Genomic DNA, 57671 nt, shown 5'->3' on the forward strand with positions numbered 1-57671 from the left:
CTGCCGTAACAGGTGGGAGAGTAGGTCGGTGCCGATTTTTATACAAGCCTCTTGGTTCACGCCAAGGGGCTTTGTTTGTTTAGGGACCTGGCTAAATGGCTAATGGTTGTATTGTGAAATGGTTAAAGGGGCTGGATAACCACAGGGTTGCACAGAGGCGCACGGAGTAGTAATGACTCTGTGAAACGCTGTGCACCTCTTTGGTTTATATTTAACAATAAAACAATAAAACCATTTAACAATTTACCAATCAACTAAATAACCTTCTGCCCCCAACCACTCTAAACCCGATTGTAATGGAAAGCCCGGAGCCAGGCGCTAGCTCTTGTGTCGGGGAGGCGAGGACTTGGAATGGAAAGCGGGACTATTGGTAGTGTAATGTACTAGACCGGGATTTTCTTTTATTTGTAACCTATTATTTGCAACGTCTATTTCTTGACCAAAATCATTTTATTTTATAACCGCCTGTCAGACCTTTCATTGAAATTATTTTACGCAATCGATTACGTTAATTTTTATACCAGTTAGTCGCTTTCTAAGTATTAATTTGGCGGTTGTATTATTCAAGATGCCTTTTTATGAAGATTTTGATTGAACCAATCATTAACCCAAAACCTTATTAACATTGAATTTTAAAATACAAACCAGAGCTATTCTACTGCTAACATTAATCTCATTAATGTCAAATCTGGAGGTAAATGGTACTCCAGTGCAAAGCGAAGTAAGAATAGAAAATCAACCTGATGCAAAAGTTGTTAAGGTTCAAAAGATCAATTCTTCTACAGTAGAGGTGGTATTCGCTAATAATGAGATTTTAACCATTGATTTTTACGGAGAAAATATCTTCAGACTTTTTAAGGATAGTTCTGGAGGACTTATTCGGGATCCGGAAGCTCAACCCGAGGCCAAAATTTTGGTTGAAAATCCAAGAAGGCCTGTTGATAAGGTTAATGTCACAGATATTAATGATAAGATTACTATTACCTCTAAGGTTGTTTCAGTTTTAATTGATAAGAATACTGAATTGTTTAAAGTCATTAATCTTAAAACTAATACGGTGGTAATGGAAGCTACTTCACCGGTTACGTTTGATAAGAAAGGTGTTGTATTGTCTTTAAAAGAGTATCCGCAAGAATATTTTTATGGTGGAGGCGTTCAAAACGGTCGTTTTTCTCATAAAGGAAAAACTGTTGCTATTGAAAATCAAAATAGCTGGACCGATGGAGGCGTAGCTTCTCCTTGTCCTTTCTATTGGTCTACTAATGGTTATGGCATTATGTGGCATACCTTTAATATGGGTACGTATGATTTTGGAGCAAAGGAGAAAGGTATTGTTAAATTAAAGCATGAAACCAATTATCTAGATGTTTTTGTGATGGTTGATGATAGTGCAGTTGCGCTATTAAACGATTTTTATCAATTGACCGGTAATCCGGTTTTGTTACCTAAGTTTGGTTTTTATCAAGGTCATTTGAATGCCTATAACCGCGATTTCTGGAAAGAGAACCCTGATGGGATTTTGTTTGAGGATGGCAAGAAATACAAAGAAAGTCAAACGGATAATGGAGGGATAAGAGAATCGTTGAATGGCGAAAAAAATAACTATCAGTTTTCAGCTCGTGCGGTTATTGATCGCTATAAGGCCCATGATATGCCATTGGGTTGGATTCTACCTAATGATGGTTATGGTGCCGGGTATGGTCAAACCGATAACTTGGATGGAAATATTCAAAATCTGAAAAGCTTTGGTGACTATGCGCGTAAAAATGGTGTAGAAATAGGCCTGTGGACGCAGTCAGACCTCCATCCTAAAGCCGAGGTTGCTCCTCTATTGCAACGCGATATTGTTAAGGAAGTTAAGGCTGCAGGCGTTCGCGTACTTAAAACCGATGTGGCATGGGTTGGTGCCGGTTATTCTTTTGGTTTAAATGGCGTGACCGATGTGGCGCACCTGACTCCTTATTATGGAAATGACAGTCGTCCATTTATTATTTCGCTGGATGGTTGGGCAGGTACGCAACGTTTTGCAACTATCTGGAGTGGCGACCAAACTGGCGGCGTTTGGGAGTATATTCGTTTTCATATTCCAACTTATATAGGTTCGGGTTTATCAGGTCAGCCTAATATCACATCAGATATGGATGGTATTTTCGGTGGGAAAAATGTAGCAGTTAATGTTCGCGATTTCCAGTGGAAAACCTTTACACCTATGCAGCTAAATATGGATGGCTGGGGTGCTAATGAAAAGTATCCGCAAGCGTTTGGTGAAACAGCTACCTCTATAAATCGTAATTACTTAAAGCTTAAATCGGCGCTCTTACCTTATTCGTACAGCATTGCTAAACAAGCTGTAAACGGTTTGCCGATTATGAGAGCAATGTTCCTGGAGTATCCGAATGCTTATACTCAAGGAGCCGCAACTAAATATCAATATTTGTATGGACCTTACTTTTTGATTGCTCCAATTTATCAGGCAACGCAGTCTGATGATAAGGGTAATGATATTAGAAATGGTATTTATTTGCCTGAAGGAGTTTGGATTGATTATTTCTCGGGAGAAAAATATGATGGGAATAGAATCATTAATTGTTTCGATGCACCTATTTGGAAATTACCTGTTTTTGTGAAAAACGGAGCAATTATTCCCATGAGCAATGCAAGCAATAATGTTTCTGAAATCAACAATAAAACTCGTATTTATGAAATTTATGCCAGCGGGAAAAATTCGTTTACCGAATATGATGACGACGGTGTAACTGAAGCCTATAAGTTGGGTGCAGGTTCTTCAACCCTGATCGAAACCCAAACGGACAGCAAAGGTAATGCGCTAGTTTCCATTCAGCCGATGAAAGGAAATTTCGAAGGTTTTGTAAAATCAAAAACTACTGAGCTTAGAATTAATGTAACTGAAAAGCCTAAAGCTGTTTCGGCAAAAGTTGGCAAGCAACAATTGAAACTTTCGGAAGCAAAATCGTTAAGTGATTTTAATCACTCTGAAAACGTTTATTACTATAATGCTTCACCCAACTTTAATCAGTTTGCAACCAAAGGAAGTGAATTTGAAAAAACAACTATCACTAAAAATCCACAGTTTTTAGTAAAATTAGCTTCAAGCGATATTACTGCCAACGCCACTACGGTAGAAATTAAAGGTTTTAAATTTGAACCTACTGATAAACAACGCGTAAAAACCGGTACACTTTCAGTTGCACTCAATGCTAGAGTATCTGATAAAAATGCTACCGCTTATACTTTAAAGCCTACCTGGACTAAAGCTGCCAATGCCGATTATTATGAGATTCTGTTTAATGATATTAATTACAGCACGATAAAAGATACCGTGTTAGTATTCGAAGATCTGTCTCCTGAAACTACCTATGCTTTTAAAATTCGTTCGGTAAATAAGGACGGTTATTCAAGCTGGGAACAGTTTAGCGCATCCACCAAGTCAAATCCTTATCAATTTGCCATTCCGAATATTTCTGCTGAATTAACTGCAAAAGACCAGGAAGGTGGAGCGATTTCAAATCTTTTCGACTTTGATGAAAGTAGTATGTGGCATACCACATGGGATGGAAACTCAGTTCCATTTGATATGATGCTGGATTTAAAAACGGTTAATCACTTAGATCGATTTGACTATTTGCCTCGTAATGGAGGTACTAATGGCATTCTGTTAAAAGGCAGCATTTACTATAGCAATAATAAAGAAACCTGGACTGCTGCCGGTACTTTTGATTGGAAGAGTTCGAACGACTTAAAAACATTTGCTTTTAATGGTCAGCCTAGTGCACGTTATATCAAAATTGCGGTTACTAGTGCCGTTGGAAATTTTGGTTCGGGCAGAGAATTATATGTATTTAAAGTTCCAGGAACCGAAAGTTATTTACCGGGTGATATTAATAACGACCGCTTAATTGATGGTAATGACTTGACTTCTTACATCAACTATACCGGATTGAAAAAAGGTGATGCTGACTTTGAGGGATATATCAGTAATGGTGACATCAATAAAAACGATATTATCGATGCGTATGATATTTCTGTAGTAGCTACTCAATTGGATGGTGATGTTGATGCTACTAATACTGAAAAAGTTGCGGGACGTCTTGAGCTACGAGTTCCAAAACAAGACTATGGAAAGGATGAAATCATTGAAGTTACTGTTAAAGGCATGAACCTGATTTCTATAAATGCGCTAAGTTTTGCCATTCCTTATAATGCTCAAGATTATGAGTTTGTTGGATTAAATCAGTTGAATACCAAAGAGATGGAAAACTTTACTAAAGATAGATTACATACTGATGGTAAAAAAGTGCTGTATCCAACCTTTATTAATGTTGGTAAAAAGGAAGCCTTAAAAGGCTCTCAAGATTTGTTTGTTTTACGTTTTAAAGCGAAGAAAAAAATTAAGTTCGATCTTAAAGCAACAGGAGGCTTACTAATAGATGCGAAAATGAATTCAGTTAAGTTTTAAACAATATTTATAAAAACTGCCGGTAATTAATTTTACCGGCAGTTTTTTTATGGTCTGAAGTTCAGTTTTACTGACAGTTTATAAAACTCAATTTTGATTGGCTAGATAATCAATAATTATAAATAGTGATTTGAAGGCAATCATATTACCTTCAATATTTCTTTTTAATAACTCTAAAATAAGAGTGAATTCATGTAGCAGTAACAGAGAAATTAAACTTTATATACCACTCTAAAACTATCAAACTTGTAGGGTTTTGATTATTTGATTCGTAATTCCTCCGAATAATTTAGTTTCTTTGTAGCTAGAGCCTAAAGCAAAAGCCGAATGATAATTGCAATCAGCATTCTTTTATTCATTGTTACGTATGCACTTGCAGCCGTATGGGCCGAACGTAAAGTTTCAGCTTTTATTCAGGACCGTTTAGGGCCAATGGAAACTGGAAAGTTTGGTTTGTTGCAAACTGCTGCGGATATTTTAAAGCTTATACAAAAAGAAAATATTATTCCTAAAGCAGCCGATAAGTGGCTGTTCGTTATTGCTCCAATAATTATTTTCGTATCCGTTTATATGGGTTTTGCGGCCATTCCATTAGCTCCTGAGATCATTGGTACTGATTCGAACTTGGGTGTATTTTATGTTCTTGCCATTATATCAGTTGAAGTTGTGGGTTTTTTAATGGTTGGTTGGGGCTCTAACAATAAATATGCACTTTATGGCGCAACACGATCTGTTGCGCAGATCGTTTCGTATGAAATCCCAGCAGGTATTGCAATTATTTCAGCTGTTATGTTGGTGCAAAGCTTAAGTCTGCATACTATCTCATTAAATCAGGGGATTTTAGCAACAGATACTATTAAGTTTTTAGGCTTCTGGAAAGTAAATGAGGTGGGCGGAATACTTGCCTGGAACATTTTCCAGGCTCCACATATGTTTATCGCTTTCCTGATTTATTTTACCGCTTCATTAGCTGAATCAAATCGAACACCGTTTGATATTCCGGAGGCAGAATCAGAACTTGTTGCGGGGTTTCACATTGAATATACCGGAATTCGTTTTGCCTTAGTCTTTTTAGCAGAATATGGAATGATGTTGTTAGTTTCGATGGTAGCAGTGGTGTTATTTTTAGGAGGATGGAATACTATTTTTCCAAATATTGGCCCGCTTAAACTCGCAACCTGGACAACTGGAGCTTTATGGGGCATTTTTTGGATAATGAGCAAATCACTAATGTTAGTGTTAGTGCAAATGTGGATTCGTTGGACATTGCCGCGTTTTAGAGTTGATCAATTAATGGGTTTTGGTTGGAAAGTACTTACTCCTGCTGCCTTTGCCTGTTTGTTTATTTCAGGTATTTGGCGATTGCTGGTGATGTAGAAAACCACCCACCTAAACAAATGTTTTATAAATAAGGGATTCCCAATTAATCAGATATAAATTGAAAAATAAAGGTTCAACTATTATTAGCGGAATTGGTTCCGTACTGAAAGGTATGGGACTCACCATTAAGCACATTTGGGCAGCCAGAAATGGCCGTAAGTTTGATGGTGTGGCTAATGATAATTATTTTGAACAGCAGGAGGGTATAGTTACCATTCAGTATCCTCACCAGGCAATTCCTGTACCCGAAATAGGTCGTTACCAGTTGGATGTGGCAATAGATGATTGCGTAGTTTGTGATCTTTGCGCTAAAATATGCCCCGTCGATTGCATTACCATCGAATCTATTAAGGCGGTTGAAGATATTGGAAAAACATCCGATGGAACCACAAAACGTTTGCATGCTTCTAAGTTCTTTATTGATCATGCAAAATGTATGTATTGTGGCTTGTGTACAACGGTTTGTCCAACCGAATGTATTATTATGACTAGTGAGTACGATGTTAGTGTTTTTGACATTAATGAAATGGATCGTAAATTTTCGGTAATGACCGAGCAGCAGGCTGTTGAAAAGCAATTAATGCTCGATAAGTTTAATGAAGAGCGCGCTGCAGCAAAAGCCGCTGCAACTAAGAAAGATTAAGTTAACTAGTAGATTTTAGCATTGTTAAAGGCGATTTTTTACATTCTAAGTTTTATAACCGTTGCTTCCGCAATTTATACAGTTACCTGCCGGAATTTAGCCCGCGCAGTGTTCGTGTTTTTTACCACGCTTTTTTGCTTAGCCGGTATTTATGTTTTTGCTTTTGCCGACTTTATTGCCATAACACAAATAATGGTGTATGTGGGCGGAATCGTTATTCTTATGCTTTTCGGTATAATGTTATCAAACCGGAATGTTTTTGCTGTTTTAACTGATCCTAAAGCCGAAACAAAGTTGTTTCCAATAAATGTTATAGGTGGAATTCTTTTGTCACTGGTTGTACTTGCAGGTCTACTCTCTATTGTGTGGTTGGCTAATGTGGGACAGCTATCATGGATAAAACAGAATACTCTTGAAAATATTTCTTATGTAGGAGGCGAAAACTCTGCTCATGTGTTGGGCGTGAATTTTATGACCACTTATCTGCTTCCTTTTGAAGCTATATCGGTTTATTTATTGGCAGTTTTAATTGGAGCGGCATATTTGGCTCGCAGAAAGAGGGTGCGATAATGTTAAACGGAATACCTTTAGAACATTTTGTGATCGTAAGCGCTGTTTTGTTTAGCGCCGGCTTATTTTCTGTTTTAAGCAGAAAGAACGCTATTATGATTTTGATCGGTATTGAACTGATGATCAATGCCGGTATCTTAAACCTGGTTGTATTTGGTGCCTTTGACAAACAAAAGAACGAGGGACAAGTATTTGCTCTATTCGCAATTGTTTTGGCAGCAGCAGGCGTGGCCGTTGCCCTTGCGATTATTCTAAACGTTTATCGACAGTTTAAAACTGTTGAACCGAATCAGGTGGAAGAAATGAAATATTAGTAATTGTTGCAAGTAGAAAGTATAAAATTGATTGAAACACAACATATCACAACTGTAATAGGAGCTGCATTAGGAGCATTGCTTTTGCCTCTGCTGTCGTTTTTAATTATTGGTTTCATTAAGCCGCGCAAAAGCGACTGGCTGTCTATTTTCTTTTCATTTGTAAGTTTCTTGCTTTCGGTGTATTGCTTTATCAATACCTGGAATTCCGAAATTCATCATTTTACTTGGCAGTGGTTGAATACAGGTGTTATAAAACTTAATGCAGGGATTAAGATCGATAATTTATCGTCGTTAATGCTGGTTTTAGTAACCCTTATAACCACATTGGTACTTATTTATTCTACCGAATACATGAAGGGCGAAAAGTATTATAACCGATACTTTGCCCATTTAAGCCTGTTTATGTTTTCGATGTTAGGCGTTGTGTTAGCTGATTCGCTTTTACTCATCTATATCTTTTGGGAACTTGTAGGCTTTTCTTCATACCTTTTAATTGGATTTTGGTTCGATCGTGATTCGGCTGCTGCTGCAAATAAAAAAGCGTTTATTGTTAACCGAATAGGAGATATTGCATTTTTTGTGGGCATTATGATTTTGTTCACGCAGTTTCGAACACTGGACTTGAGTGCTTTATTTGGCACTGCTGGTAAAGCAGGGTTAATTCAACAATCAGTGGTTGAAAACGGAATGTGGAAATTTGTTGATGTATTTGGTCAAGCTAAAACACTTGATTCCTGGATGCTTACAGCAGCAGGTCTTTGCATATTCGCAGGTGCGGTTGCTAAATCGGCTCAATTCCCTTTACACGTCTGGCTGCCAGATGCCATGGAAGGTCCAACTTCTGTTTCGTCATTGATCCATGCTGCAACAATGGTAGCCGCAGGTGTTTACTTAACCGCCCGTGTTTATCCATTGTTTAATCCCGATGCGCTAACGGTTATTGCGTCAATTGGTGCCTTCACGGCTTTTATGGCGGCTACAATTGCCCTTACCCAAAATGATTTAAAGAAGGTGTTGGCATACTCTACGATCTCTCAGTTAGGATTCATGATTGCCGCATTGGGAATTGGCGCCTGGCAGGCCGCTTTATTTCACTTGGTTACCCATGCGTTCTTTAAATGTTTACTTTTCCTAGGTGCCGGCTCTGTAATTCATCAGCTTCATCATGTTCAACATAAGCATCATCTCGATTTCGATCCGCAAGACATGCGTTTAATGGGTGGATTGCGTAAGCAAATGCCGGTTACATATCTTGTTTTATTAGTTGCGTCTCTTTCATTGGCTGGTTTGCCACTATTCTCGGGTTTCTTATCAAAGGACCTGATTTTAATAGGAGCATGGTCAGGGGAGAAACCGGGCTCAACTATCGTTGCCGTTCTTCTTTCGGTCACTTCAGCATTAACGGCTTTTTACATATTCCGAATGATCTTTAAAGTGTTTTGGGCTGAAAATCGTCTACAAAAAACAGTTGAAAATATTGATGTAAGTGTGCATGAATCGGGCAAATCCATGACTATTCCAATGGTGGTTTTGGCAATATTTTCCCTTTTCGCAGCTTTTAGTATCAATCCTTTACATGGAACTCATTCATGGATTTATGAAGGATTAATCGTTCCATTAAATTCGTTTAGTCCTAAAATTCAGTATATGGAATTTGCCGAAAGTTGGGTGCCAATTATAACGGTAGTTCTTGCTGTTGCAATGATTTTAGTAGCAAGATTCGCTTACTATAAACAAAAGATGACGTTTCTTTCGAAACAGAGTTTTCTTTATAAATTCTCTTATAATGCATGGTATTTTGATAAGCTGTATAATTCGGTTATCGTGAAGTCTGTTGTGCTGTTGGCTAACTCTATCCGATGGTTCGATACCAATATTGTTGATGGATTTGTTAATGGCACAGCTAGTGTTGTTCAAAGCTTATCTGCAATTGTTGACTGGATCGATCGTAATATTGTAGATGGTTTTGTAAATGGAATTGCAGCCTTAGCTGGCCGTTTGGGCAATCTGATCAGAGGTTTTCAAACCGGACGAGTCCAACAATACATGGCATTGGGTGTTTTTGGTTTGATTTTAATTATAGTTTTGAGTTATATTTTTTGATAAATGACGCTTAGTATACTCATTTTTCTTCCTATTGCTTTTATGATACTGGTGGCACTGCTGCCTTCATCATTAAATCATACATTTAAATACATTACACTCGCTGTTTCAATTGTACAATTGATAATAGCAGGATTTATGTACACCCACTTTAATCATTCGCTACCAGGTGTATTCAATGAGCAAACTTTTCAATTTGTTGAAAAGCACTCATGGATAAACCTCAACCTGGGAACTTTGGGTAAACTCCAGATCCAATATTTTTTGGGTGTAGATGGTATCAGCATTGGACTGTTAATACTCTCGGCTTTTGTTATGGCAATCGCCGCTCTGGCTTCATGGGAAATAAAAACAAATGAGAAAGGATATTTCTGCTTGTTTTTATTGCTCAATGCCGCAATTATGGGCGTTTTCAGCGCGCTTGATTTCTTCTTGTTTTATATCTTCTATGAATTGATGTTGTTGCCGCTTTATTTCCTAATAGGTATTTGGGGAGGAGCGAGAAGAGAATATGCATCAATTAAGTTCTTCTTATATACCTTATTGGGATCGGTTTTCATGTTGTTGGTTATTATTGGTTTATATTTTTCAGTAAAAGATCCAGTAACCGGAGCCCACACTTTTGATATGCTTTCAATGATGAACCCCGCCAATTATGTTCAGGGTTCAGTATTCGATATTCATTCTTCAACCCTATTGTTTGGGGTGTCGCCACGTCTCTTAGCATTTGCCGTATTGTTCATTGCATTTGCGATTAAAGTACCAATTGTACCATTACATACCTGGTTGCCGGATGCACACGTAGAGGCACCAACACCAATCTCGATCATTCTGGCCGGAGTATTACTTAAGATCGGAGGGTATGGAATAATCCGGATTTGTATGGGTATTTTCCCAGATGGAGCGATCTACTTTAGCTGGGTTATTGGTTTAATTGGCGTGGTGTCGATTATTTATGGAGCGATGAGCGCTTTAGCTGCTTCTGATTTGAAGAGGCTGATTGCTTATTCGTCAGTTTCTCATATGGGCTTTGTGTTGTTGGGAATTGCTTCGTTAACCGTTGAAGGTATTAGTGGAGCGATGTTCCAAATGATCAGCCACGGTGTGTTATCGAGTATGTTATTCTTCCTGGTAGGGGTTATTTACAATCGCGTTCATGATCGAGATATAGCAAACTTTCGGGGATTGTACTCACAAATGCCAACTTATTCGGTGTTTGTGTTTATTGCCTTTTTTGCTTCACTTGGATTACCTGGCTTCTCGGCTTTTATTGCCGAAGCATTCTCGTTAATTGGCGCATTTAACTCTAACTCAATTCCTCGGTGGATGGCAGTTGTCGGTGCTGTAGGTATTTTGCTTGGGGCAGCTTACTTTTTATGGACCTTACAACGGATGTTCTTCGGGAAAACCCGTTTTAAAGGTGGAGAAGAATGGCAATCGCAACTTTCGGATGTTAATACAAGAGAAATTATTGCTTTAAGCCCAATGGCCGTAGTTGCGCTTGTTTTGGGTATTATGCCTTTCTTGTTTTTTGATATGAGTAATTCGGCCATGGTTGAACTTGTAAATTCAACATTGAAAAGTGGAAGTCTGCATCTTGAAACCTTAAGTAAATTATTGAATTAAGGATGAAGAACTTTGTAGAGATTATTCAATCATCAATAAATGATACCTTAGGAAGCTGGATTTACCTTTTGCCCGAAATCTCTCTAGCTTTCATTTTTATTCTGATGATCATTGCCGATTTGTTTTGGGCAAAAAGAATCAAAAACCTGGTGGCAATCATCGCTGTTTCAGGTCTTTTTATTGTATTTCTCGAAGTGATTGATCAGTTTATCCTTATACCTCCTCAGGGTGTGGTCTTATTTTCGGCAATGATAAAGTTAAGTACGGCAGCTATCTGGTATAAGGTTTTGATAACAATTTCCGGATTGCTGGTATTGCTTTTTTCTCTGCGTGATTTTCAACTTAGAAATACGGAAAAAGGCGGAAGTGAATACTATAGTTTGGTGCTGGTGGTAACTTTAGGCTTAAACTTTATGGTGATGGCCCAAAATCTGCTGATGATCTATTTATCGATAGAGTTCGTTTCTGTTTGTTCTTATATTTTGGCCGCTTATCTGACCGGGAATAAACGTTCAGAAGAATCGGGCATGAAATACGCCTTGTTTGGTGCTGTTGCCTCTGCTGTTATGCTTTACGGAATGTCGCTGTTATACGGTTTTACAGGGACTCTTGATATAACCAACCAAGCTTTTTATAACGGATTAGCTTCTATAAATCTGATGAGTGCTTCCGTTGCACTCTTATTAACATTGGCCGGATTATTTTTTAAGATCTCCGCATTTCCGATGCAAGTTTGGGTGCCTGATGTTTATGAAGGAGCTCCAACTCCTATTACCGCATTTCTTTCAGTTGCACCTAAAGTGGCTGGAATAGCATTGCTCATTACCTTTATAAGGGCTGTAAACTCTGGTGGCTCTCCTTCAGGATCAGTCTTTTTGGCTTCTACTGAAAATCTGTTGGCAGCGCTTGCTATAATAACCATGACTATAGGTAATTTCTCGGCATTGTGGCAAACCAATGTAAAACGTTTGATGGCTTATTCGGCCATTGGTCATTCAGGTTTTATTTTGATGGGTGTTGCTGCCTATTCAATGACTGGGCAAAAAGCCATCCTGTTTTTCCTTTTTGTTTATGCACTGGCTAATATTGGAGCGTTTTTGGTTATTGGTTATTTCTCAAACGTCTTCCATTCAGAAGAACTAGAGGACTATAAAGGGATGGGGATGAAATATCCGTTGGTTTCAGTAGCAATGGTGATCTTTCTGGTGAGCTTAACAGGCTTACCGCCAACCGCAGGTTTTGTAGGTAAGTTCTTTATTTTTTCCGCTGCCATTGAGGCCTATATGCTAGGAGGAAACGTGCTACTGCTGATCATGGTCGTTTTTGGTGTGGTAAATACGGTGGTTTCCCTTTTCTATTACTTTAAAATTCCATTGAACCTTTATTTGCGAAAAGCCAAAACAGAGATCTCACTTGATAAAGGAAATCTGCTTTTTTCGGTAATTATTATTGTTCTGGCTTTATTTACTTTGTTTTTAGGAGTTTTTCCCAACAAACTAATTGGATTGATCAATTTTTAAGGAAAGAAGAAGTTATTTTAATTAAGTGATATTTATCATTTTACAAAAGTGCTTCTTTCAATAATTTTGCATAAAAGAATAAGTGTGTACGATGCAGAATAGCCCAGAAAAAAAAATAGCTACCTTTTTACTTAATCAAACAGTTTTAACATTAGCCGTAAGCGAAAATAGTTCGCTGTATTGCTGTATGTGTTATTATGTGTATCATCCTGAAGAAAACATACTTGTTTTTAAATCAAAAGAGTCCACAAAACATATTCAAATGGCACTTGAGCAAACTAAAGTTGCCGGTGCAATCAGGCAAGATGTACTTGATAAAACGCATATTCAAGGAGTTCAATTTAATGGCGAAGTATTAATTGAGCCTGAAGAAAACTTGCATAAGCGTGCTAAAAAGGCCTATTATGATAAATATCCTTTTGCTAAAGTTATAGCAGGCACTGTTTGGGTCATCAAACTCGACTATATGAAGTTGACCGAAAATAGGATAGGAATTATGAGCCACAAGGAATGGTCTGCAGCTGTCTGAAATTTTTAAATTTTCTTTAGAGCTTGATATTTCAAAATTGAATTAGCTATTTTTCTCCGCTGCTAAAATTTAAATAGCCTAGATCAGCTAATGTACAGAGTTCAAATTTTCCTTGTTACCATTTTCTTGCTTTTCACGGTTTCCAAAGCGGCTTTTGCCCAGGAAAAATATGTGCTAAAAGTCGTTGAAATTGTTAAACCTTATTCAGCGGGTGCTGATACTATTTATCATTCTTCAGATTATCAGCTTAAATGGAATGATTTTGTCGCTAGTGATAATCAGCAGCTTCCCTTTGCCGCAATGACCAATAGTGGTTTTGGTTACAAGTGGGCAACCTCATTTGAAGGAAACACCACTATAATTACTGTAACCATGGTTACTTATTTTATCAAAAGTAAATCCTGGGTGAAAGCAAAGGCCAAAGGAACGTATGAACTATCGCACGAGCAGCTTCATTTTGATATTACCAAAGCCCAATCATTACGATTTAAAGAGGAATTGAGCAGTTTGAATTTAAATGAGCATTACGCACAGGCAATTCATCAACTCTACCTAAAATATTTCAGGGAACTGAAAAACCTTCAAAATCAATATGATCAGGAGACTGATCATGGCTTATTGAAAGAGGAACAGAGGAAATGGGCGCAGAAACTACAATCATCTGATAAATAGTTGACTGTACATAGAGTTGGTAAGAAATCCTTGAAGATTTCTAAAGCTTGTCAAGGATCTTTCTCAAGGAATTATAGATTTCATTGTCATTGTGATATTTTGGGAATTTAACGTAATGAAATTTTGTAGGTAGATCAAAGTAGTTCATTCCTGTTAAATCCTTTGCAGTATTTCCTACACATATAACTATTTTGGGTTCTAACAGTTTAATTTCATCATGGATAAGCTTACTGCATCTCTCATTGCTTTCAAATCTTTTTGAGTCAGCAATGTAAGATCTTTCAGTAACAGATGTTTTTATATTAAATTTTTCCTGAATGTTACGATAATGACTATTAGTCCACCACTTGCCCTCTCCGCAAAATTTATTAATAATTTCATCATTTTGGGTTAGCCATAAATGCGCTAATACTGTAATACTAAGTTTGTCATTTGAAGATAGACTTCCTTCAAAATAAAATATGAAGTCAGCTTTTCCAGATTCAATAACTTTCTGACCAAGAAATGGTAAATCAAGGTTTCTAGCCTTCTTATTGTTTAAATAATTTTCTTCATTGTTAGTGATAAAAGTTCTGTATTTAAGGTAAAACTTTTTTAAATAATTAAAGTCATCTAAATGGTATATAATATTTTTCTCCTCCTCCCTAAGAAAATCTGAATTAATATACAATCTATGTTGGTTATGTAAATTTCCTAAAGATTCCGATAAATCTTGTTTCATAATAAGGCAGATTTAGAACAATGTAATAAATTATAATTTATTTATCTCTTCAACTTCGCCATAGCCCTTACCGGAAATGTTCCTACTCCTTTAAATTTTGGAGGTATGGCACTGAAAGTAAAACCATCATCAGGTAGAAGATAGAGGTTACATAAATGTTCTACGATCAGAATTTCTGCTCCCAGTAAAGTGGTATGTACTGGTCTTGATCGACCATTGGTGTCATCAATATTGTGGGAGTCAATACCAACCAGTTTTACATTACAATCTCTTAAATAGAGTGCGGCTTGTTCCGTTAAATGTGGGTGATTTTCATAATACTTTTCTGTATTCCAGTTTTCATCCCAACCTGTGTGAATCAGAACAGCTTTGTTTCTTACTTCATAATTCCTTACATGCGATTCAGTAATACTCAAAGTTTCTGTATACGGTACCCTAATTACAACTGCATTCAAATCTGTGAATGCTTCCAATCCAATTTCCGAGAAATCCTTGCCACCTTCAAACCGATGAAATGGACAATCGATATAGGTGCCGGTATTGGTAACCATTTCAATCTTGCCGATCTGAAATTCGGTACCAGGGGCATAAAACTTGCGCGAATCTTCACGGCTTAAATAGTCACAAATAATAGGAGCCGGAAGTCCTTTGTAGGTAATTAAACCGTTTTCAATGGTATGACTTAAATCGATCAGGTAAGAGTTTTGGGTTGTTTCGTTAATGGGCTTTCTTTTATGCGGTTCGGAGATAATCTCTTTGTTCAAAATTTTAGTTTCACCTACCATCAACAAGCGCATATCCTCGACAAGGTATTCAACCAAAGCTTTGTCAGAAATATCATCTCCGGCAATATCAAGTTTGAAGTCTTCTCCTTTAATGCAACCTCCGTTGGTGAAATAAATCTCGAAATCAAATTTTACTCTTTTATTCATAAGTGCTCTTTATGATTTAAAGATAACTCATTTGAAGATTAACTTTCCTTTTTTAACTGAGGTGCAATGAAGGTGATAAATATGGCGATGATGGCAATTGAACCGATTGCCCAGCGTAAGCTTGTAGCATGTGCAATAAAGCCGATTACCGGCGGGCCGAGCAAAAATCCTAAAAATCCAATACTCGAAACGATGGCAATGGCAACGCTTGGCTGCATTGTTTTTGATCTTCCTGCCAAACTATACGTTACCGGAACTATCGCTGAAACCCCTAATCCAATTAAGAAGAAACCAAGGGTTGCCGTAGGCAGAGTTGGGAAAACCGTTGATAATAGTAATCCGCTTGCGATGGTGGCTCCTGATAGTTTTAGGATATTAACCACACCAAAGCGTGTAATTAAACTATCGGCGGCAAAGCGTCCACCAGCCATACTGAACATAGCAGCGATATATCCTAATCGTACAAGGTTTTGTGGCGGGTTGATCACTTCTTCAAAATAAACACTACTCCAATCGAACATGGTGCCTTCGCAAACCAGCGATCCAAAGGCAATTAAACCCAGTATGAAAACTTGTTTATTGGGTAGCTTGAATTTCTTTCGTTGCTTTTTTTCAGTTGAATCATTATGTGCGCTGCGTTGTTCATCACGAGGAAGCACGGAGCTGCTCATGGTAATTAAAATGAGTAAAGCAAATAGTAGAATGATGCAGAAATGTAAAAATGGGCTAATGTATAGTGCTACCATCAGGGTGCTGATTAAGCCGCCCATAAATCCGGCCAGTGACCATAAGCCATGAAACGAAGCCATAATACTTCCTTTATAGAGTCTTTCAACACCTACAGCTTGGGTGTTAACCGAAATATTAAACAGATTGGAGGAAATACCAAATAAAAACAGCCCCATTGATAGTTGCCAAACGGTAGAGGCCAGGCCCAAAAGTACCAGCATAGAAGGATAAAGAACTGCGCCTTTCATCAGGATGTTTTTGCTGCCGAACTTACTCACCAGCCACCCTGAAAGTGCCATTCCTGTCATTTGTCCAATAGGAATAAAAAACAGTACTCCGCCAAGTTCTGCTTCGTTCATGCCCAAAGCTTGTTTAATATCTGGAATTCGGCTGGCCCAACTTGCAAACACTAGTCCATAGATAAAATAATGGGCCGCCACCGAGACACGGTACCATGATTTCGGGCTTTTATTTTTTAAACTGAGTAGTAGAGCTCCTCCCATATGACAATTTACTGGCTATGCAAAAATACTCAAATGAAATTGCTTGTTAATAATGGTTTTTTGCCCTTTTATTCTGAAAAAATATATAAAAGTTAGCATTGAAGTTCTTTTTATGGAATCGTGATCAATGGTAAACTGCTTTTATTTACCTTAACATTTTCTATTTTTAAGTATGCTGAGTTATTGGGAACATACTTCATTTATTCATTACGATTTTATTGTTATAGGTAGCGGCATTGCCGGACTTTCAACGGCCTGTTGCTTAAAAGAACGATCGCCTGAATCTTCAGTTTTGGTATTGGAACGGGGTGTTTTTCCAACGGGAGCCAGTACAAAAAACGCTGGTTTTGCCTGCTTTGGTAATGTGGGAGAAATTACCGATGACTTGCGGCATCTACCCGAAGAAAAATTATTACAATTATCAATCGACCGTTGGGAAGGATTGGGCCTGCTCCGAAAACGACTGGGTGATAAAGCAATTGATTTTCAACAAAACGGAGGTTATGAACTCATCCTTCATACGGATCCTGAGGTTTATCGGGATAATTACCAGGCAAGTATTGAACGGGTGAATGATCTTTTCAGGGCCTATTTTAAAATAGATGTTTACAAAGAGGATAAAGAGGCGCTTAGCCGGTTTGGATTTAACAGTTCAATAGTGAAAGCAATGATCTATAATTCGTTGGAAGGTCAGATCGATACAGGGAAGATGATGACTTCGTTGTTGAATTATGCTCAACAACTTGGGGTTAAGGTTATATCAGGGGCCGATGTGATGGATTTAAATGAAACTCCTGCCAATGTGGAGGTGACCGTTAAGAATCATGTTTTAGGGGATAGCTCTTACCTGAAGTTTAAGGCTCAGCAAGTAGCTATTTGCACTAATGCTTTCAGTAAACGATTTTTTCCAAATGCCGATCTCGAACCAGGCAGGGGACAAGTGGTTTGTACTTCTGAAATTACAGATCTGCCGATTAAAGGCACTTTTAACTTCACGGAGGGTTATTATTACTTCCGAAATATCAACAACCGCATTCTATTTGGCGGTGCCCGCAATATCGATTATGATACGGAGACTACCGATGAATTTGCTCTTACTGATATTATTCAGCACAATCTGGAATATTATTTACGAGAGATGATTTTGCCTGGTCGAGCGTTTACGATTGATTATCGCTGGTCGGGGATCATGGCTTTTGGAAAAGAACTAACTCCTGAAATTATTAAATCCGGAGATCGCATTGTTGCAGGATTTCGTTTCAACGGAATGGGGGTTGCTTTGGGAAGTAAAGTGGCCGAACGGCTATGCGATTTGCTGCTAACGTAATTTAATTATCTTTGCTCCCAAAAATTAGCCTAATGAGGGCATTCTTCTGCTGTTTACTATTTACATTTTTATTTTTTAGCTCACCAGGCTATTCTCAATCAAAGGATTCTTCTAAAGTAGTTCAAAAAGATCTTTGGGATATTGTTTCTCCTAAAAAGGTGGAGTCTATTGAAGAAGAACAAGCACATAAAATTCAAAAAGGCTTGTTGCCTTATGCTTCTATAAATCCGGCAACGGGTGTTGAATTTGGTGTGTTTGGTAATTTGGCTGCTTATTTTGGTGATCATTCCACCACCAGGATGTCGAATATGACAATGGGCGCTGCTTATACTACCAAGAAGCAGGTCACGACCAATCTTCGAACAATGATTTTTACCAACAACGATAATTGGATTTTAGTAGGCGATACCCGTTTTTACAAATATTCACAATCCACTTATGGGCTGGGTTCCAAGAGTCAGGTTAATGCCCAAGTACCAATGACTTTTAATATGATAAGGTTCTATGAAACGGCATTACGTAAGATCTACAAGAACCTGTATGCAGGGGGAGGGGTTAGTTACCAGCGCCATTATTCAATTGGGGGCTATACACCGGTAGAAGTAAATGAAGGAACCCCGGTTTCATCAGATGCTTACTCCCTTTATTGTTATAATCATGGTTTTAATCCCAATGAGTATACTTCGGCAGGTGTGAACTTATCTGCAGGTATCGACAGTCGGGATAATATTATAAATGCTTATAAAGGTATTTACACCCGTGTTTCCTATTTTATTTATGGAAATTTCCTTGGAGGCTCGAGCAAATGGCAAAATTTGTTCACGGAGTTTAAAACCTATCTTCCACTGGCTAAAAAGCACAATCAACGTTTGGCATTCTGGTATTATGGAAGTTATTTGGTAAACGGTAGGGCTCCTTATATGGAGTTGCCTTCCATTGGATGGGATACTTACGGAAATTCGGGTAGAGGTTATGTTCAGGGTCGCTTCCGAGGCAGCTCAATGGTTTATGCCGAAACAGAATATAGGGTAGATATTTCAAAAAACGGTTTGTTAGGAGCTGTTGCTTTTTTAAATTGTTCTACTACGAGTAATGAGGATACAGGAGACCATTTGTTTAATGCTGTAAATCCGGCAGGGGGACTGGGGCTAAGAATTAAATTGAATAAAGTCTCGCGAACCAATATTACCATTGATTACGGAATAGGTAAAAACACCAATGGGTTTTATCTTAATGTTGGAGAAGCATTTTAACCTAATTGTTTTTTGCTACAATCAACTTATATTTTAATTGATTTACCGAGTATAAATGGTTCGTTTTTTTTAAGGAGTAAATAAATAAAGTGTCGTAATTACCCGAAATTTTCCAGGCAAAGGGCGTGGATTCATTTTTTGTAGCCAGATAAAGAATGTTCTTGTGAGCTTTATTAGCCAGTTCTATGCAGTTTACGGCGCACACATTGAATTTTTCGAATTCATCCAAACCTGAAAGTGTACCATCATAATGGAAAACAATATTTGAACGAGTGGAATCCTCTGCCTTGGCATATGTATTACTCAGGGTATTTTCGTTTATGGCCCAGTCAAATGTACTTGAAACATCCTCCCCAGATTGTAAGTATTTCGCCTCCGACTTCTCAAAAATGCAATCAGGACGATCCTTTTTTGGGTTTTTGGAATCTGAAGTTTTTAAACTTAAATGCTGAGTAAATTTATCATAAACAAAAACTAAAGGCTGATTGCTGTTTTGGTAAACCAGCAATGTGTCTAATCCCACTACTTTAATCGGAACCTTTTTTATTTTTTTTTCATAGTTAAGCACCAATACACTGTCCTTAAGATCTTCAGAAATGATCAGTTCTAAAAAGGGCGGATACTTATTTATTGAATGATAATATTCTGAATTTCTCTTTATGTACATCTCATCCATATAGTCTTTACATAACCAATTTCCATAAAACTGCGAAAACGAAATAGATACGGTATCGGCAACAGCGAGGGTTGATGTCTGTTTTGGTCGGTTATTACAGCCGAAAAAGAAAAGTAGGACGAGGATAAAATAGAGATAATGAATTTTCATAAATTTAGAATGCGTCTAAAATTACGAATCAAAAGTTTAAAATCGAGTATGAAAATGATACCAATACAAAAAAAGCTGAATTTCTTCAGCTTCCATTTTTATTGTTCTAAATTTCCGTAAACATTTCCTATTTGCAGATCTTTGTCAATTACGCTTTGCCATTTAGGCACAAACTCATTGGCAAAAAAAGGAGTTTCGGTTTTTAAACAGGCAATTTCAATTAAATAGTCTTTTTTGCGCTCGTTAAGAATAAAGCGAGCAGTCTTCTTATCATCGTATTTAAAAAGCAAAATGTTTTCGCGTTCAACAATACACTCCGCATCAGGTTTACGGCAAAGTTTAAATACGATCTCTATATTCTCTATTACTTCTTGCATTTCAGTTTATTCTAGCAAGCAAAGATGCTGAAAAAATTTCATTGCCAAACATTCATCACTCCATTGAACATTGATTGGTAGATTTTCTAACAGAAGGGAGAGCTGATCTATTTGGGTTTTTATAGCAATCTCAGCTTTTAAAACAGGAATATAACCAGTAAAGTAACAAGTCGGATATGTATGCCTGCTTCCGACTTCAGCTTAAAAAACGTATTTTTGCGGAAATTTTTAAAAACTGATAAAAGTGGTAAAAGTAGGATTAGTTCAGATGTCGTGCGTTAAAGAGCCGGCCCTTAACCTTGAAAAGGCAATTACTAAAGTTCGTGAAGCTGCGGCTAAAGGAGCTCAGATTGTTTGTTTACAAGAACTTTTTACTTCATTATACTTCTGCGATGTTGAAGATTATGAAAACTTTAAACTGGCAGAACCTATTCCCGGGCCTTCAACAGATGCTTTGCAAAAGGTTGCTGCCGAATTAGGAGTGGTTATCATAGCCTCTTTGTTTGAAAAGCGCACCCAGGGATTGTATCATAATACTACAGCGGTTATAGATGCCGACGGAGCCTATTTAGGGAAGTATCGTAAGATGCATATTCCTGATGATCCGGCTTATTATGAGAAATTCTATTTTACTCCTGGCGATCTGGGTTATAAAACCTTTAAAACCAAGTTTGCAACAATTGGCGTTCTTATTTGCTGGGATCAATGGTATCCGGAAGCTGCCCGCATTACTTCATTAATGGGAGCGGAGATCCTATTCTATCCAACCGCTATTGGATGGGCTACTTCGCAAGATGAAGCTACCAATGCCGAGCAATATAATGCATGGCAAACCATTCAGCGTTCACATGCAGTGGCAAATGGTGTTCCGGTGGTGAGTGTAAACCGTGTGGGGTTTGAGCAAGATGGTTTGATGAAATTCTGGGGCGGATCATTTGTAAGTAATCCGTTCGGTTCGTTGCTATATAAGGCCTCACATGAAGAAGAAGAGGTTGCCGTAGTTGATATTGATATGGCAAAAAGTGACAGTTACCGCACACATTGGCCGTTCTTACGTGATCGCCGTATCGATAGCTATCAACCGATTACAAAGAGATTTATTGACGAAGATTAATTTTTTAACCGCAGAGGGCGCAGAGTTGCACAGAAACTTTTCAGTGTTACTCTGTGTAACTCTGCGGTTTTCTATAAATTTAACTTAATGGAAAAACACTCATTCCCTGCCGGCTACCATTTTCCTGCCGAATGGGCAAAACATACCGCCACTTGGTTGAGCTGGCCGCATAAAGAAGCTTCATGGCCTGGTAAGATTGATAGCATTTATCCTATTTATGCCCAGTTTATTAAGGCTGTCACTGAAGGGGAGCAAGTTTGCATCAATGTTAATGATGAACAAATGCAAGCTTTTGCAAAGACTCAACTTGAAAAACAGGGAGTAGATCTTTCAAAGATTTCCTTTTTTATTCATCCAAGTAACGATGCCTGGTGTCGTGATCATGGTCCTGCATTTTTGATCAATCCAACGGAAAAGAAAAAGATCATTGTTGATTGGGGCTATAATGCATGGGGAGATAAGTATCCTCCGTATGAATTGGATGATGTGATCCCAACGCGTATTGCCAAGCATTATGATATTCCTGTTTACTATCCGGGTATTGTAATGGAAGGTGGCTCGGTTGATTTTAACGGCGCAGGAACTATTTTAACAACAACAGCATGTTTATTAAACAAGAACCGTAATCCTCATTTAAACCAGGGGCAAATTGAAGAGTTCTTGCATAAGTATTATGGCGCTGAACAAGTATTGTGGTTAGGAGATGGAATTATTGGTGATGATACCGATGGTCATGTGGACGATATCACCCGATTTGTAAATGAGGATACAGTAGTTACCGTTGTTGAGCACAACAAAAATGATGAGAACTACGAGCCGTTGAAAGAGAACTTAGAAGCGCTACACAAAATGCGATTGCTAAATGGCAAGCAGTTAAATGTAGTTGAATTGCCAATGCCTGAAGCGGTTATTTATGACGACACTCGATTGCCGGCTTCATATGCTAATTTCTACATTTCGAATGCTGCTGTTGTAGTGCCAACTTACCGTAGTAAAAATGATGATATTGCTTTGGATATTCTTACCAAGTGTTTCCCTGATCGTAAAGTTATTGGGTTGGATTCAACCGATATTGTCTGGGGTCTTGGAAGTTTCCATTGCTTAAGCCAGCAAGAACCGGCTGTGTAAATTACGTTTGTAGTCCATAGTTAACAGATCATTATGTGGCTTTTAGCTATGGACCATTGACTATGGACTATGGACCTTTTTTAATGCAACATTCAAAAAAATCAATCCCAAAAATATTTTTCAACCTTCTTGCCAAAATTGGTTTGGATGGGTTTATACTTGGAATTATATCAGCCATTGTAATTGCCAGATTTTTTCCAGAGCCTGGAGCTTATGAAGGCCAATGGTCGTTAAAGTCTTTCGCTACCTACGGAGCTTCACTTATTTTTTTCTTCTACGGATTAAAACTGAACAAAGAAAAACTGATCCATGGTTTAAGTAACTGGCGCCTTCATTTAATGGTTCAGTTATCAACCTATCTGATTTTTCCGCTTGTTGTTTTTACATGTTTCAAACTTTTTGCTACTCAAAGCGACAATTTAATATGGGTAGGGGCTTTGTTTTTATCCGCCATACCCTCAACTGTTTCTTCGTCGGTAGTTATGGTTTCAATCGCCCAGGGAAATATTCCGGCTGCTATTTTTAATGCCAGTATTTCCAGTCTGGTGGGTGTGTTTTTAACGCCTTTTTGGATAAATATTTTCTTCTCTTCCGGATCTCAAGGTTTCGATATAGCAGATATTATTTTGAAACTGATATTTCAGGTGCTGGTTCCCGTAATATTGGGCTTACTGCTAAATAAACATTTTGGCAAATTTGCTGATAAGTATAAGGCCCAATTACGTTATTTCGACCAAAGCATTATTTTATTGATCGTTTATACTTCCTTCAGTGAATCTTTTAAGCATAAGGTATTTGAGGGATATCAGGTGGCAGAACTTCTTTTATTAGGACTTTTAATGGTTGGCCTTTTCTTTTGCGTGTATTTTCTGATCTCGGCAGCTGCTAAAGCTTTTACATTTAATCGGGAAGATCGGATCACAGCCGTTTTCTGCGGATCAAAAAAATCATTGGTCCATGGAACTGTTATGTCGAAGGTGATTTTTGCCAATAGCCTTTCACTTGGAGTTATTCTTTTGCCGCTCATGATGTATCACGCATTGCAGCTGGTAATATGCAGTTTTATTGCCCAGCGAATGGCGAGGCACCATGAAGCCAATTAAGTATATAAACTTTATAGAGTGCTATATCTTGATTTTCAGCAAGTTGCTTTGTATTTATTCTTTTACATCTTGAAGACATTTTAAATCAAACTAATCTTTCATTACCCTGTTTCTTCTATAAATAATTAGTATTTTTGCGACCTTAATTTTGGAGCTTTCCAGAGGAAGATATTCATGAGTGACGCGATTAAACACGAGTGCGGTATAGCACTAATCCGATTACGTAAGCCTTTAAGTTATTATCACGAGAAGTACGGAACGGCACTTTACGGTTTAAATAAACTGTATTTAATGATGGAAAAACAGGTAAACCGTGGCCAGGATGGCGCCGGAATTGCCACCATCAAACTAGACATTGAACCGGGAAACCGTTACATTAGCCGCCAGCGCTCAACCTCTTCAAGAGCTGTAACTGAGATCTTCGAATACGTATTAGGCAAATACGCCGATCTTCACCGTAAAAATCCAGAACTTTTACATGATGCACAATGGCTGAAAGAACACATGCCTTTTATGGGAGAGGTGCTTTTAGGTCATTTGCGTTACGGTACGCACGGACAAAACAGCATTGAAAACTGTCACCCCTTCCTGCGTCAGAATAACTGGCAAACCCGTAACCTCGTAGTTGCAGGTAACTTCAACATGACAAATGTTGATGAATTATTGGCTCAGCTTTATGAGCTGGGTCAGCATCCTAAAGAAAAAGCCGATACGGTGACGGTTTTGGAAAAAATCGGACACTTTTTGGATGATGAAAATCAAAACCTGTTCAATAAATTCAAAAAAGATGGTTATTCAAATGTGGAGATCTCTAAAAAGATAGCCGATCATTTGGATATAGCTAAAATACTTACCCGTTCGGCCAAAACCTGGGATGGCGGTTATGCTATTTGTGGTTTAGTGGGCCATGGCGATGCATTTGTAATGCGTGACCCTTCGGGCATTCGTCCGGCGTTTAAATACATTGATGATGAAGTAGTGGTAGTAGCCTCTGAACGTCCGGCAATTCAAACAGCATTTAATGTACCGGTTGAGGAAATTTCCGAAGTAAAACCCGGTCATGCGTTGATCATTAAAAAAGATGGAAGCTATTCGGAAGAAATGTTCCGTGAGCCGCTTGAACGTAAATCATGTTCATTCGAACGTATTTATTTCTCAAGAGGAAGTGATACCAATATTTACCAGGAACGTAAAAAACTGGGCAAATTAATGATCCCTGCTATTCTTAACTCTGTGAACAATGATCTTAAGAATACTGTATTTTCATTTATTCCCAATACTGCCGAGGTGGCTTTCTACGGAATGGTAGAAGGTGTTCACGACTATATTCGTTGCCAACAGAAAGATCTGTTGAAAAATGCTGATCAGCTTTCTGATGAGAAGATCGATGAAGTTCTGAACCTTAAACCAAGGGTAGAAAAACTGGCGATCAAAGATGCTAAGCTTCGTACATTCATTACTCAGGATGCCGACCGTAACGATTTGGTAAACCATGTGTATGATGTGACCTATGGCGTAATTAAAAAGGATACGGATTATTTAGTAGCAATTGACGATTCGATTGTTCGCGGTACTACTCTTAAACAAAGTGTTATCCGCATTCTTGATCGTTTAGGTCCTAAAAAGATTGTGATCGTTTCTTCGGCGCCGCAAATTCGTTACCCTGATTGTTATGGTATTGATATGAGTCGTATGGGCGAGTTCGTAGCATTTCAGGCAGCAATATCATTGCTTAAGAAAGCAGGGAAAGAGCAGTTGATAAAAGATGTTTACGATAGATGTAAAGTGCAGGAGAAACTTCCGAAAGAAGAAGTTAAAAACTTTGTAAAGGAAATCTATGCTCCGTTTACGGATGATGAAATTTCAAAAGAAATATCAAGGATTGTTACACCTGAAGGGATCAATGCTGAAGTAGAGGTGATTTTCCAGACCTTGGATAACTTACACGCCGCTTGTCCTAATGATTTGGGCGATTGGTATTTCTCAGGCGACTATCCAACCCCGGGAGGTAATAAAGTGGTAAACAAGGCATTTATTAACTTTATAGAAGGCAGAAACCAACGTGCTTATGCTTAATTAAGTATTTTTAATAAAAACAAAGGGATGAATTTTACTGTTCATCCCTTTGCTTTTTCACCCCCATTGAGACAAATTAATGAGGCTAATGATTGGAGTGCAACCCTATTTTATTGCCTTCAGAGTCGATAATAAAGGCATAATATCCATACTCAGGACTAATAATGGTTTTTGGAGTATCAATTTTTCCACCTACCTCGGCTATCTTATTTAAGACGTCGCTCATATTATCCCCACAATTTAAATAAATATAAACTCCGCTTTGCCCGGGATGGTGGTTCTTCCCTGAAACAATAGCTCCACTAACACTTCCAGCTTCACTTGGAAAGAAGCCCATTCGATCAGTACCCATCAGCATTTCAACCATGTCAAATGCTAAAATATGCGAGTAGAATTTCTTTGCTCGGTCAAAATCCGAAACCGGAATCTCAAACCAGTTAATGGCGTGTTTAGACATAGCGTAGGATTTTATTGAGCTAAGTTACTGAAAAATAGGTAATTGTAATTGTATAAAATAGTTAAAGCACTACTTGGTTGAAGACTTTGTATTAAGCAGATAACTGTTTGTGAATGCGAAGGAAGTACAAATTACAAAGTTAAAGTTCTTGAATATGCAGTTTCATAAATTGTCAAAGCCAATCTAACTTCGTACTTCTAAAATCTACCTTTCTTAAACGTGTTTAAGAATAACAGGTAGCAATAATCGAAAAACAGCATAGCCTACAATAATGGTTCCGGCAATACGGTTGAGCCATAAGATGTGCCGCTCACTGATCTTGCTACGATGCTTGCTTACAAAATAGGCTTTGATGATATCGGAGCTAAGAATGGTTAAAGAAGTGGCGACCAGAAAAAACGTTAGTAGTTCCGAGGGCTCTAAATGAGAATGTATGTCGTGGCTTTGAAATGATTCTTTGGCTTTAGTTGAAATAGTGATCCAATAAAACAGCATCATTGGATTAAGCATGCACATTAAAAAACCTTTGAAAAAATAGGCGGTGTTTTTTAAAGCTTTGGTCGGCTCGTAAACTATTTTAACTTTTTTAACAATATAATAGCTGCCAATTATCGTTAAAAACAATCCGCCAACAATGTAAATGATTTGCCGGTATTGCTCTTCAAAACCGATCAATAAACTAAAAACAACCGCTAAAACTATATAAACAACATCACTTAAAAACACGCCAAAAGCAAAGTAAACGCCTGATTTAAAGCCTTTACTAATGCTTATTTTAAGTAATGAAAAAAAGGTCGGGCCTGTAAGTAATGAGAGCACTAATCCAACAATAATTCCCGTAATAATGGCCAAAAACATCCGAACGTTTCCAAAAGGTTTCGGTAAAAATCTTACTTCTAGCTTAAAAACCCAAATTATTTGTGTTTATTTTGAGCTTTAATTAGAATAAAGGGAATTGATGAAGCGACCAGCATTTGATGATATTTTTATGCACCTGGCCATAGAACTGGCAGAACGATCACATTGTGTAAAGGCTCATGTAGGGGCGGTACTTGCCAAGGATACCAGAATTATTTCCATTGGATACAATGGTCCGCCTGCCGGAACGCATAATTGCGATGAAGAATGGCCAGAGCATGGTTGCGCACGTGATTCTAAAGGAAGCTGTTCATTGGCGCTGCATGCCGAGGAAAATGCCATCTTGTATGCTGTTAAAAATGGGGCCTCATTAGAAGGTTCTTCACTGTATATCACCTTATCGCCATGCCTGCCTTGTGCCCGAATCATTTTTACATCAGGTATTAAAAAGGTTCATTATTTAAAATCATATGCCGAGTATAAAGGCTTGCCAAGTGATGAGGGGGTTGACTTCTTAAGGAAGTTTGGGGTAGATGTAGTGAAGTACGAGCCGGTGGGTAGTTTTTAGTCGGTAGTCTGTAGTCCCTAGTCTGCAATCAGCAGTTCCAGGGGGAAGTTTCTAGTCGGTAGTAACCATTCCTTAATCGATAATTGTTTAAATGGAGTATTTTGTGTCATTCCTCCAAAGGAGGGATGTTTTTGAAGGAAATGCCTCCTTATATAGTTCTTAATATTTTGATTTACTTTTGGGATAGTTCTGTCTTTAGTGTTTTGTCGATTTCTCACTATGGACTGCAGAGTGAGTACTGTCTACTGAAGACTGCTGACTGTTTACTGCCGACTGACGAATTCTCAACTTCTTCTGTCAAATTTATTTGAAAAGCCTATCTTTGCGCATGCTGGAAAAAATTATCATCCTTGATTTCGGTTCTCAGTTTACTCAATTAATAGCCCGTAGAGTTAGAGAACTCAATGTTTATTGTGAAATCCATCCTTATAATCACCTTCCTGAGTTTGATGAAAGCGTAAAAGGTGTGATCTTTTCAGGTTCGCCACACTCAGTTCGTGAAGAAAATGCCCCTAGTGTTGATTTATCGTTGTTCCATAATAAATACCCATTATTGGGTGTTTGCTATGGTGCGCAGTTCCTGGCGCAAACCATGGGTGGTAATGTGTTACCTTCTAAAATCCGTGAGTACGGTCGTGCCAACTTAAGTACAATCAACAACGATCATGAGTTGATGAAGGGATTGACGGATAACTCGCAGGTTTGGATGTCACATGGTGATACCATTGCCGAGGTTCCGGAAGATTTTGAAGTTATTGCCAGCACCGACAGTGTTCGCGTTGCTGCTTTCCATATTAAAAACACTAAAACATACGGTATTCAGTTCCACCCGGAGGTAACACATTCTTTGGAAGGAAAATTGTTGCTGGATAACTTCCTGGTACAGGTTTGTGGCTTGTCTCAAAACTGGACCCCGAATTCGTTCATTGATACTACCATCGCCGATTTGAAAGAAAAATTAGGTGACGATAAAGTGGTATTAGGCCTTTCTGGAGGGGTAGATTCTACCGTAGCAGCAGTGTTATTACACAAAGCTATTGGCAAAAACCTTTATTGCATCTTTGTTGATAACGGTCTATTGCGTAAAGATGAGTTCGAAAATGTATTGAAACAATACGAAGGCATGGGGCTTAACGTAAAAGGTGTTAATTCGAAACAACGCTTTTACGATGCACTTGCCGGATTAAAAGAACCAGAAGCTAAACGCAAAGCTATCGGCCGTGTATTTATCGAAGTATTTGATGATGAAGCACATCAAATTGAAAATGTTAAATGGTTAGGACAAGGAACCATCTATCCTGATGTTATTGAGTCAGTATCGGTAAAAGGACCTTCAGCAACCATTAAATCACATCATAACGTAGGTGGTTTGCCTGACTTTATGAAACTTAAAGTGGTAGAGCCATTAAGATCATTATTTAAAGATGAAGTTCGCCGTGTTGGTAAAACCTTAGGTATTGCCGATGAATTATTAGGTCGCCATCCTTTCCCTGGTCCAGGTTTGGCAATTCGTATTTTAGGAGATGTTACTCCTGAAAAAGTACATATATTGCAACAGGCAGATGCGATTTACATTGAGAACCTAAGAAGTTCGGGCTGGTACGATAAAGTTTGGCAGGCAGGATCAATTTTCTTACCTGTGCAATCGGTAGGAGTAATGGGCGATGAGCGTACATACGAAAATGTAATTGCTTTACGCGCTGTTGAGTCAGTAGATGGTATGACGGCCGATTGGTGCCATTTGCCATATGAGTTACTAGCAAAAATATCTAACGAAATCATCAATAACGTAAAAGGAATTAACCGCGTTGTATATGACATCAGTTCTAAACCGCCTGCAACTATTGAGTGGGAATAATTTTTTGGGTGCGCTTGTTTTAACGGCGGCTATCACGGTTACTTCTTGTTCAAAAAAAGCAGTGCCACCTCCGGTGAGCCCAAGCAAACCAATTGAAAATACGGTTAAAGAAGATGTAGAGAAAGGTGCTAAAGAACCTGCTGTGTTTTCACGTAATTCAAACAAGATACCGGTAATTTCTTTAGTACTTCCTTTTAATGTGAACGAGGTTGATTTAACCACCGCGAACACTAAAAAGGATATGGAACCTGCTGCGGTTGCACTTGATTTTTATCAGGGCTTCCGTTTAGGCTTGGATTCTGCTACCCAAAGTGGTAATAAAATTAAACTGCAGGTTTTTGATAGTAAAGACGATTCTGTTGAGGCCAGAAGCATAGCTCGTAAACAGGCGATCATTAACAGCAATTTGGTTATTGGTCCATTGTACCCTGCAGAAATCCGTTCATTTAATCCAATTGCGGTCGAAAATCAACAGTATTTTGTTTCTCCGCTTTCACCACGTGTAGTTGTAAAGGGAAATCCATTTTTTATTGTGCCTGTTTGTCCATTGGAGATACATGCCCGGAAGGCAGCTGAGTTTATTATTAAAAAGTTTGAAACCAATAGAGTAATGATCCTAAAAGGTTCCGACTCTGATGAAGATAATTTTGTAAAACCATTTAAAGTTGCTTTTGAAGAGCAGAGTATTGGAACAAATATCAATGAATATCGAACCACTACCAATCTTTTCGATCCAATGGCCGCTAAATTGGTAAAAGGTCAAAATAATATCCTACTGATTTCCTCAGCCAATAAAGCATTCTGGCAAGCATTATTGAAGTTTTTGGATAAAAATTCGAAGGAATACAATTTTACCATATTCGCTTACCCGGGTTCTGAAAAGCTAACCAATTCATTGGGCTTGAAAAATTTAGAGAAGTATAATGTCTACTTCACTTCCTCTTATCATGTCGAAAAGAACGATCCGGGAACATCGGCCTTCTATACAAAGTATAAGCAGGTTTATGCAACCGATCCTAATGAGTATGCTATTAAAGGCTTTGATATCGGTTATTTCTTTGCAAAGCTGTTATCATCGCACATAACCGATTACGATAAGTACATCAACAAGTTTTATAACGGTATTCATAACAACTTTCAATTTGTTAAAACCGACAACGGCTTTTTAAATGAGAGCCTTAAAGTTTTAAAGGTTGAAAACTCCAAGTTTGTAGAACAAAAATGAGGTTCGACAACCAATTAAGGATAGCGGCATCTATTATCGAAGATTATAATTTCGAGATGCCGCTTTCTCGTTTTTTAGCAAATTACTTTCGGAAAAATAAACAAATGGGCTCGAAGGACCGTAAAACGGCTTCCGACCTTGTTTATTCATATTTTAGATTAGGTAGATCTCTTCAAAAGCAGCCGGTTGAAGAATGTTTGTTAGTGGCCCAGTTCTTATGCCGCTCGTCATTCAGCCCTTTGCTTGATCAATTGCAACCTGTTTTTAATCAGCAGATAGAACTTCCATTGGATGAAAAGTTCGCTTATTTAAAGACCTTGTATCCAACATTTAATCCATCCTTATTATTTCCTTTTTCAAATGAATTATCGGATGGGGTAGATAAGGAGACCTTTGTTCTGTCGCAATTAAATCAGCCAAAGCTTTTTATACGAGTAAGAAAAGGCGAAACCGAAAGGGTTGAGTTGAAACTTAGGGAATTCGAAATACCTTTTGAAAAGCTTTCTTCTACCTGTTTTGCTTTTAAGAATACTACTAAGCTAGATCATCTTTTTGAAGGAATTGTTCCCCGTCCATTTGAAATTCAGGATTACAGCTCGCAATCAACCGGTACTTATTTTAAACCGGCACAATGGGAGCAATGGTGGGACTGTTGTGCGGCCTCAGGAGGTAAATCACTCATGCTTTATGAACAAGAGCCGGGTATTAAACTTCTTGTTTCCGACATTCGCGAGAGCATTTTGGATAACCTTGATGAGCGTTTTAAAGCAGCCGGAATTAAAGGATATCACCGCAAAGAATTAGATCTTACGAAAAACCTCGAGCCATTTTTGCCGGGTAGAGAATTTGACGGGATTATTTTGGATGCGCCGTGTAGTGGCTCAGGTACTTGGGGAAGAACACCTGAAATGGTTTCGAACTTTGAAGATGGAAAAATAGAATGGTTCAGTTCCCTTCAAAAGCGTATAGCTACTAACATTGTAAAATGGCTTAAGCCTGGTAAACCCCTAATTTATATCACTTGTTCAGCTTTTAAAAAGGAAAACGAAGAAGTGATGAATTTTATCAGTTCGGAGCTTGGTTTTGAAATTGAAAGTTACCAGCTTTTAAAAGGCTATGAGAATTTCGCTGATACCATGTTTGTGGCAAGGCTGATCAAAAAATAAGGGGTTAATTCAAATTCTTCAAACTTTACTTGTTTGATAACGGTTAAAACGCTGTTTTTTATAATTCCTGCGCAATTAACTTTATGAAAAAATGCCCAATGAAACGGCGGGATCAATCAAAAAAATTCATTAAGCATTCATTTTGATTAAAAAAATGAAATTTTCCCTTGAACAAATACAACCTTGCAAAATATAATTTCAATAATTGTTAGTCGTAACTTCTTAAATTTCAGTAATATATAATTTACCTCAATATAACTTACTTGTTATGTAAGTTTAGCACCTAATGCAGTTACTCATTGTAAATTTGGGCATCATTACCAAACATTAGATACCTAAATATTAATACTATGGAAACTGTAAAAACGATGAAAACAAATTTGAAACTGGTTGCAATACTAAGCTTATCATTAGCAGTTGTTACTTTAAGCGTACAAGGTGGTACTCATAAGCCTCGCGTCACTTATGAAAAATCTTCAGCATCTTTAAGTATTCCTTCCGATACAGCGATTGTTAATCGTATTGAGGAAGTGAATCTTTGCTTGTCAACTACAATTCAGAAAAATTGCACAACCGTGGCAAGTGTTTACCATTCGAATACAACTAGTATGTTCAAAGTTCCGGAGAATGAGGTGCCTGCTGAAACTCAAGCCTTGAATGAACTTATAAGGTTTAAAATTGATGCCCAACCAGAAGTAAGCCTTGAGGAGCCGGTTGAATTAACTTTAGCAGAGTTAGTGAAATTTAAAGTTTCTACTGATAAAGAAGCAGAAATTCAGGAGCCTGAAAATTGTTCCCTTAGCATTTCGGAATTAATAAAGTTCCAGGCACCTACCCTTGATGATTCGGTAAGTCAGCTCGAGCAAATTGTTGAATAATGTGCTTTTTTTAGCACCTTAAAATGACATGGCACAAATTGTCCTTATAATTAATAGGGACGATACTCAATACTATAAATAAGTTTGAGGTAGACTGTATCCTTATTTCCGATTAATTTATAAGGATGAAATTACTTAACTCCGTCGTTTTGTCGTAAGAACTCCAGGATTTGTCGGGCCTCATCATCAGTTACATTTTGAAAAGTCATTTGGGTGAGGTGTTCTTCCAGAAGAGCTTTTGCAATAGGATCTTTTTTGGTCATTTCTTCCGGGTTGGTCATCATGTTCATGATCCATTCAGGGGTACGACGTTCTGTTACACCTTTTAAGCCCGGGCCTACAATTTTTTGGTCGGTGGTTTTATGACAGGCCGAACATTTTGAAGTAAATGCAGCTTCTCCTTTTTTGGCAAGATCTGCATCCAATCCGTCGATCTTCACCTCCGTAAATTTACCTACTCCTTTACTGTCGCTATGTACCTTTGTGTCTACAGCTGCCGATTCAGTTGTGCCTTCTGTTGCCTGGTTTTCAGAAGCAGAAGAATCTTTCTTTTCAGATCCTCCACCACATCCAATTAATACTAAAACAGCCATAATTGTTAAAGATGCCAACAGATTTCTCATTTGGTTTTTTTCGAATGTTTTCATACAAGATCGCTTTTGGGGTTAGCTAATTTACCAAAAAAAGCATTATCAGAGTTAGACGTGAATCACTGCTTTTCTGTTGTTTTTGTGATATAATTTAACTTTTAATGATTTGCATAATAAAAAAAGCCTGGTGAATAATAAAATTCAACCAGGCCTCATTCTCAACATTTCGCTTAGTTTTAGGAAGGTTCAAAAAACAGGTTATAGATTTTTCTTTTTAAAAATTTTCACACAAACTAATAAGGGAATAATGAACCAAACCAGCAGGATGGCTATAGAAATAAAAATGCCCCAGTTGGTGCCCAAAATCGTTTTATATAATGCGCCGGTATAGCCCATTAAGGCTGAAACGTCCATTTGGAGCATCACAATTATTCGCCCCAAATCAATGGGGTTAAATGCAGTAAGTACCAATACCGTTTTTTCTAAGGGGTAATCGCTGAAACTGTACAATATGCCCAGAATCAATCCATCATAAATTACAGAGAAGAAGAACCAAATCAGTAGCGACAATCCCATGCCTTTGGCTTTATCTCGCGTGGCAACCGAGCATAAAAATGCCAGCGATGTAAAAATAAGTGATAGTAGTATACCTGTATAGAATAAAGTCAAGGCCAACGGGTTTAGCGCATACATACAAATAGGAATGCCCAAACCAATTATCAAAGCCACTGTAAGTGAGCCAGCAATTCCTAAATATTCCCCCAACAAAATATTGGTCCGTTTTAATGGTTGGGCCACCAGCAGTTCAATAAATTCGTACGAATTGTAAAAATAGCTGGTAGTGAAAATCATCGAAACCAGCGGTACAATAATGTTTATAATGGTTAACAAGCTGCTTACGGCTTTATCAGGATTTTCATCAAGGTAAAACATGCAGCAGGAGAGCACAAACAAAAACACAGTGTAGGCAATAAGAATTTTATTGCGCACAATATCGTGCAAAACGTATTTAGTTACTTTCAACATAAGTTTCAGCTTTAAGGTATTGCATAATAGCTTTTCCAAGTTTGTTTTCGCCGGTTATATCTTTCAAGTCGGCAATGGTATAATTAAACTTAATCTGGCCTTCCATCATGTACAGAATTTGGTCGGCGAGTTCGTCAACTTCGCTCATAATGTGCGAGGTTAATAGTATCAGTTTACCTTTTTCTTTTTCCTTGTGAATTTTTGCTTTCAATATTTCAGCAGCTACTGGGTCGAGACCTGCAGTGGGTTCATCCAGTATCAGTACCGGTGGATCGAACAAGCAGGCTAAAGCCGCACTCACTTTTTGCCTTGTTCCGCCTGAAAGGGTTCGCATTGGCTTATTAAACATAGAAGGTAAATCAAATTGCTGCAGCAGATCTTCGTCAAGGGCCTTTTCTTTCCTGATATCTTTCATCATCTCAAACAACTGGCCTATTTTCATATTGTCGGGATAACGGCCTATCTGAGGCATATATCCAATCTTTTTTTTGTAATATGGGTCGATGTTGGTGTCTTTTCCTTCAAACAAAATAGTGCCTGAATCAGGAATGACCATACCTAATATCGATTTTATGAGCGTAGTTTTTCCTGAAGCATTCGGCCCTAATATTGAAATAACTTGTCCGGGCTCAAAAGTTGTTGATATGCCTTTCAGCACATCCAGCTTGCCAAATGATTTACGTAGTTGATTGATCTCTATCATCTTGCTATAGATTGCATGCGTGGTTGTTCGTCTTTAATAATTTCCGGAGTTATTGAAGGGATGGCTTTTTCAGCCTTGTCGAGCAAGTTTACCATCAGGCTGCGCATCAGCATAACAGCGTAAGGCATTTTCTCAAGCACCTGAGAATATAAGCTTACCGGACGATAGGGGACATCTCCTATCTTATTGCGGTCCATATCATAACCTTCGTATTTATCCCAATAATTATTAATGAATTTATTTTGAAAATGAGTTCCGTTGGTAGATAGATCGAAAGTGTTTCCTTTGAAATTATTGTTTTCGAAATGATCGCTTTCACAATTGGCGAGTAACCGTATGGCCCAACCGTTTTGAAAAAAGTCGTTATTGGTAACATTAATGCGGCTGCAGCCTTCAAAATATATTCCGGTAGTATTTAAGCTGAATTTATTGTATTCAATACGACTATCACTGATGTCTTTCAGCAAAAGGCCATATGACGAACTGCCTGTATTCTTTTCAAATACATTTTTAAGCATGGTAATTCGCTTGGTATACATTACAGCCACACCTGAGCCATTATTTCTAAAGGTGTTACCAATGTACTTGTCGTCGTCAGAAAACATAAAATGCAAGCCATAACGGTTGTTTTGCTCGCTCAGGTTGTTTTGAATCAAGCTTTGTTTGGCAAACTCGAAATAAATGCCATCGCGATGCCTGCGAATTGTATTGTTTTCTATTTTGATGCGATTACACTGCCATAAGTGAATGCCGTTGCCTGATTGAGTAGGGTGGCCGGTACCAGTAAGGTTGTTGTTGCTGACCAATACATCATCTGCATCAGACAAATAAATACCGAAAAATGTATTTTGTAAGGTGTTATTGATGATCTTAACATTATTGGCCTTAAAAACACGAATGCCTGCATAATCTTTTGAAGAACCGTTATTGGTGTTTTTGATAATAAAACCGTTAACTGTTACCCCATTCGCTAAAATGGTCAATACTTCGTCTTTTCCTTTACCATCCAAAACAGGTTGCCCTTGTCCAGTAAGAGTTATACTTTTATTAATGACAGTATTTAAGGAAGGGTAAATCCCTTTTTTTACAATGATCTCATCACCATTTTTACTGGCAGCAAGTGCTTTTTCAATGGTGGTGTATTTTTCTTTGAGACCCACTATCAGCTTTTGCTGTGCCAATGCAATGCAACATTGGGAAATAAGCAGTATGAAAAGGAATACTATTCTTCGTACCATCTTGAAGGATTATAAAACAAATATACAATCAATTGGGTAAATAAAAGACCTTTTTATCTTTTATTTTAAAATTATTAAATCAATCATTTAGGGAGATGTTATGGCTATGAATTAGAACAAAAAAGCATTGGAAGTTGCTGAAACTGCCAATGCTTTAATAAACAAAATGAAAATTTTTATGAATAGGGTAGATGAATAATGTTTAGTGAGTACGAAGCTTTTTCACTTGTTCCCAGGTTAACAATTCACCACCTGATTGTTGTTGCATTTTTTCGGCCTCCTTTTTTGTACTAAGGGCAGCCAAATGACCTCCCATTGGGCTATTAATGTTTTCTCCATGCAGGAAAACTGCTTTCTGAGCGTCAATTAATTCGTTTGGTTGCGAATGATTGGTAACATAAAACTGTTCAAGGTTTTCTGTTCCGGTAAGCACATAATCAACCATACATTCAGCCGAATCAAATTTGAATACTTTGCCGTTTTTATTAATGATCTCGGCCCCAAATTTATCGTCCATGATGTTCATTTTGCACATATCACAGGCATCAGTGCCATAACTGATTGGTTGTGGTTCTTTCTTATTACAAGCCGCGGTTAACAGCAGCAGAAGGAGAAGATAATTTCTCATGATTAACTTTCTTTATCGAACGTAATTCAACAATGCAAATTGCAAATGCAGTAAGAATAGGTGTTATCACCATCCAACCGCCAATTGCCGGAAATGAACCTGCCAAAAAGTTCAACAATTGCTTGTACCCTAACAATGGAGGCTGATACGACATACCAGGGACCTTTATAGCAGCCATAGGATCGAGATTGTGGCCATAATCGTATTCCCAAAGGTAAAAATCAATGGCGCCAGCAATACCAAAGGCTATCAGCATAACGGCCCATGTATACAGCATTTTTTTACTGTTTTTCCAATACGTTAACAAGCCGAAACCTATAAAAAATGCTATGAGGTAGGGCAATGCTTTAAGTTCTACAAACTCTTCAGCATGGATATGTTTCATTCCAATGTAATGGTTCAACCCATTAACCTTATCCACATCACCGGTTATATTATTGATCAATATATTCATTTGCAAGCCTTCGGGGTATTGTGGGGCTTCCAATGAAATGGTCCAGATTGGGAAAATATAGGCACCGAGCATCAATAATGCACACACCAGCACCAATATTCGTGAAGACTTTTTCATGTAACTGTAATTTTAAGGTTTGATTCTCCAAGGGATGAATCGAACTCCTTTTTAGGAGTTAAACAACCGTAACCGAAGCTAAAAACACGGCTACGGTTGTTACAGGCTGAAATAGATTAGTGCCTATTTCTGAGCCACTTGGTCTTTTGGAGCAGTATCACCCACGCCATATTTCAAAGCTACGGTTGAGTTTGCAGGTGAAACCCTTGCATAGCCTTGCATTTCCTGGTGAAGAGCCGAGCAGAAGTCGGTACAATAGAATGGGAACACTCCTGTTGATTTAGGGGTCCATTTTATAGTTTGAGTTTCACCTGGCATAATTAATAACTCAGTATTCTCAGCACCTTTGATAGCAAAACCGTGAGGCACATCCCAATCTTGCTCTAAGTTGGTAACGTGGAAATACACTTCATCGCCTTGTTTAATACCTTCAATATTATCAGGTGCAAGGTGAGAACGAATTGCAGTCATCCAAACATCTACGCGTTTTCCGTTACGAACCACTTTAGTTTCTTGCTCGTTTTTTGCAGCGTAAGGGTGCTCATTTTTACTCAGTTCAAATATTTTTTTCTGATTTTTCATGATCACATCTGCAGGACAAGCTTGTGCATAGTGAGGTTCGCCAATAGTTGGGAAGTCAAGCAATAAGTTCATTTTCTCGCCCGAAATATCGAACAATTGAGCCGATTGGGTTAACTCCGGACCGGTAGGTAAGTAGCGGTCTTTGGTGATTTTATTTAAGGCGATCACGTATTTACCGTAAGGTTTTTTGTTATCACCACCAACTACACATAAGTGACCAATTGAATAATAAGTAGGAACACGATCCACAACTTCGCGAGTATCAACTTTCCATTTTACAATTTCTGATGAAACGAACATTGAAGTATAAGCATAACCTTTATCATCAAATTCGGTGTGAAGAGGACCTAAACCTGGCTTTTGAACTTCACCGGCTAAAGCAGCTTCGTATTTAACAACTGAAACGTTATCAAACTCACCATCAAAAGTTTTCTTAGCAATAGCATCAGTTAACTTTTTAAATGAGAATACAGGAATTACCGCTGCTAATTTACCGCTGGCTACAATGTTTTCGCCATCAGGGCTAACATCGGCACCGTGTGGAGATTTAGGACAAGGAATGAAATAAACGATGTCTTTTAATTCACGAGTATCAAGCGTTAATACTTCTTTCTCTACTGTTGATTTAGCTGAATGTGTTTTTTCGTCGTATTTGTTATGATAATAAGTGGCTGGCATTTTTTTGCCTTTACCTTGTTTTACGTATTCTTCAGCTTTTTTCCAGTTTACCGCCATGATAAAGTCTTTATCGCGTTGGCTGGCATTTACTTCAAGTAAAGTGTGAGCTTGTTCTGAGTTGTAGCATGAGAAGAACATCCAGCCATGTGAAGCTCCCTTACCGCTACGCGCCAAATCATAGTCAACACCTGGTACCAAAAGTTGGAATGCAATGTTCATGTTGCCTTCTTTTTGGTCAACATTGATGAACGAAAGAGCTCCGCGGAAGTTTTCTTTATAAGATGTAATCGGCACATCAGTATTGTTTCCAATAGGCACGCTGAAACGAGTACCCGCAACTACATACTCGGTATTTTCGGTACAATAAGGAGAAGAGTGGTTACCGCCTGAGTTTGGAACTTCAAGGATCTCTTCAGTTTTAAAAGTAGCCAGATTGATACGGGCAATACGTGGGGTATTGTTACCATTGATAAATAACCAACGGCCATCGTCCATGCCATCGGTTTTAGAAAGCTGAGGGTGGTGAGCATCATCCCATGGAATAAAACCATGCGAAGTATTTAACATAGCTTTAGTTTCTTCTGTATATCCCCATCCGTTTTCTGGGTTTTGAGAAAATACCGGAATCACTTTAAGCAGACGACCTGAAGGTATACCGTAAGCAGCAACCTGTCCGCTAAAGCCTCCAGAAGCGAACAAATAAACTTCGTCTAATTTACCAGGTGCAACGTATACCTTTTGGGCAGCATCGCCTGATATCACAGTTTCCGCTTTTTTAGGTTTACAACCGGTAAATGCCGCTGCGGCCACAGCTACAGCTAACATTAATTTTGAATGTTTGATAAACGGTTTCATGTTGTTTATTATTAGGTAATAAAAAGACCTTTATATCTGTTAGTTGTTAAAATTATTTGGCTCCGTCGTTTTGACGTAAAAATTCCAAAATCTGGCGAGTTTCATCATCCGTAACATTCTGGAAAGTCATTTGAGTAAGGTGTTCTTCTAAAAGGGCTTTAGCAACCGGGTCACTTTTAGTCATTTCAGTAGGGTTGGTGATCATATTCATGATCCATTCAGGTGTACGACGTTCAGTTACACCTTTTAAGCCAGGACCAACTACTTTTTGATCAGTTGTTTTATGGCATGCCGAACATTTTGCGGTGAAAACGGTTTCTCCATTTTTAGCCATATCAGCATTTAATGCTTCAACTTTAACATCGGTAAATTTACCAACACCTTTACTGTCGCTGTGGGCTTTTGTGTCTACAGCTGCAGCAGCACTGCTTTCGGTGGCCGTAGCTTCAGTGCTTTCAGCAGCAGAAGAATCGGTTGATGTATTGTTTTGTGAACCTCCGCATGAGGCAAGGAATAATGAAACGATTGTAAGTGCTAAATAAGGAAGTAATCTCCTTTTACTCTTGTGAACTGTTTTGTTTTTGGTATTCATGATATGTATTTAAATTAAGTGATATTATTTTTCGTAAAGGCTTTTTAACAGTTTTCCTTCAGCAACGTCTTCCGCCAGATCTTGAATAGTTTTTGTAGAGAAAAGAGCTAACAGATTCTGTTTAATTCCCTTATAATCTTTATGCATTGGGCAAGGTTCCAAATCATTACAGGCTTTTAAACCCAGCACACAGGTGTCTAATGGTTTTGGTCCATCTATAGCTTTTATTACATTGATAATTGGAATGGGAGAGCTGTCTTTTTCAATATAAAAACCACCGTTCGGCCCTTTGGTTGAAGAAACAATTCCCTGGCGCGAAAGTGTTTGCAGTATTTTTGCCGTAAAATGTTCAGGAGAGTCAATTTCATAGGCAATATCTTTTATACTCAGCTTATTGCCTTTCTGACTCTTAAAAACAATGTAAACCAGAGCCCTTATTGCATATTCACAGGTTTTTGATAGCATATTATTCTAGTCCAAGTTGATGTCGTCCGTGCTCGCTTATTTTATCTACACTCCATTCAGGCTCCCAAACCACGTTAACATCCACTTGCCAATCGGCGTGTATAGATTTTATCTTTTCCCAAATGCTGTTGGTAATAAACTGGCCCATTGGGCATCCAGGGGTTGAGAGCGTCATCGTTACATTAATTTCTTTACTATCTTCCCCTGCTTCAATGTTATAGATCAGTCCAAGATCTACTACATTGATTCCTAGCTCCGGATCGATAACATCACGCAAAACCTCGTATAGTTCTGCAATAAAAAAGGGTTTCTCGTTTAATAGATCGATTTTCATAATTTCTCTTAGTTAGGTTTAACACAGATTAACCTGAAAATATTAAGATTATAAAAAACAGCACTGATTAGCATGGCCGCTGACCCAACAATGATCAGCATCTCAGTTTTAATAATAATTCCCATAATCAGCATAACAAGGCCTGGAATGAAAAAAGCAAACTGAAGCTTTAACCAGGTGGCATGATAGAGATCATGCGGTTGAGGTACTTTCTCCAACACGGCTTTTTTCTCATATTTTTCGAGCCATACCAGGTAAGGCAATATTTTAAAAGTTTGCGCTAAGATTAGCCCTGTAAGAAAACCTCCCAATACCAAGGTTCCATAAACTTTGCACAGGTTTAAAAAAGTTTGATCAGGTTGACAAATCAATAGGATCAATCCAATGGCAAGGGCTACAAATATTACCGGCAGTATTTTGTAGGTAACATGCAGAATCAGGTCTACTTTTCTTCTAAGCCTGTTTTTCCATACCGAAATGATAAAAATTGCATAAGCGCCAATTCCGAATGCAAAAATTACCCAGCAAACTATTCCTAATGAACCTTTATTGAATAACATGTCAATTAAAAAAAGGCTGATAGCAAGGTTCACTAAATACCAGCTGATTTTTAAAGGCTTTTCAGTTGTTGGCTTGCTTAGCAAAAACATAGGGGCTAGTTTCGAAAGTACACCCATCACCAGTAAAATAAACCAGCCACCAAAGCCTATATGGGCATGGAGCTTCAAATAATGAAGGTGTTCTTCAGGTAGAAAAGCGTAGCTAAGGTTGAATACTAGTAAAGTACCCAGTATAACGGTTACTAATAACCAAAGGAGAGAGGTAAGAATAAAGTCGGATTGAATGTTTTCTTTTTTGTTTTTTGATGCGGTAAACCAAATGTTTACGCAAAAGGAAACTAAACTTGTAAGCAGTACTACTGCTGATACCTGCATTATAATTCCGGTAATAAAATGCAAGAATGTACAAGAAAGGCCGGCGATACCAATGATCAGGCTGATAAAAGTATATACTGCCAGTTTTGTACTAAATAGATCGACATTAAGAATAACCGGTACAATTTGATAGATCGATCCAATGATGATCATCGTGATCCATCCTAAGGCTGCCAGATGAACCATGGCAAGCAGCTGAGGATGGAAAAAATGTCCGGCGAATGCGTCGCCGGACGATATCAATAACACACATACAATCAAATAAGCTAGTCCCCCGGCAACGAAGTGAGCACTAATCATTCGTGCTGAAACTGTTTTATTTGAAATAATGTGGGTCATATCTTTATTTTTTAAAGATTAACAGATCTATTTTTTCTTTATTATATATCAGGTATTCAAAATCCCTGGCATTTAATTCGGGTAATAAAAACAATGGGACTTTTTTATGATGAACCAGCAAGGCATGGTCTTCAGGTAACTGTTCAAGTGCCGCCAAGATGGTTAACATGGGTTGAGGCATTTCCAGATCCCTTACATCTATTTCCTGCAACTGTCCCTTAAACTCTTTCAACACCGCTGTAAAGGTCTCATCATCGTAAAGTTTCTCCTCTGTTGCAGTTTCAAGCTGATTAGGCAATTTTATGTCCTGAGCAGGTTCGAAATAAGAATGTACCTCGTTACTGCTGATCCTTTCTGTCCGGCATATGTACCCTTTTGATTGCATCACTGAATAAAGTGGCACAGGCTCAAATGGTGTAATTAGCTGTAGACTTTCTTCTGGTCCGAGCTTACCTACGGTTTCCATGATCTCTTTAAAGGGGTCCAGCTTTTGAGCAAGCGTGGGCCGCACATCAAGTACTATCCGGTTTTTTGCTTCTGGTATCATAACCTGATTTTTTTATTGAGCACGCATTAAAGCATGCTCTTTTGTGTTTTATGCTGTAAGTTCTTTTTCCAACTCAATCGCTTTTGGAAATAGAAGGTTGTTCTCTAAATGAATATGGCGGTGCAGATCATTTTCAAATTCCTCTAGCTTGGCATATAAAACACGGTAAGTATTGCAGGCTTCAGCCGGAGGTGTGTAGTTGTTAGACAATTCGCGGATTGCCTTCATCAAATCACCTGCTGAATCATGCTCCATTTCCATCATGTTCACCGGGTTTTGAACTGTACCAAAAGTAGGGGGACTGGCCGCTTTGCCTTCTTTTTGCAACTTGGCCAATCCTTGAATGTAAGGGAACAGAACGCGTTCTTCTTTAAGCATGTGCGTTCCCATTTCGCAGGTCAACGCCTGAACTTTTTCAAAGATTTCAATATTTTCAGGGTGATGAGCTCCGTGTACACGTGCCACTTTTTCGGCAAATTCGAGAAGTAAAGGAGAAGATTCTTTTACGTAAGTATGGTGCTTGTTGATAATGTATTCAGCTAAAAAGTCAAGCGACCATTTATCGAAATTCTCTGATTGCGTTTCTGTTTTTTCAATGTTTTTAAGAGCCGTTTCAAGTTCATTGTAATCAATGCCTTTATCAGTACAAACTTGTTTTACCGATTTTTTACCACCGCAGCAAAAGTCAATACCGAACTTTTTGAAAACTTCTGCTTTTCTGAAATCTTTAGCCACCAATTCACCGATAGTGTCATCGTTTGGATTAATAACGTTTTTGCTTATTTGTACTCTCCACCATTTAGGACCTTCCATTAAATACTGCCAGCCAAAAATAGCGCCTCGTTCGGCTAATAACTGGTAGTATAATGGTTTGGGGTCGTGATCATTATGTATGATGAAGCTTTCTCCTGCAGTAAGTTTATCAAATACTTCAAAAATTGTTGGATGTTTTAACCGAGGTTCAATAGCTGTAACGTCCAATACTTCAATAGTGTCCATATGTTTTATGTTCTTTTAGTAAGTCAAATATAAGAACATAAATGAAAAAAAGATAAAAAGGTCTTTTATTTTTTTACTTTTTTTCTGCGGTCAACCAAAGTGCTAAACAAGAGGGGGGAAGGGCAAGAGAAACGATAAATAAAACTGTTTGAAAATGAGGAATATGCAGGTTGAAAATGGAGAAAAGACTTTCGGTGAATAATAGAAATTCACTTAGGAAAAAGCCGGCAAAAAATAAATAAATACCGTATTTAAGCAACCTCGTATGAGGTATTAACCCAAAGTGTATGCTATAGAATAGAACAAAAAAGCTAAAGCCTCCTAAAAACACCAGGTGCAAATACCCGATAATGAGGTAACGAATCTTGTAGGCCAGGTCGGCAAAAAATGGAAAGGCCGAAAACAGTTGCATGCCTGCTTTTACTGCAAATGCCAATAAAGCTATTAATAGTATTGTTCGTTGAAGGGTGGGTAATGATCGGAGCTGGTCAATGGGTAGCTTTTTGAAAAGTAAAAAGAAGGCTGCGCATTGCAACACCGCAGCTCCGCCGCCAATTATATAATAGGCGTTAGCCGGCTTGTTCCACAGAAGAGACAATGCATAAGTCAACACAATTGATATCAGCAATAAAAAATAACACAGTTGATCATTTTTCTTTGAACTTGATTTGTCCTGTTGCTCAATCCATTTTAATAACAATGAGATAATGCCCAGGCTCATCCATCCATTATATTGAAAATGCAGGTAGTAATAAATGACATTAAAATATAACGGAGACCCTCCCTGGCCACTGGCCATTACAGGACCGAGAGCAAATGGGCCAAGTGAGGAAAGACCTAAAAAAATCAACGCTAAACGGGCTGTTTGCAGTGAGAGTGTTCTGGGTTGTTGTTTTGTAGCTTTAAAAAATAACAACACAAACCATATATTAACAATGATGAATAAAGTGGAGAATGCGATTGAAATTGAAAAGTATCCTTTAAATGGAAACGAAAGCAGCATGCCATAGGCTGGAATGAGGCTCAGCCACAGTAATTTTCTGAATGACCGACCTTCAATAATTTTCTTTGGAATAAAGCTGTGGCTCAGCAAAATAGACAAGGCCATAAAGCCCCAGCCACTAAATGCAAAATGGCTATGGGCATGTAAAAAATATTGATAGTTTATTTCATTTACAGGATGGATCAAGAGAAAGCGCAGAAAGAGCCCTGCAAGGGAAAGTATGAAAAAATTAAATAAAGCCCATTTGAAGTATTTTCTGAGAATTGCTAACTCCATGCCCATGTATTATTGCTGATCCTCTTTATAAAATATCAGCGGTATAGAATAATAGCGGGCGCAAACGGACTTTTCATCGTATTGGGCAGGAGTAACTTTTCCTAATTTTGAAGAAGCCTTCATCATATCCAGCATTAGCTTTCGGTCGGCAAAATCATTCTCGGATGGAATTACGGTGATCGATCCGTCTTTGCCAAATAACAATCCCACCATCAATTTAACCTGTTTTATTTCGCCACTTGTAATGTTTTTATTGGCAGCCTCGATATCAAAAACGCGGTTTTGTATTTCTTTTGAAGCTACTATTTGTTGGGCAATAGCTTTTAAAAGCTTGGTGTTAATGCTTTTATTAAACAGAAGATCTTCAGACTGGCCATCGACAATTAACTGCGGAAGTTTATCAACATCGGCAATATCCATGGTGTCGGCATAGTTCAATCGTACATTCAATTTTTGTTTTAAAATCTCTTTCGATTGAGCATCACCAAGTGCCGCCGAACGTTGGAACAATTCAATGGCTTTGGCCTTGTTGCCTAATTGATATTGTATCGCAGCCAGGTTATATAGCGCATCAATATGTTTAGGATTCAGTTTTAAAACCTCTTCGAAATTAACAATGGCGTTCTTCGAATCTTGCTTATCATAAAAGTTAAGGGCCACCTGGTAAAGGCTATCGGCTTTTGATTGGCTCTGTGAAAATGACGGAAGAGAGAAGATAAACGCGAGAACGATAATTACAATGCTTTTTTTCATACTGTGCTAAAATAGGGGATTTGATTTTTCGCTTCAAACAAAAAATCAAATAACGTATTTAGGCATTCAATGCTCTTCTAAAAGCTTTTAATTATTATAAATTGATTGATTTGTCTTTTGCTTTTTCTGCCAATGAGAACCAGTTTCCTGAATCATCTAAGAAAATAGCTTCATAGCCATAAAACTCTTTTTTAGGTGCTTTTTTAAAGACAACACCTTTGGATTTTAATTCTTGATAAGTAGCAGGCAAATCATTGCATTCGAAAATGCCAAAACCAAAAATTCCTTTTTTTATGAGGCTTTTTAATTGTTCGGCAGTTTCCTTGTCCATCATCATTCCTTCCTGAACAGGCAATATGGTAAGCTCCAAATCAGGTTGCTCAGGTGGGCAAACGGTTAACCAATACATACCTGGTCCCATTTCTGCATAAGTGTGAACTTTAAAGCCTAACTTATTTACATAAAAGTCGTAGGCGCTTTCCTGATCTAACACGTAGATACAGACATGGTTCATTTTCCTTATCATGGTTTAAAAGTTTATTAAGGATCAAAATCAGCCAATAAACTGTTAATAAGGCTAATTTAAAACTGCCATTCTACTCCATTCATATCGAGCCATTGGCCAATAGGCATATCTTTCTGCGGCTCTGAGCCAAACCGAAGTACATTTCCATCCAAATCTTCCACCTGCATTTCATAGGCCCACCAATAGTTAGTAGGTGCATGCCGTATTTTAGCTCCATTGGTAATAAACTCGCTGTGTAACTTAACCACGTCGTTAATGCCAATCCATACCCAGCTTCCCGGATTGCCTTGGTCTCCTTCCACAAGTATCAAACTACAGGAACCTCTTGAAACAGCAGCAATAAGTTCTTTGCCACCCCAATCGAGTTTAAAACCTAATGATTTTTTGTAGTAGTGAAGGCTGTTTGCCAGTTTTTGGACCCTAAGAATAGGAGTAGCTCCGTGAAAATGGATGTTGGTGTTGATTGAAGCCATAGTGGAAGGAATAAATTTATTTTCTAAAAATACTAAACATGGCAGTATTTGAACATAAAAAAATCCCATCGGCTGGATGGGATCTTTAAAATATGTTGAGATTTTTAAAAATTATTCTTCTTCGCGTGTAGCCATGTTGTGATACACGGCATTCACGTCATCATCTTCTTCTAATTTGTCAATCAACTTTTGTACCTCAGCCTCTTGCTCAGCATTAACCTCCTTAAAAGTGGTACAGAAACGTTCAAATTCAGAACTGATAATGTTCAGACCTTTATCTTCAAGGGCTTTCTGCATCTTACCGAAATCTTCAAACTCAGTAGTAATGGTAATTTCGTTTTCATCCTGAAACACTTCTTCAGCACCAAAATCGATCAGGTCAAGCTCCAGTTCTTCAACATCAAGACCATCTGCAGCGATACGGAAAACAGCTTTGCGCTCAAAAATAAAGTTTAATAAGCCAGAAGTTCCTAATGAACCACCAGAGCGGGTAATGTAACTGCGTACGTTACCAACGGTACGGTTAATATTATCGGTTGATGTTTCAACCAAAATAGCCACCTTATGTGGGCCGTAACCTTCGTAAACGATCTCCTCGTAGCTCGAAGTGTCCTTGTCAGTGGCTCGCTTAATTGCGGCTTCAATACGATCTTTAGGCATGTTAGCGCCCTTAGCATTCTGCATGATCACACGCAAACGCGCGTTCGACTCAGGGTTGGGGCCGCCAGCCTTTACAGCAATTACAATATCTTTTCCGATACGGGTAAACAGCTTGGCCATTTTACCCCAGCGTTTCATTTTACTTTGCTTTCTCGCTTCAAATGCTCTTCCCATTTCTTTATTTGTTCGTGGTTTAGGTTGATGACCGCTCGAGTAATGGAATCATCGGGATTAAACCTGTTTTTTAATTAGTTGTTAGCTATTAGTTGACTTATTCTTATAATCCGGTGTTGTTTCTGAAAAGTTTAATGGCAATGGCCAAAAGAATCACCCCAAATGCCTTGCGCAGTATCTCAACTCCGTTTTTACCTAAAATGCGTTCGAGCACACTCACATTTTTCAATACAAAATAAACAAAAAGTAAATTGATTATAATGCCCAAAATAATGTTTATGGTTTGATATTCGGCTTTAAGCGATAGAAGGGTGGTCATAGTTCCAGCTCCTGCGATCAAGGGAAAGGCCAGGGGGACGATGGATGCTGTTTCCGGCATTTGGTCACGAAAGAAATGAATGCCTAAAACCATTTCCATGGCAATGAAAAAGATAACCAATGAACCGGCAATGGCAAACGATTTTACATCAACCCCAATAACATTTAATAGCTTTTCTCCAACAAAAAGGAACAGGATCATTAAGGCCATGGCCACGATAGTGGCTTTTTCTGATTGAATGTGACCAACCCGATTTCGTAGTTCGAGAACGATAGGAATGGAACCTAAAATATCAATGATCGCAAATAGGATCATTGTTACCGAAATAATTTCGTTGATTGATAAATTCATACAGGTGCCAAAGATAGAAAAATTATTATGGAGGTATTGCCCTCTGTTCAATTCAAGGTGCAACCTAAATAAAAAAGGCCTCTGTAAACATAGAGGCCTTTTTGCTGTATTTTGGTAAAGTACTATGAATGCACTTTTATTTCTTTAGGTTTCGGAACAAAAACGTATGCTCTGTATAAATAAAACAAAATGTTAACTGCTGCAAAGATCAATGAGAACATATAAATTATGGTATCATCATATTCGGCCGTAAAGTGGTGGGCAACAGCTACGATTATTAAAAGTACACTTAGGGCAGCTCCAATTAACGATACTGATTTATTGCTGTTAAATAGTGTTTCCTTTTTGTTGTCAGATAACAGGCTATTCTTCATTCCATATGCCAGATAAAGGGTAACGCCGATAACCATCCAAACGATTAATCGGATCCAGGTATCAAGCGGAAGAAACACCATCATAAATAAACATGTGGCCACACCTAAAATCGGCACTAATGGAACTAGTGGCGTTTTAAATGCTCTTGGTGCATCCGGCATTTTCACACGCATTACGATAATACCAATACAAACCAGGATAAATGCAAACAAAGTTCCGATACTGGTCATTTCACCTACCACACGGGCAGGAACAAAAGCTGCAAATAAGCTAACAAACAACATGAACAATAAGTTGCTTTTTGCTGGTGTACGGAACTTAGGGTTAACCTCAGAGAATACTTTTGGCAATAAGCCGTCTTTACTCATTGAGAAGAAAACACGCGATTGCCCCATTAACATTACCAGAATTACGGATGCGTAACCAGCAAGAATAGCTATGATAATTGCTTTATTTAACCATGGGAAAGCAGGAATCATTGTTCCATCAGGACCGACTGAGCCCATGTGATCAATAGCAACAGCTACCGGAGCAATGCCATCCTGGCCTTTAAATGAGGTGTAATTGGTTACACCGGTCATTACATGAGCAAATAGGATATATAAAAGCGTACAGATCAATAATGAAACAAGAATACCAATAGGCATATCTTTCTTCGGATTCTTAGCTTCCTGTGCAGCCGTTGAAACTGCATCAAAACCAATATATGCGAAGAATACAATCGCCGCTGCACGAACAATACCGCTAAAACCAAACGCACCAAAAGTTCCGGTATTTTGAGGAACATAAGGAACATAGTTTTCAGTTTTGATATATGCCCATCCCAAAGCTATAAAAACTAATACCACCGCAACTTTTAAGGTAACAATAATGGCATTTATATAGGCTGATTCTTTGGTTCCTTTGATCAACACCAGCGACATAACAACGATGATAAATACTGCAGGGAGGTTAATTACACCTGAAATTACTGAACCGTCAGCCAATGTAGCACTGTCAAATGGCGACATGGTCATTTGGGCGGGTAAATGAATATTATAGTAATCGAGGAACTTTACCAGGTACCTGCTCCAGCTAATGGAAACAGTGGCAGCTCCAACGGCGTATTCTAAAACTAAGTCCCAACCAATAACCCAGGCAATAAATTCACCTAAAGTGGCATATGAATAGGTATAAGCACTACCGGCAACAGGAATCATTGAGGCGAATTCGGCATAACATAAACCGGCAAAAGCACAACCTACGGCAGCAATAATGAATGATATTGTAATAGCTGGACCTGCATTGTTTGCTGCAGCGCCTCCGGTAATTGAAAATAAACCGGCTCCGATGATGGCTCCAATTCCCAAGGCAACAAGGTGATAACTTGTTAAGGTTCTCTTTAGCGAATGTTCCCCAATCGCTTCCGCTTCTTTAATAAGTGAATCTAAAGGTTTTCTGAAATTCATGATTAATAATTTCCGGGTAAAAGGTTTTTGTATATAACTATTGAATGGTTAATTTCTCAAACCTAATTAAATTTTATCTAAAATAACATCACTAATAAAATATATCTTTAAATAATTTGGAGGCCAATTTTATTCGTTTATCATCGCAAAAAACATAATTAATAAAACGCCTGAAAATAAAAAAGGCAGACTGTAAAGCCTGCCTTTTTTTCAATATTTATAAATTACTTATTTCTTTTCGCAGCATGATTTCATAGCAGCAGCTCTGCTAGAACCTTCCGAACTGGTGCAACTGCTTGCATGTTTTTGTTCGATGCAGCATTTACCTTTTTCGTTCATTAGCAAACTGGTATGATTATCAGACTTAATAGCGATGTGCGGTGCGATAACCAGTGAAACAATCGACATTAATTTGATCAGGATGTTCATTGAAGGACCTGATGTGTCTTTAAATGGATCTCCAACAGTATCACCTGTAACCGAAGCTTTATGTGGCTCCGAACCTTTATAAAAAGTTTCACCATTGATATTAACGCCTTTTTCGAAAGATTTTTTAGCGTTATCCCATGCACCACCAGCGTTCGACTGGAACATTCCCATTAAAACTCCTGATACAGTAACACCGGCCAACGTTCCACCTAATACTTCAGGGCCAAATGTAAAACCAATTAATAAAGGAACCAATAATGCAATTGCACCCGGTAAGATCATTTCTCTGATAGAGGCTTGTGTAGAGATAGCCACACATTTTTCATATTCAGGTTTGGCTTTATATTCCATAATTCCCGGAATTTCACGGAACTGGCGGCGAACCTCCTGTACCATTGCCATAGCCGCACGACCTACTGCTGAGATCGCCAAAGCTGAAAACACAAACGGGATCATACCACCGATGAATAAACCGGCTAAAACATCGGCCTTATAAATATCGATACTGCTGATTCCGGCAACACCCACAAAGGCTGCAAATAAAGCCAGTGAAGTTAAAGCTGCCGATGCAATGGCAAAACCTTTACCGGTTGCAGCGGTAGTATTTCCAACCGCATCTAAGTTATCCGTACGTTCGCGAACCTCTTTAGGTAAACCGCTCATTTCGGCAATACCACCCGCATTATCAGCAATTGGGCCGAAAGCATCGATAGCCAATTGCATAGCAGTAGTGGCCATCATACCTGCTGCAGCGATAGCCACACCATATAATCCGGCAAAATGATATGAACCGTATATACCAGCAGCCAGAACGATAATAGGCAACACGGTTGAATGCATCCCAACGGCTAAACCACCAATGATATTGGTAGCGTGACCAGTAGATGACTGCTGAACAATAGAATTTACCGGACCTTTACCCATTGCGGTATAGTATTCGGTGATGATACTCATCAATGCGCCTACTATAAGTCCAACAATAATGGCGAGGTACACATTGGTGGCGCTAAACTCAACACCACGTAATGACATGGTTTCAGGTAATAAGTATTTAACAGCGAAGAATGAAGCTATTGCCGTTAATATAACTGACGACCAGTTTCCAAGGTTTAAAGCGTTTTGTACACTGGCATTTTCGTCTTTAATACGAACAAACACCATACTTATAATTGAGAAGATCAATCCTAAGCCAGCAATAAGCATAGGCAACAGGATAGGGGCCAAACCTCCAAAGTTATCTTTTGAATCAATTTCCTGACCTAATACCATGGTAGCCAAAATGGTGGCAACATATGAACCGAATAAGTCGGCACCCATACCAGCCACGTCGCCTACGTTATCACCCACGTTATCGGCAATGGTAGCAGGGTTACGAACATCATCCTCAGGAATACCTGCTTCTACTTTACCAACAAGGTCAGCACCTACGTCGGCAGCTTTGGTATAAATACCACCACCAACACGTGCAAACAGGGCAATAGATTCAGCACCTAATGAGAAACCTGTCAACACCTCAATTGTGGTACGCATTTCTAAGCCTATAATACTAGCACCAGCCGGAACAAAAACTTTATAGAAAATGATGAATAAACTTCCTAATCCTAAAACGGCTAACCCGGCAACACCCAAACCCATAACGCTACCACCGGTAAACGAAACTTTTAAGGCTTGAGCCAAACTGGTACGAGCCGCCTGTGTGGTGCGTACATTGGCTTTGGTGGCGATCTTCATACCGATGTATCCGGCAGTTGCAGAAAACACAGCACCGATAACAAAAGCTACCGCAATTAACCAATGAGAATGTACGTTAGGCAACGTTCCAGACCAACCTAATAAAATGGCCGCAATAACAACATAGTAGCTGAGCACTTTCCACTCGGCTTTTAAAAAGGCCATAGCGCCTTGAGCTATGTACCCTGCCAACTCTACCATATTCGCGTCGCCGGCATTTTGTTTTGAAACCCACGATGCTTTTATAGCAGTAACCAACAAGGCTACCACCCCAAAAAGTGGGATCATGTAAATTAGATTTTCTTGAAAAAAGGTCATAATAATTAGGTTACATTTTTTTTCGGTCGCCTAAAATACTTTTGCTGAATGGAATAGTCAAATAAAAAATCATGAAAACCAGCGTTTTTCAAATAAAAAGTTATTTATTCGCAAAAACATAAACAATTCAGGATTATATTTTGAACAATGGAAACCGATACAATGGTTTTGTTTTCAAACTAAAATCCTACCTTGTTTTTCAAACTTTAAATCAAAAGACCTTGTATGGAGCAAACTTTTACTCATCAAAATCATGAAACTTTGAGTACCGAACATTCGGAAATGAAACGTGAACTCGGACTTTTTGATTCAACGATGATCGTTGTTGGATCGATGATCGGTTCAGGTATTTTTATTGTAACCAGTGATATTGCCCGCTTATTGGGTTCTCCCTTCTGGATCCTTTTTGTGTGGTTGTTAACCGGCGCAATTACCTTAATGGCTGCGCTTAGTTATGGAGAACTGGCTGGTATGATGCCAAAGGCCGGCGGACAATATGTTTACCTTCGCGAGGCATATAATAAATTTGTAGGCTTTTTATATGGATGGACAACTTTTATGGTCATTCAAACAGGAACCATTGCTGCCGTTGCCATTGCTTTTGCAAAGTACACAGGTGTATTATTGCCCCAATTGATCAATACTGATCCCTTGTTTCAATTAGGGCCTTTAGCTTTTTCGAGCCAACAGTTTTTAGGAGTGGCATTGATTGCCTTGTTAACCGTTGTGAATTTATTTGGAGTTAAGAACGCCAAAATAATTCAGGGGGTATTTACAGTTGCCAAGATTGTTTCTCTGCTCGGGTTGATCGTTTTGGGTTTATATATAGGCTATAATTCTGATGCCTTTCGTCAAAACTTTTCCAATTTCTTTGCCGAACCTTTTCAAACTAAAGCCAATGTAGATGTACTGGATATCGCGAAACTTTCAGGTTGGTCATTAATAGGAGCAATAGGAGGGGCCTTAGTAGGTTCACTGTTCTCTTCAGATGCCTGGAACAATATAACTTATACTGCGGGTGAAGTAAAAGAGCCGAAACGGAACATCCCATTAAGCTTGTTCTTCGGAACATTGATAGTAACCGTGCTTTATATTTTAGCCAACGTTGCCTATTTATCATTATTACCTATTAAAGGTACTCCTGAAGGAGCAAATGTGCTTACCCGGGGAATTATGTTTGCTACGAACGACAGGGTAGCAACTGCCGGGGCTGAGATCATTTTTGGTGGTGCGGCAGTAATCATAATGGCTGTATTGATCATGGTTTCCACATTTGGATGTAACAACGGCTTAATCATGGCCGGGGCCCGTTTATATTATGCAATGGCAAAAGATGGTTTATTCCTGAAAAAAGCTGAAAATCTGAACGATAAAGGTGTGCCTGCTTATGGTTTGATCATTCAGGGAATTTGGGCCTCAATTTTATGTTTTTCGGGGAAATACAACGATCTGCTTGATTATGTGATATTTGCCGTATTGATATTTTATTCCTTGACCATTGGTGGGATTTTTATTCTTCGTAAAACCCAACCTCAAGCCGAACGACCTTATAAAGCCTTCGGATACCCGGTTATTCCTGCATTATACATCCTTTTAGCAACAGCAATTTGTATTGATTTGTTGGTTGTAAAACCTAAACCAAGTTTAATTGGCCTGGGAATTGTTGTAATTGGAATTCCTGTTTATTATCTAATAAATTCAGGAAAAAAATTGCAGAAGAATTGATTTTCTTCTGTAATTTTAAATTAAACAGGTTGATAGTTAAGTGTTTATAACTTTTTTGTTCAAAAAGCATTAAGTTTTGCTCAATTAAAAAATAACCTTAACTTAGATACCTTTGAATGAATGACTGAAGAGTAATGACTTTTTCTGTTAATGAATGCCATAGTTCTTTATCGATCATTCTAAATGAAATGCTCATTTTTTAATAATTATAATGAAAACAGGAAAAGTAAAATTCTTTAATGAGTCAAAAGGTTTTGGATTCATTAAAACTAATGAAGGTCAAGAGATTTTCGTTCACGTTACCGGTCTTATCGACAAAGTTCGCGAAAACGACAATGTGACTTTCGAAGTTGCTCAAGGTAAAAAAGGATTAAATGCAGTGAATGTAAAGATTGCTTAAGATATTTTAATTACTTTTTGTTAGAGCCGGTTATAAACCGGCTTTTTTTATGCAGTAATTTTAAATCACTTCCGCCACCACAAAAGTGCTTCCACCAACAAATATTAAATCGTCGGCAGTAACATTCTTCTTAGCCGCAGTTAGGGCTTCATTCACCGAAGGATATACCTCACCTTTCAAACCAAATGGTTCGGCCATTTTCATGAGTTCGGTGGCATCCATGCCTCTAGGTAAATCCGCTTTGCAAAAATAATAACATGCATTTTGGGGCATAAGCTCCAAAACATGGGTTATATCCTTGTCTTTTACCATTCCAAATACTACATGAAGGTTGTTGAACCTGGTTTCGTTAATTTGTTCAACTACCTGGGTAATTCCATCAATATTATGTCCGGTATCGCAAATGATCAACGGATTTTCACTCAGCGTATACCATCTGCCAAGTAAACCCGTAAGTTTTTTCACTTGTTTTAATCCCGAATAAACGCTTTCATCAGAAATCTGTAATGCTGATTTATTTAAACTTTCAATGGCCTCTAAAACTGTTTTTATGTTTTTCAGCTGATAGTTCCCGGTTAGATCGAGTTGAAGCTGTTGGTAATTTTTGCCAGAAGTATTTTTTATATCCAGCAACCAATTTTGGGCTGTTTTTTCTTTATGTGTGATGGTCCATTTTTCGGATGCAAAAGAAAGGACAGCATTCATTTCATTGGCTTTTCCAACGAATACATCATTTGCTTTTTCCTGCAATTGACCAATAACAACCGGAGTATTCTGCTTTATTATTCCTGCCTTTTCAAAAGCAATGGCTTCAATTGTATCACCCAAAATAGCAGTATGGTCAAAACTGATATTGGTAATAACTGACAAAATAGGGTTAATGATATTCGTTGAATCTAAACGCCCTCCTAAACCGGTTTCAATTACGGCAATCTCTACATTTTCTTTTTTGAAGTGATCAAATGCAAGTGCCACACCCATCTCAAAGAACGATGGCTCTACCTTTTCAAATAGGTCTTTATTTGAATCTACGAAATCGATAACTGCTTGTTCGGGGATCATTTGACCGTTTACACGTATACGTTCCCGGAAATCGCGCAGGTGAGGGGAGGTGTACAAACCGGTTTTATAACCTGCCTCTTGTAAAATAGCGGCAAGCATATGCGAAGTGGAACCTTTGCCGTTGGTACCGGCTATGTGAATGCATTTAAGCTGCTTATGCGGATTGCCCAAAGCTTCGCTAAGGGCAATTATATTATTCAGGTCGGCCTTAAACGCTGCTTCACCAATTCGATGAAACATTGGCAAACGACTGAACATGTAATCTAATGTTTGTTGGTAGGTTGACACGGAACTAAAAACACTAATTGTCACACGAATTACCGAATTGGATTTGTACGATCAGTTCAATTCGGGCTTTAATTTATTGTCGCATTACACGAATTAAATTTGTGCAATAAGTTTTAATTCGTGCAATTCGTTCTATTCTAATCTGAAGGTAATCACAACCATTCCCATTTGAGTTTCAGGGCCGGAGCTTATGGGGTTTAGTTTACATTGTAAAACTGCCCGTTCACATTTTTTCCAAAGGGCAGCATTTGAAATGGTAGTACCACGTTTGCCCGCTGTTGCTTTTGTAATATTTCCATCGCGGTCAACGGTAATTTCAACGGCAACTTTACCTGCCTGCTGGCCATCGTCTTCAATGCTCGGGCGACTTAAAAACTTACGACCGGCAAGATTTAAAGCTACCCCACCATTGCCAGAGCCAGTACCATCATAATTGTTGGAATTAGGGTCGCCAGTTACTTTGCCTTGGTTACCAGGTTCATTTCCGGTTCCATCGCCACCACCGGTGCCACTTTGTGTTTTTTTACCTTTATATAAAGCATTTTGATTAACCTTTGGCGTTTGCTCTTTTGCGGTCTCTGTAGGTGTTTTTGGAGTATTAATAGGTTGCTTCGTCTCCGTTTTTACCACTTTATTGGCCGAAGTTTTTACTTCAGGGGCATCTTCGTTATCCTGTGTTACCAAAGCGTCGGTATTTTCATTAGCGACAGTAGGTTTGGCAGGAGCAACGTCTTCAACCTTTTCAGTTTGGGGTTTGTTGTTGGCAGTAGGTGAAATAGAAGGCTCATCCATGCTGGTAAAATCATCACCCATACCTACATCGGAGGTTCCGTAATTAACCACAATTCCTCCTTCACCTTCTTCTTGCTGAGGTGTATAAGGATTGGTGATCTTTACTAAAAAGCAAATCAGCAGAAACACCACATAAATAGATGTGGTCACCAAAAAGGCTCTGCCTGAATTTTTCTCTTCTTTTCTATAGATTGATTCCACAGATTAATTCTTTTTCTGAGCAGCTACTACCAATTTCAACTTATATCTGCTGGCAATATCCATTACGTTTACAAATGGTTGAACCTGTGCCGCCGAATCGGCGTTTATGATAACCGTTACTTCTTCAGCTTTACCCTGATAACTTTTAAGGGTTTCTTCCAACTGAGCCTCACTTACAGCCGTTTTATCAATAAAGTACTCGCCGGTTTTAGTTACCGAAACATTTACGTTTTTCTTAGGAACGGTTTGTCCGGTTGCCGCTTTTGGCAAAGTAACTTTAATAACATGCGGTGCTACCAGTGTTGATGCCAATAGGAAGAACAACAGCAGGAAGAACATGATATCGTTT

At 38.4% G+C, this 57671-nt stretch carries 54 protein-coding genes (1 of these 54 running past the window's edge); 23 read left to right on the plus strand and 31 right to left on the minus strand.

Annotation, left to right across the window (positions count from 1 at the left end; genetic code table 11):
* The first annotated feature begins 679 nt into the window (after positions 1-679).
* From C3K47_RS16230 to C3K47_RS16275, 10 genes are all read left to right on the plus strand, one after another.
* Complete coding sequence (locus C3K47_RS16230) at positions 680-4477, plus strand: TIM-barrel domain-containing protein (protein WP_103790218.1); 3798 nt, start codon at positions 680-682, stop codon at positions 4475-4477.
* Positions 4478-4804: 327 nt separating this feature from the next.
* Positions 4805-5854, plus strand: a complete 1050-nt coding sequence (locus tag C3K47_RS16235) for a complex I subunit 1/NuoH family protein (RefSeq protein ID WP_103790219.1) — start codon at positions 4805-4807, stop codon at positions 5852-5854.
* A 61-nt stretch (positions 5855-5915) separates the two neighbouring features.
* Entirely contained in the window at positions 5916-6500 is a 585-nt protein-coding gene (locus C3K47_RS16240; RefSeq protein ID WP_317043041.1) for a 4Fe-4S binding protein, read from the plus strand.
* A 21-nt stretch (positions 6501-6521) separates the two neighbouring features.
* The gene (locus C3K47_RS16245) at positions 6522-7070 is read left to right on the plus strand and encodes an NADH-quinone oxidoreductase subunit J family protein (protein WP_165784721.1); all 549 of its coding nucleotides are present in this window, start codon (positions 6522-6524) and stop codon (positions 7068-7070) included.
* Positions 7070-7384 (plus strand): NADH-quinone oxidoreductase subunit NuoK, encoded by a 315-nt coding sequence (gene nuoK, locus C3K47_RS16250; RefSeq protein ID WP_103790221.1) that lies wholly within the window; start codon positions 7070-7072, stop codon positions 7382-7384. Before C3K47_RS16245 ends, nuoK begins: the two co-directional genes overlap by 1 nt.
* A 27-nt stretch (positions 7385-7411) precedes the next feature.
* Entirely contained in the window at positions 7412-9490 is a 2079-nt protein-coding gene (nuoL, locus tag C3K47_RS16255) for an NADH-quinone oxidoreductase subunit L (RefSeq protein WP_243392569.1), read from the plus strand.
* A gap of 3 nt (positions 9491-9493) precedes the next feature.
* Positions 9494-11116, plus strand: a complete 1623-nt coding sequence (locus C3K47_RS16260; protein ID WP_103790222.1) for a complex I subunit 4 family protein — start codon at positions 9494-9496, stop codon at positions 11114-11116.
* Between the two features lie 2 nt (positions 11117-11118).
* Entirely contained in the window at positions 11119-12636 is a 1518-nt protein-coding gene (locus C3K47_RS16265; protein WP_103790223.1) for an NADH-quinone oxidoreductase subunit N, read from the plus strand.
* A gap of 91 nt (positions 12637-12727) precedes the next feature.
* Positions 12728-13165, plus strand: a complete 438-nt coding sequence (locus tag C3K47_RS16270) for a hypothetical protein (protein ID WP_103790224.1) — start codon at positions 12728-12730, stop codon at positions 13163-13165.
* Positions 13166-13255: 90 nt separating this feature from the next.
* Positions 13256-13837, plus strand: coding sequence for a hypothetical protein (locus C3K47_RS16275; protein ID WP_103790225.1), 582 nt, complete (start codon positions 13256-13258; stop codon positions 13835-13837).
* A 40-nt stretch (positions 13838-13877) separates the two neighbouring features.
* Here the strand turns inward: C3K47_RS16275 and C3K47_RS16280 are convergent, their stop codons facing one another.
* From C3K47_RS16280 to C3K47_RS16290, 3 genes are read right to left on the minus strand one after another with little or no spacing between them, the layout of a single operon-like run.
* Positions 13878-14558, minus strand: a complete 681-nt coding sequence (locus C3K47_RS16280) for a hypothetical protein (RefSeq protein ID WP_103790226.1) — start codon at positions 14556-14558, stop codon at positions 13878-13880.
* Positions 14559-14599: 41 nt separating this feature from the next.
* The gene (locus tag C3K47_RS16285) at positions 14600-15490 is read right to left on the minus strand and encodes a cyclase family protein (RefSeq protein WP_103790227.1); all 891 of its coding nucleotides are present in this window, start codon (positions 15488-15490) and stop codon (positions 14600-14602) included.
* Positions 15491-15528: 38 nt separating this feature from the next.
* Entirely contained in the window at positions 15529-16722 is a 1194-nt protein-coding gene (locus C3K47_RS16290) for an MFS transporter (RefSeq protein WP_103790228.1), read from the minus strand.
* A 172-nt stretch (positions 16723-16894) separates the two neighbouring features.
* Here C3K47_RS16290 and C3K47_RS16295 point away from each other — a divergent pair, with 172 nt between their 5' ends.
* The gene (locus C3K47_RS16295) at positions 16895-18049 is read left to right on the plus strand and encodes an NAD(P)/FAD-dependent oxidoreductase (protein ID WP_103790229.1); all 1155 of its coding nucleotides are present in this window, start codon (positions 16895-16897) and stop codon (positions 18047-18049) included.
* Between the two features lie 32 nt (positions 18050-18081).
* A complete protein-coding gene (locus C3K47_RS16300) occupies positions 18082-19302 on the plus strand; it encodes a BamA/TamA family outer membrane protein (RefSeq protein ID WP_103790230.1) in 1221 nt (406 codons plus the stop codon).
* 1 nt (position 19303) lies between these two features.
* Here the strand turns inward: C3K47_RS16300 and C3K47_RS16305 are convergent, their stop codons facing one another.
* Positions 19304-20128 (minus strand): hypothetical protein, encoded by an 825-nt coding sequence (locus C3K47_RS16305; RefSeq protein ID WP_103790231.1) that lies wholly within the window; start codon positions 20126-20128, stop codon positions 19304-19306.
* Positions 20129-20226: 98 nt separating this feature from the next.
* Positions 20227-20505 (minus strand): hypothetical protein, encoded by a 279-nt coding sequence (locus C3K47_RS16310; protein ID WP_103790232.1) that lies wholly within the window; start codon positions 20503-20505, stop codon positions 20227-20229.
* 238 nt (positions 20506-20743) lie between these two features.
* On the opposite strand from C3K47_RS16310, the gene C3K47_RS16315 reads away from it, so the two are divergent.
* From C3K47_RS16315 to C3K47_RS16330, 4 genes are all read left to right on the plus strand, one after another.
* Positions 20744-21619: a carbon-nitrogen hydrolase gene (locus C3K47_RS16315; protein ID WP_103790233.1), complete on the plus strand. Its 876-nt coding sequence runs from the start codon at positions 20744-20746 to the stop codon at positions 21617-21619.
* Between the two features lie 87 nt (positions 21620-21706).
* The gene (locus C3K47_RS16320) at positions 21707-22747 is read left to right on the plus strand and encodes an agmatine deiminase family protein (RefSeq protein WP_103790234.1); all 1041 of its coding nucleotides are present in this window, start codon (positions 21707-21709) and stop codon (positions 22745-22747) included.
* A gap of 83 nt (positions 22748-22830) precedes the next feature.
* Positions 22831-23850, plus strand: a complete 1020-nt coding sequence (locus C3K47_RS16325) for a bile acid:sodium symporter family protein (RefSeq protein ID WP_103790313.1) — start codon at positions 22831-22833, stop codon at positions 23848-23850.
* A gap of 174 nt (positions 23851-24024) precedes the next feature.
* Complete coding sequence (locus C3K47_RS16330) at positions 24025-25926, plus strand: amidophosphoribosyltransferase (protein ID WP_103790235.1); 1902 nt, start codon at positions 24025-24027, stop codon at positions 25924-25926.
* Between the two features lie 85 nt (positions 25927-26011).
* Here the strand turns inward: C3K47_RS16330 and C3K47_RS16335 are convergent, their stop codons facing one another.
* Positions 26012-26383 carry a VOC family protein gene (locus C3K47_RS16335; RefSeq protein ID WP_103790236.1) on the minus strand — a complete coding sequence of 124 codons (372 nt, stop codon included), beginning with the start codon at positions 26381-26383 and terminating at the stop codon, positions 26012-26014.
* Positions 26384-26596: 213 nt separating this feature from the next.
* Complete coding sequence (locus tag C3K47_RS16340; protein WP_103790237.1) at positions 26597-27241, minus strand: LysE family translocator; 645 nt, start codon at positions 27239-27241, stop codon at positions 26597-26599.
* Between the two features lie 100 nt (positions 27242-27341).
* On the opposite strand from C3K47_RS16340, the gene C3K47_RS16345 reads away from it, so the two are divergent.
* The 5 genes from C3K47_RS16345 to C3K47_RS16365 all read left to right on the plus strand — a co-directional run bounded on the left by C3K47_RS16345 (position 27342) and on the right by C3K47_RS16365 (position 32936).
* Positions 27342-27809 (plus strand): deoxycytidylate deaminase, encoded by a 468-nt coding sequence (locus tag C3K47_RS16345; RefSeq protein WP_103790238.1) that lies wholly within the window; start codon positions 27342-27344, stop codon positions 27807-27809.
* Positions 27810-28137: 328 nt separating this feature from the next.
* A complete protein-coding gene (guaA, locus tag C3K47_RS16350; RefSeq protein WP_103790239.1) occupies positions 28138-29667 on the plus strand; it encodes a glutamine-hydrolyzing GMP synthase in 1530 nt (509 codons plus the stop codon).
* Positions 29624-30892, plus strand: a complete 1269-nt coding sequence (locus C3K47_RS16355) for an ABC transporter substrate-binding protein (protein ID WP_103790240.1) — start codon at positions 29624-29626, stop codon at positions 30890-30892. The genes guaA and C3K47_RS16355 overlap by 44 nt, the downstream gene beginning before the upstream one ends.
* Complete coding sequence (locus tag C3K47_RS16360) at positions 30889-32058, plus strand: RsmB/NOP family class I SAM-dependent RNA methyltransferase (protein ID WP_103790241.1); 1170 nt, start codon at positions 30889-30891, stop codon at positions 32056-32058. The genes C3K47_RS16355 and C3K47_RS16360 overlap by 4 nt, the downstream gene beginning before the upstream one ends.
* 350 nt (positions 32059-32408) lie before the next feature.
* Positions 32409-32936 carry a hypothetical protein gene (locus C3K47_RS16365; protein WP_103790242.1) on the plus strand — a complete coding sequence of 176 codons (528 nt, stop codon included), beginning with the start codon at positions 32409-32411 and terminating at the stop codon, positions 32934-32936.
* A gap of 131 nt (positions 32937-33067) precedes the next feature.
* On the opposite strand, the gene C3K47_RS16370 is transcribed toward C3K47_RS16365, so the two are convergent.
* The 21 genes from C3K47_RS16370 to C3K47_RS16470 form a co-directional block, all read right to left on the minus strand.
* A complete protein-coding gene (locus C3K47_RS16370) occupies positions 33068-33583 on the minus strand; it encodes a c-type cytochrome (protein WP_103790243.1) in 516 nt (171 codons plus the stop codon).
* A 201-nt stretch (positions 33584-33784) separates the two neighbouring features.
* Positions 33785-34552, minus strand: a complete 768-nt coding sequence (locus C3K47_RS16375; protein WP_103790244.1) for an ABC transporter permease — start codon at positions 34550-34552, stop codon at positions 33785-33787.
* Positions 34536-35255 carry an ABC transporter ATP-binding protein gene (locus C3K47_RS16380; protein WP_103790245.1) on the minus strand — a complete coding sequence of 240 codons (720 nt, stop codon included), beginning with the start codon at positions 35253-35255 and terminating at the stop codon, positions 34536-34538. Before C3K47_RS16380 ends, C3K47_RS16375 begins: the two co-directional genes overlap by 17 nt.
* A complete protein-coding gene (locus tag C3K47_RS16385; protein ID WP_103790246.1) occupies positions 35252-36493 on the minus strand; it encodes a nitrous oxide reductase family maturation protein NosD in 1242 nt (413 codons plus the stop codon). The genes C3K47_RS16380 and C3K47_RS16385 overlap by 4 nt, the downstream gene beginning before the upstream one ends.
* Positions 36494-36695: 202 nt before the next feature.
* Positions 36696-37121 (minus strand): nitrous oxide reductase accessory protein NosL, encoded by a 426-nt coding sequence (locus C3K47_RS16390; protein WP_103790247.1) that lies wholly within the window; start codon positions 37119-37121, stop codon positions 36696-36698.
* Positions 37075-37692, minus strand: a complete 618-nt coding sequence (locus C3K47_RS16395) for a hypothetical protein (RefSeq protein WP_207765316.1) — start codon at positions 37690-37692, stop codon at positions 37075-37077. The genes C3K47_RS16390 and C3K47_RS16395 overlap by 47 nt, the downstream gene beginning before the upstream one ends.
* A 123-nt stretch (positions 37693-37815) precedes the next feature.
* Positions 37816-39807, minus strand: coding sequence for a Sec-dependent nitrous-oxide reductase (gene nosZ, locus C3K47_RS16400; RefSeq protein WP_103790248.1), 1992 nt, complete (start codon positions 39805-39807; stop codon positions 37816-37818).
* A 52-nt stretch (positions 39808-39859) separates the two neighbouring features.
* On the minus strand, positions 39860-40399 hold the full coding sequence (locus C3K47_RS16405; protein ID WP_103790249.1) for a c-type cytochrome: 540 nt from the start codon (positions 40397-40399) through the stop codon (positions 39860-39862).
* Positions 40400-40423: 24 nt separating this feature from the next.
* Complete coding sequence (locus C3K47_RS16410) at positions 40424-40864, minus strand: RrF2 family transcriptional regulator (RefSeq protein ID WP_103790250.1); 441 nt, start codon at positions 40862-40864, stop codon at positions 40424-40426.
* 1 nt (position 40865) lies between these two features.
* Positions 40866-41198 carry a metal-sulfur cluster assembly factor gene (locus C3K47_RS16415; RefSeq protein WP_103790251.1) on the minus strand — a complete coding sequence of 111 codons (333 nt, stop codon included), beginning with the start codon at positions 41196-41198 and terminating at the stop codon, positions 40866-40868.
* A gap of 8 nt (positions 41199-41206) precedes the next feature.
* A complete protein-coding gene (locus C3K47_RS16420; protein WP_103790252.1) occupies positions 41207-42472 on the minus strand; it encodes a heme-copper oxidase family protein in 1266 nt (421 codons plus the stop codon).
* A gap of 4 nt (positions 42473-42476) precedes the next feature.
* The gene (locus C3K47_RS16425) at positions 42477-43019 is read right to left on the minus strand and encodes a DUF2249 domain-containing protein (protein ID WP_103790253.1); all 543 of its coding nucleotides are present in this window, start codon (positions 43017-43019) and stop codon (positions 42477-42479) included.
* A 48-nt stretch (positions 43020-43067) separates the two neighbouring features.
* Positions 43068-44018, minus strand: coding sequence for an iron-sulfur cluster repair di-iron protein (gene ric / locus C3K47_RS16430; RefSeq protein WP_103790254.1), 951 nt, complete (start codon positions 44016-44018; stop codon positions 43068-43070).
* Between the two features lie 73 nt (positions 44019-44091).
* Positions 44092-45297, minus strand: coding sequence for a hypothetical protein (locus tag C3K47_RS16435; protein WP_133159404.1), 1206 nt, complete (start codon positions 45295-45297; stop codon positions 44092-44094).
* Positions 45298-45306: 9 nt separating this feature from the next.
* The gene (locus C3K47_RS16440; protein ID WP_103790256.1) at positions 45307-46050 is read right to left on the minus strand and encodes a tetratricopeptide repeat protein; all 744 of its coding nucleotides are present in this window, start codon (positions 46048-46050) and stop codon (positions 45307-45309) included.
* 94 nt (positions 46051-46144) lie between these two features.
* Positions 46145-46576, minus strand: a complete 432-nt coding sequence (locus tag C3K47_RS16445; protein ID WP_103790257.1) for a VOC family protein — start codon at positions 46574-46576, stop codon at positions 46145-46147.
* Between the two features lie 56 nt (positions 46577-46632).
* Positions 46633-47049: a glyoxalase superfamily protein gene (locus C3K47_RS16450; RefSeq protein WP_103790314.1), complete on the minus strand. Its 417-nt coding sequence runs from the start codon at positions 47047-47049 to the stop codon at positions 46633-46635.
* 111 nt (positions 47050-47160) lie between these two features.
* Positions 47161-47883, minus strand: coding sequence for a YebC/PmpR family DNA-binding transcriptional regulator (locus tag C3K47_RS16455; RefSeq protein WP_103790258.1), 723 nt, complete (start codon positions 47881-47883; stop codon positions 47161-47163).
* A gap of 103 nt (positions 47884-47986) precedes the next feature.
* Positions 47987-48553, minus strand: a complete 567-nt coding sequence (locus C3K47_RS16460) for a MarC family protein (protein ID WP_103790259.1) — start codon at positions 48551-48553, stop codon at positions 47987-47989.
* Between the two features lie 122 nt (positions 48554-48675).
* Positions 48676-50376 (minus strand): amino acid permease, encoded by a 1701-nt coding sequence (locus tag C3K47_RS16465; protein ID WP_103790260.1) that lies wholly within the window; start codon positions 50374-50376, stop codon positions 48676-48678.
* A gap of 228 nt (positions 50377-50604) precedes the next feature.
* Positions 50605-52854: a sodium-translocating pyrophosphatase gene (locus C3K47_RS16470; protein ID WP_103790261.1), complete on the minus strand. Its 2250-nt coding sequence runs from the start codon at positions 52852-52854 to the stop codon at positions 50605-50607.
* A gap of 225 nt (positions 52855-53079) precedes the next feature.
* On the opposite strand from C3K47_RS16470, the gene C3K47_RS16475 reads away from it, so the two are divergent.
* Positions 53080-54579 carry an APC family permease gene (locus C3K47_RS16475; RefSeq protein WP_103790262.1) on the plus strand — a complete coding sequence of 500 codons (1500 nt, stop codon included), beginning with the start codon at positions 53080-53082 and terminating at the stop codon, positions 54577-54579.
* Between the two features lie 211 nt (positions 54580-54790).
* On the plus strand, positions 54791-54979 hold the full coding sequence (locus C3K47_RS16480; RefSeq protein WP_103790263.1) for a cold-shock protein: 189 nt from the start codon (positions 54791-54793) through the stop codon (positions 54977-54979).
* 60 nt (positions 54980-55039) lie between these two features.
* Here C3K47_RS16480 and C3K47_RS16485 read toward each other — a convergent pair whose 3' ends face one another.
* The 3 genes from C3K47_RS16485 to C3K47_RS16495 form a co-directional block, all read right to left on the minus strand.
* Entirely contained in the window at positions 55040-56299 is a 1260-nt protein-coding gene (locus C3K47_RS16485; RefSeq protein ID WP_243392570.1) for a bifunctional folylpolyglutamate synthase/dihydrofolate synthase, read from the minus strand.
* Between the two features lie 162 nt (positions 56300-56461).
* Positions 56462-57322 carry an energy transducer TonB gene (locus C3K47_RS16490; RefSeq protein ID WP_243392571.1) on the minus strand — a complete coding sequence of 287 codons (861 nt, stop codon included), beginning with the start codon at positions 57320-57322 and terminating at the stop codon, positions 56462-56464.
* Positions 57323-57325: 3 nt separating this feature from the next.
* A protein-coding gene (locus C3K47_RS16495; RefSeq protein ID WP_103790265.1) for an ExbD/TolR family protein crosses the window boundary here: on the minus strand, positions 57326-57671 show its 3' portion. 53 nt of this gene lie beyond the right edge of the window; 346 of the gene's 399 nt are visible here — the last part of the coding sequence; its start codon lies beyond the right edge, outside the window; the stop codon is at positions 57326-57328.

This window comes from Solitalea longa (assembly GCF_002920915.1).
GTDB lineage: Bacteria > Bacteroidota > Bacteroidia > Sphingobacteriales > Sphingobacteriaceae > Solitalea > Solitalea longa.

What these genes read in the sequence shown, in the direction of transcription:
- C3K47_RS16375 (WP_103790244.1), bottom strand. Translation starts at nt 34,552, where the DNA reads ATGTTGAAAGTAACTAAATACGTTTTGCACGATATTGTGCGCAATAAA.
- C3K47_RS16470 (WP_103790261.1), bottom strand. Translation starts at nt 52,854, where the DNA reads ATGACCTTTTTTCAAGAAAATCTAATTTACATGATCCCACTTTTTGGG.
- C3K47_RS16355 (WP_103790240.1), top strand. Translation starts at nt 29,624, where the DNA reads ATGACATCAGTTCTAAACCGCCTGCAACTATTGAGTGGGAATAATTTT.
- C3K47_RS16405 (WP_103790249.1), bottom strand. Translation starts at nt 40,399, where the DNA reads ATGAATACCAAAAACAAAACAGTTCACAAGAGTAAAAGGAGATTACTT.
- C3K47_RS16435 (WP_133159404.1), bottom strand. Translation starts at nt 45,297, where the DNA reads ATGGAGTTAGCAATTCTCAGAAAATACTTCAAATGGGCTTTATTTAAT.
- C3K47_RS16325 (WP_103790313.1), top strand. Translation starts at nt 22,831, where the DNA reads ATGCAACATTCAAAAAAATCAATCCCAAAAATATTTTTCAACCTTCTT.
- C3K47_RS16230 (WP_103790218.1), top strand. Translation starts at nt 680, where the DNA reads ATGTCAAATCTGGAGGTAAATGGTACTCCAGTGCAAAGCGAAGTAAGA.
- C3K47_RS16420 (WP_103790252.1), bottom strand. Translation starts at nt 42,472, where the DNA reads ATGACCCACATTATTTCAAATAAAACAGTTTCAGCACGAATGATTAGT.
- C3K47_RS16425 (WP_103790253.1), bottom strand. Translation starts at nt 43,019, where the DNA reads ATGATACCAGAAGCAAAAAACCGGATAGTACTTGATGTGCGGCCCACG.
- C3K47_RS16395 (WP_207765316.1), bottom strand. Translation starts at nt 37,692, where the DNA reads ATGAAAAAGTCTTCACGAATATTGGTGCTGGTGTGTGCATTATTGATG.
- C3K47_RS16235 (WP_103790219.1), top strand. Translation starts at nt 4,805, where the DNA reads ATGATAATTGCAATCAGCATTCTTTTATTCATTGTTACGTATGCACTT.
- C3K47_RS16260 (WP_103790222.1), top strand. Translation starts at nt 9,494, where the DNA reads ATGACGCTTAGTATACTCATTTTTCTTCCTATTGCTTTTATGATACTG.
- C3K47_RS16445 (WP_103790257.1), bottom strand. Translation starts at nt 46,576, where the DNA reads ATGATAAGGAAAATGAACCATGTCTGTATCTACGTGTTAGATCAGGAA.
- C3K47_RS16475 (WP_103790262.1), top strand. Translation starts at nt 53,080, where the DNA reads ATGGAGCAAACTTTTACTCATCAAAATCATGAAACTTTGAGTACCGAA.
- C3K47_RS16290 (WP_103790228.1), bottom strand. Translation starts at nt 16,722, where the DNA reads ATGGGAGGAGCTCTACTACTCAGTTTAAAAAATAAAAGCCCGAAATCA.
- C3K47_RS16485 (WP_243392570.1), bottom strand. Translation starts at nt 56,299, where the DNA reads ATGTTCAGTCGTTTGCCAATGTTTCATCGAATTGGTGAAGCAGCGTTT.
- C3K47_RS16305 (WP_103790231.1), bottom strand. Translation starts at nt 20,128, where the DNA reads ATGAAAATTCATTATCTCTATTTTATCCTCGTCCTACTTTTCTTTTTC.
- C3K47_RS16285 (WP_103790227.1), bottom strand. Translation starts at nt 15,490, where the DNA reads ATGAATAAAAGAGTAAAATTTGATTTCGAGATTTATTTCACCAACGGA.
- C3K47_RS16480 (WP_103790263.1), top strand. Translation starts at nt 54,791, where the DNA reads ATGAAAACAGGAAAAGTAAAATTCTTTAATGAGTCAAAAGGTTTTGGA.
- C3K47_RS16415 (WP_103790251.1), bottom strand. Translation starts at nt 41,198, where the DNA reads ATGAAAATCGATCTATTAAACGAGAAACCCTTTTTTATTGCAGAACTA.
- nosZ (WP_103790248.1), bottom strand. Translation starts at nt 39,807, where the DNA reads ATGAAACCGTTTATCAAACATTCAAAATTAATGTTAGCTGTAGCTGTG.
- C3K47_RS16380 (WP_103790245.1), bottom strand. Translation starts at nt 35,255, where the DNA reads ATGATAGAGATCAATCAACTACGTAAATCATTTGGCAAGCTGGATGTG.
- C3K47_RS16330 (WP_103790235.1), top strand. Translation starts at nt 24,025, where the DNA reads ATGAGTGACGCGATTAAACACGAGTGCGGTATAGCACTAATCCGATTA.
- C3K47_RS16450 (WP_103790314.1), bottom strand. Translation starts at nt 47,049, where the DNA reads ATGGCTTCAATCAACACCAACATCCATTTTCACGGAGCTACTCCTATT.
- C3K47_RS16300 (WP_103790230.1), top strand. Translation starts at nt 18,082, where the DNA reads ATGAGGGCATTCTTCTGCTGTTTACTATTTACATTTTTATTTTTTAGC.
- C3K47_RS16295 (WP_103790229.1), top strand. Translation starts at nt 16,895, where the DNA reads ATGCTGAGTTATTGGGAACATACTTCATTTATTCATTACGATTTTATT.
- C3K47_RS16385 (WP_103790246.1), bottom strand. Translation starts at nt 36,493, where the DNA reads ATGGTACGAAGAATAGTATTCCTTTTCATACTGCTTATTTCCCAATGT.
- C3K47_RS16320 (WP_103790234.1), top strand. Translation starts at nt 21,707, where the DNA reads ATGGAAAAACACTCATTCCCTGCCGGCTACCATTTTCCTGCCGAATGG.
- C3K47_RS16275 (WP_103790225.1), top strand. Translation starts at nt 13,256, where the DNA reads ATGTACAGAGTTCAAATTTTCCTTGTTACCATTTTCTTGCTTTTCACG.
- C3K47_RS16410 (WP_103790250.1), bottom strand. Translation starts at nt 40,864, where the DNA reads ATGCTATCAAAAACCTGTGAATATGCAATAAGGGCTCTGGTTTACATT.
- C3K47_RS16370 (WP_103790243.1), bottom strand. Translation starts at nt 33,583, where the DNA reads ATGAAAACATTCGAAAAAAACCAAATGAGAAATCTGTTGGCATCTTTA.
- C3K47_RS16265 (WP_103790223.1), top strand. Translation starts at nt 11,119, where the DNA reads ATGAAGAACTTTGTAGAGATTATTCAATCATCAATAAATGATACCTTA.
- nuoK (WP_103790221.1), top strand. Translation starts at nt 7,070, where the DNA reads ATGTTAAACGGAATACCTTTAGAACATTTTGTGATCGTAAGCGCTGTT.
- C3K47_RS16335 (WP_103790236.1), bottom strand. Translation starts at nt 26,383, where the DNA reads ATGTCTAAACACGCCATTAACTGGTTTGAGATTCCGGTTTCGGATTTT.
- guaA (WP_103790239.1), top strand. Translation starts at nt 28,138, where the DNA reads ATGCTGGAAAAAATTATCATCCTTGATTTCGGTTCTCAGTTTACTCAA.
- C3K47_RS16465 (WP_103790260.1), bottom strand. Translation starts at nt 50,376, where the DNA reads ATGAATTTCAGAAAACCTTTAGATTCACTTATTAAAGAAGCGGAAGCG.
- C3K47_RS16270 (WP_103790224.1), top strand. Translation starts at nt 12,728, where the DNA reads ATGCAGAATAGCCCAGAAAAAAAAATAGCTACCTTTTTACTTAATCAA.
- C3K47_RS16365 (WP_103790242.1), top strand. Translation starts at nt 32,409, where the DNA reads ATGGAAACTGTAAAAACGATGAAAACAAATTTGAAACTGGTTGCAATA.
- C3K47_RS16455 (WP_103790258.1), bottom strand. Translation starts at nt 47,883, where the DNA reads ATGGGAAGAGCATTTGAAGCGAGAAAGCAAAGTAAAATGAAACGCTGG.
- C3K47_RS16440 (WP_103790256.1), bottom strand. Translation starts at nt 46,050, where the DNA reads ATGAAAAAAAGCATTGTAATTATCGTTCTCGCGTTTATCTTCTCTCTT.
- C3K47_RS16310 (WP_103790232.1), bottom strand. Translation starts at nt 20,505, where the DNA reads ATGCAAGAAGTAATAGAGAATATAGAGATCGTATTTAAACTTTGCCGT.
- C3K47_RS16460 (WP_103790259.1), bottom strand. Translation starts at nt 48,553, where the DNA reads ATGAATTTATCAATCAACGAAATTATTTCGGTAACAATGATCCTATTT.
- C3K47_RS16360 (WP_103790241.1), top strand. Translation starts at nt 30,889, where the DNA reads ATGAGGTTCGACAACCAATTAAGGATAGCGGCATCTATTATCGAAGAT.
- C3K47_RS16340 (WP_103790237.1), bottom strand. Translation starts at nt 27,241, where the DNA reads ATGTTTTTGGCCATTATTACGGGAATTATTGTTGGATTAGTGCTCTCA.
- C3K47_RS16345 (WP_103790238.1), top strand. Translation starts at nt 27,342, where the DNA reads ATGAAGCGACCAGCATTTGATGATATTTTTATGCACCTGGCCATAGAA.
- C3K47_RS16280 (WP_103790226.1), bottom strand. Translation starts at nt 14,558, where the DNA reads ATGAAACAAGATTTATCGGAATCTTTAGGAAATTTACATAACCAACAT.
- C3K47_RS16390 (WP_103790247.1), bottom strand. Translation starts at nt 37,121, where the DNA reads ATGAGAAATTATCTTCTCCTTCTGCTGCTGTTAACCGCGGCTTGTAAT.
- ric (WP_103790254.1), bottom strand. Translation starts at nt 44,018, where the DNA reads ATGGACACTATTGAAGTATTGGACGTTACAGCTATTGAACCTCGGTTA.